This window comes from Gleimia coleocanis DSM 15436, assembly GCF_000159015.1.
Lineage (GTDB): Bacteria > Actinomycetota > Actinomycetes > Actinomycetales > Actinomycetaceae > Gleimia > Gleimia coleocanis.
The window spans coordinates 1-56,866 of sequence record NZ_DS999543.1 but is presented as its reverse complement, the minus strand read 5'-3'; the positions used below and the strand labels follow the sequence as shown (position 1 = coordinate 56,866).

Here is a 56,866-nt window from a genome sequence, read left to right as displayed (position 1 = left end):
CCTGAGTGCCAGAAAACCCTGCTATAACTCAACTTTACGCCCATTACGGTACTCTAAACTAAGAGTACCCACTATCCGAAGGCCCAGCATGACTATGAACCCGCTAGAGATTTTCCACGCCGAAGATATGCGTTCACTCTGTGCTGAACTCACCGCCCTCGGATATGAAAAAGCCACCCAAAAAATCCAAAAACTCAACCTCCCTCCCGAAACCCGCGCCAGCCTCCTCACCCAAGTGCAGCTCCGCCAACAAGCGAAAACAAAATTCGGAGAACGCGCCACCGAACTATTCCTCACGCGCGACGGTTTAGAACAAGCCACTCGCCACCAAGTCGCCGCCCTGCACGCCCAGCGTTTCCAACACGCAAAAGCCACCCACGTAGCCGACCTAGGGTGCGGAAATGGCGCCGACGCCCTGGCTTTCACCGACGCTGGAATGCGTGTAAGCGCATGGGATTTAGACGAAATCGCCTACACCGCCGCAACCCTAAACCTCCCCCAACCCAGCCAAGCTTTCTTAGGAAATGTCCTGGACCTGCAAATCAAGGACCTCGCAGCACAGGGCATAGACGCGGTTTTTGCCGACCCGGCTCGACGCACCGGAGCTGGACGCGGAAACCAACGCGTAGCCGCACCCGAAGACTGGTCCCCTTCCCTGCCACACGTCCTGGGGTGGCGACCACAGTTACGCGAACACGTCGGCGTTGAACGCTTGGGCGTAAAACTCGCGCCCGGCATAGACTACGAATACTTACCCGCTGACATGGAAGCCCAATGGGTCAGCGTTGATGGAACCCTAGTAGAAGCCTCCCTCTGGTCTCCGGCTTGTGCACTCAACGGAGCAGGTCGCCGCGCCGTAATTTTCCGCAGCGGATGGGAGAATCCAAAAGAGTTCTTCCTGCCCGGCAACCCGTCTGCATCCCCCACTCCTATTTCCGAGGGCGCTAAATTGAAACACTATCTTTGGGAAGCTGATGCCGCCGTGATTCGCGCCGGCGTATTAGAAAATCTAGCGCACGCTGGGAATGCGGAAGTTATTTCTGAAAACATCGCCTATTTAACCACTGACGCTCAACTTCCAGAAGAGTGGGACGGGGCTGTCAGCGTCTTTGAAATCATCGAAGTCACTAAGTTAAAACCAAAAGCCGTTATTGCCAGCCTAAAAGCCCTGCAGGCAACTAATATTGAAGTAAAGAAACGCGGAGCTGATATTAGCCCCGATCAATGGCAAAGAGATTTACTTAAAGTACTGAAACTAAAGAAAACCTCTTTAGAAAATCCGCTGGTAGTTTTCGCTACCCGGGTAAATCGGGAGCATACAGCGGTTATCGCTCGCCGAATCTAAAAGAAGTTGAGCTACATGAAGTACGCCGACAAGGTATAGCAGATTTACTGCATCGACATTTGCTGCAGATTCATACCCGAATCCGGAGAAAACTCCAACGGAGACGGCTTAACTCCGGCACGTGCCAAAGTCGAACCCATAGCAGCAATCTGCGCCCCATTATCAGTACAGAAACGTAGTGGCGGAATACGCACAGTAATCCCATGCTTCGCAGCACGCTCATTCAACAGCGTCCGGATACGCGAATTAGCTGAGAATCCACCACCAACAATAATCGTGTCACAGCCGTGATCTAAACAAGCCTGCACAGCTTTCGCAGTTAAAGAGTCATTAACCGCCTCAGAAAAGCCCGCACAAACGTCCTCGGGAACAATTTCTTCCCCACGCGCAGCCACACCCTGCACATAGCGAGAAACCGCAGTTTTCAAACCAGAAAATGAGAAATCGTACTTGTAACGTTCCTTATCTTTACCCGCTGACAAACCACGCGGGAACTTAATCGCATTCACATCCCCCTGCTGGGACAAGCGATCAACATGTGGTCCGCCCGGGTAAGGCAAGTTCAGCAAACGCCCCACCTTATCGAATGCTTCACCAGCAGCATCATCCAAAGTGCCGCCTAACTCCACCACGTCAGTTGCTAAATCGTTAACCAACAGCAGGTTAGAGTGACCGCCGGAAACTACCAGACCAATAAACTTCTGCGGCAGCGGGCCGTCTACCAGCTCATCTACTGCCAAGTGACCCAAAACGTGGTTAACCCCGTAAATCGGCACTCCTAAAGAAGTTGCTAAGGCCTTAGCCGCGCAGATACCCACGGTAAGCGAACCCACCAGGCCTGGACCAGCAGACACTGCAATCGCATCAACTTCGTCTAACCCCACTCCAGCTTCTTCTAAAGCTGTTTCCAAAGTGGGGAGGAAGGATTCTAAGTGTGCGCGGGAAGCGATTTCTGGGATGATGCCGCCGTAACGCGCGTACTGGTCCATGGAAGTTGCAGTACGGTCAGCTAGCAGAGTGCCACCGCGTACCAGTGCTACACCGGTTTCGTCGCAGGTGGATTCGATTCCCAGAATCAGGGGTTCTTTCTTTTCAATAGTCACGGTGCTATTTTAGTCCCCTTTCCAGGCAACTTCTAGTTTCTGGCGGTTTCCTCGCATTCTAATGGTCTGACTAATACTAAGCCCTGCTAGCGTGAGGGGCGTTTTAGTGGCATGGTTATTGTTATGGGGCGTTTAGTATTTTTAGATTTAGATGGCACACTTTTAACTCATCATCAGGAAGTTCCTGCGGACGCGCAGGATGCACTGCACGCAGCGAAACGGAATGGGCATCAGCTGTGGATTGCTTCCGGGCGTGCTAACTGCGAAATTTACCCTTCCCTGCTCTCCTATGGTTTTCAAGGTATCGTGGGCGCTAATGGGGCTTACGCGCAGATGCTAACCGAAGCTGATTTTGATGGTTCGACGGTTAAGGAGCGCCCTGAAAATATGGTATTTGACCATCGGATTGGCCCTGACGATGTGGCTTTCTTGCAGGCTTATTTAGCTGAGCATGGGGGTTTGAGCTGGTGGACTACTCCCAGCCGGGTTTACACTGAGGAATCTTTCCTTTCCATGTTTTTAGGAGGTTCCTCAGATCCTTTCCAGCCGGCCCCGTGGCAGGCATATGTGGATCAGGTGCGTCCGTTTGTTTGTTTAGATAATCCGCCGTCGGCATCGAAGTTAGTAGCCTTACTGCCGCATGCTTCGGGGGTTTCTTTAGCGCAGTTTACCGCGGCTTTGGGACCGCGTTTTTGTGTGGTGGAGTCTTCGATTAATCCGGGTTTAGGGGTGGCTGCGGAAGTTACGTTGGCGGGTATTTCTAAGGGTTCTGCGCTTACTGAAGTAGCGTCTTCACTGTGGTTTAAGATGGCGGATACGGTGGCGGTTGGCGATTCTGCTAATGATGAAGAGATGCTGCGTTTAGCGGGAGTGGGCGTGGCGATGGGCAATGGCACGTTGGCTGCTAAACAGGCGGCAGATTTGGTTACTGAGGATATTTCCGAGGGCGGTTTGTCTAAGGCTTTCCAGATGGCTGGTCTCATCTAAGCGTAGTTATTCACGTTTGCGTGCGAACTCTCGTTCGCGCGCAAAGAAAACGCGGGAGTTCCGATTCCCGCGCAACAAAAACGCGCGAACTTAAGTTCGCGCGTTTTCAAGGGAAGTTTATGACTGCCGTATCTTAGCTGGAAAAGTCTTTCAACCAACGCTGCGCCCGACGCCACAAACGCACTGGCATACTCTTCATATCAGCAGGCATTTCCTTAATACTGCCTGGCAAAGCTTGCAGAGCAATCATCCCAGTAGTTGCCGGAGGCTCCTCAAACGCCAGATCTTCTGGCTCAACTACTTCATCAACTGCTGGTGCTGGCACTGGGGTTTCTAACTTCTCAAAGAAAAGAATAATAAAAATACCCAGTAACATCATTACGGTTGCAGCATTCCAAACTAAACCACGGAAGCTAAACAGTACACTCGTCAAAGACGGTACCGCGTAGTTAATTTTCTCTTCCGTTAAGAATGGTTGGATAATGCCATTCCACAACCAAAACCTCTGTCCGACACCGATTAAGCTAGACAACAATCCACCAGCAACCACTACGATAGCAGCCTGATGCCAGCGGCTAATCATCGTGAAACGTTTCTGCCCACGCACAGGGCCATCCTCATAGGGAAGAGTTTCAGCTGCTCGTTGAGTAAACCATAAAACGACTACTGCCGAAGCAGTAATCACCATCTCACCCAAAATCAAAATGAGGATAGTTGGCAGACTGCGTTCAAAAGTGATTTCCGTGTCAAAGCCACTAATGAATAAATTGGTATTCGTAGATAGGTACCCCGTGGGGACAACTGCGAATAAGACAGTAATCAGCTGGATAAAAGCCACTACCGCCAGGTAGAGACTAGCTATCCAGCCAATTATCCGCCAAGTCTTCATAGGAAGTCGAGTTAGCGGGAGCATCATCGGTTAATGAGGACTCCGCGAGCGTCGTAGCGCCAACGTGGTTCATTGGAAACTAAGTACAGAACCATTTCAACCAGTACCCAGATACCCACAGCAATGTTTGGAATGAACAGCAGAATCCAACCGAACAGAGTTAGAAGCAACTGAATTACACCCAGCTTGTTGTAGCCCAAGTAGAAGTTGTGTACACCCAAGGTGCCCAAGAAGAATGCCAGCAGTGCGGCAACAATAGCGCTCTTCTGTTCAACTGGCGCCTGCATTGGGTTAGCGTAAGGCATCTGCGCGTAAGCTGCCTGCTGTGCTGCGTATGGGTCCTGCGCTGGCGCACCGTACTGCGCCTGCTGGCCAGCGTATGGATCCTGTGGAGCGGTGTAGCCTGCAGGCTCCATGTGCTGTACAGGATCTACTGGTGGAATGTAGCCACCCTGTGGGTTCTGACCATTGCCATCAAATGACATAAAACTGCCTTTCGGATTAAATTAACTTCCTCTTAATCTTAAAACAAAGTGCCCTAGTCTCCTAGGGCACTTTGTAGTGTTTCAGGGTACAACCAGGGTTTCTCCAAGCTACCCGTCAGGGTTTTACTTCTTAGTCTCTAGTTTCAAAGCTTCCTCAAGCTTTTGCTTCATCAGCTTCTGCTTTTCACCATAGGTTGCCCAGTCCCCTGCTTGCAAAGCCTTCTCACCGTCAAGTAACGCGGTCTTAGCTTCCTGCAAAAGTTTCACAACCTGCGAGTTCGTGGCAGTTGAGCCAGCGGAATCACCGGATGGTTCGCCCTCGGAAGGAGCAGCAGGATCCGCAGAAGGTTGCTCCCCATCCGCCAACTGAGCTGCCGAATCCCCCTTGAAAGTAGCATCCAAAGACTCTTCCAAAGTATCCGCAAAACCAACGGAATCACCGAAAGCAGTCATCACCTTACGAAGCACTGGGTACTTAGTAGAACCCGTACCCTGCAAGTAAACCGGCTGCACGTACAGCAAACCGCCACCCACTGGCAAAGTCAGCAAGTTACCCAAAATCAGTTCCGAACCCTCCTGATCCAGCAGGTTAAGTTCCCGCGCAATCTCAGAGTTCGCGTTGAAATTATTCTGCACCTGCCCCGGACCTGGGACCGTAGTGGATGAAGGCAGAGCCAGCAAACGTAACTTGCCGTAGCCCTCGCGAATCTTCCCCGGTTCCGAACCAGTCTCAGAATCCACGGCGAGGAAGCCCGCCATTGGTTCACGATCCGACTTACCGCCCGGCACAAACACGGAAGTTAGTGAGAATTCTGCGGAATCCTGGCCTGGCATCTGCATCGTCAAGTAGTAGGGCGGCTGGTATGGAGTAACCCCGTCAGCGCGGCGAGCCGAAGTTGGGTTTTCAGACAAACGCCAACGGTCACCACCGGTATAGAAATTATCTGCCTTAGTAACATGGTAGGCAGCCAACAGCGAACGCTGTACCTTAAACAGGTCCTGCGGGTAACGCATATGTGCCATCAAGTCGCCAGAAATTTCAGACAATGGCTGTACTTTACCGGGGAAAGTCTTCATCCAAGAAGACAGCACTGGATCCTTTTCATCCCACTGGTAAAGCTTCACTGAACCGTCGTAAGCATCAACTACAGCCTTAACTGAGTTACGAATGTAGTTAATCTCTAAGTCAGCAGCATAAAACTCAGATTCCTTAGTGGAAGAATCCACAGTAGTTTGAGCGATATTCACATGCTGCGCATACGGGTAGTGGTTGGAAGTCGTGTACGCGTCCACAATCCACACCAGGCGTTTCGGAGTCTTAGGGTCACCATCCATATCCACTACAGCTGGGTATGGTTTCCGATCCAAAGTCAGGTATGGAGCTACTTTTGCAACACGCAAAGCCGGGTCACGGTCATACAAAATCTGTGACTTCTCATTGATCTGAGAGGCAAAGAAAATGTTAGTGGACTGGAATTTAATCGCGTAAAGCAGCTTATTAAAGAAGTTACCTACAGACGGGCCGCCGTCACCTTCGAATGTGGTTGGCACCTGGCCGTCAGAAGCTTCATCAGGATAATCAAGTTCCAGCGGTTTCGCTCCCTGAGGCGCACCCACAATAGAGTACTGCGGGGAAGACGGTGAGAAGTAAACGCGTTGTTCATACTCTCCCATGTCACCCATAGAAGGAATTCCTTCCTCCCACCAAGCTGGTTCGCCCTTAGAATCCACCTTATTACCGTAGGCGGCAACTACACCGTAACCGTGAGTGAAAATAGTGTGCTCATTAACCCAGTTACGTTCGTTTTCGTCCAAACCATCCAAGTTCAGCTCGCGCACGGCAATCACCGTATCGCGCTTAACACCATCAATCTCATAGCGGTCCACAGACAGCTGCGACTCAAAAGTGTAGTAGGAACGCGACTGCTTCAACTGGCGAATAGTTGGAGAAACCACATCTGGGTCAATCAAACGAATCTGCTGTGTAGAAGCCGCGTCATCACGCAGCTGCCCCGCCGAAGTCTCAGTCTTAGCAGAATAAGACTGCAGTTCTACGTCCTTAATGCCATAAGCATCTAAAGTAGCATCAATATTACGCTGAATGTAAGGGCTTTCCAATGCTCGTTCATTTGGTTTTACCTTGAATTCTTGAATCAAAGTTGGGTAAACAAAACCCACTACCAACGCAGAAACAACGGTTACTGCCACGCCAGTAGCCGGCAAATGCCAAGACCCACGGAAAGCTGCCACGATAAACAAGATGGCAACCAAGATTGAAGTCACCGTAAGAATAGTCTGTGCTGGAATCTGCGCATTAACCTGCTGGTATAAAGCACCATCAATGCGACCGCCCTCGGAAGTAAGCAGCAGGTAACGACCAATCCAATAGCGACCCGCCACAATCAAAGAAACCAGGGCAGCGAGAATCCCCAGCTGCAGACGCGCCCGCTTAGAAACCCGGAAACGCGGGAATAACACGATACCTGAATACAGGTAGTGAACAACCACGGTAGCCAGTAATGAAGCTACAAAAACTCGAGTCAGCAAATAGAAAAGCATCTGCAAAACTGGCAGCGTAAACATGTAGAAAGACAAGTCCACGCCCCACTGTGGGTCAGTCTGACCAAATGGAGTAGAGTTCCACCACAGCAGAATCTGATCCCAGTCAGCAGCCAGTGCCGTACCCGTGGTGAAACCAATAAATAGTGGAACCGCAATGAAAACTAGCTTACGGAAAGGCTCCAACTGACGCTGGTACTCACGCAACTGCGGATTGTAGTTCACAGAATGAGAAGTTGGGCGATTCTTGTAAGCAATCTGCATATTAATGCCCACAATCGAAGCATTAACAATGGTTCCCAACAGAACCAAGCCAATAATGACAAGCCAGCGAGTCCAGAAAACCTGCTGAGCACCAATCTGGTTAAACCACAAAATTTCCGTGACAAAATCACTCAAGTAGTAGAAACCAACGACTAAAGCCAACAGTGCGAATAAAGTAATCCGCATGGGCGTGATCATTTCCTTTAGGTTAATAGGTTCACGCGGTGGGCCCTCCGGGGGCTTTGGCGCTCCCCCTTCCTGCGGGCGCGGGAACGGTTGTCCTGGGAAGCCGAACATTGAGAACCTCAATTCGATGCAAATTTGGGCAAAATAACTCTTTTCTATAGTACCGACTGGAATGGAACTAGGCATTTGGTGGACAATATTGGTATGACTGAACCACACTTCCCCACTAATACTGAACTGGCTTTAGCCCAGGCAGTTTACGAAATTGAACGCGCAGCCTCCGGCTTAGGCTGGGATCGCCCAACCACTGTTTACGCCCTGGTTCCAACCACTGACTTACTGGAAATCCCTGAGCTTCCAGAAGATATGCGTGAACACTTACAGTCCACCTGGAACGGTAATCCAGCTGCGCTCACAGCTGTTATCCAAGAAGACCTGCCCGGTGAAGATTTAGAAGACACTTTGGCACAGTTGGGTTGGCCAGATTCCGTCGCAGGAGCCGCAGTCTGCACTGAACGCGTCATGGTTCCACCAGCCGCACAAGAAAACGCGCCAGAAGACCCGGTTGAAGCAGTGGAATACTTCGCTAACCACCCTGACCGTGATGAAGTGCGCCTGGTTGCGGCAGTAATGCGCACGGGTGAAGCCTGGTGTGCGGTGCGTGCTCGCTCCCACGATAACGACGATGAGGTAGGCGAAGGCTCTGACCTGGTTCCAGGCCTGGTAGAAGCACTTTTTGCGACTTTCCTACCTGCTGAAGAACGCGGCAGTTCCGGTGGTTGCGGTGGCGACTGCGGCAACTGTTCCTGCGGGGGCTGAGCTTAAAAGCAGATAAATTTTTACGAGGGCGGTTTATTTGACCGCCCTCGTAAAATTATTTGTCTAAAAATGTATCGCAGGTTGGGTGATGTGCTGTTTGCCCACTCTTAATGGAATCCAACGCATCTAAAGCATCATCCAAAGTATGTACTGGCCACACGTTTAAACCATCTGGAATGTTGCCGACTACCTCATCACAGTTTTGAATAGGAGCCAGGAACCACTTCGCATTATCACGCTTAGCACCATGCATTTTCTGTACGATACCGCCGATTGGTTCCACTATCCCGTCATAGCTGATTGCTCCCGTGCCGGCAACAATATTTTCACCAACCAAGTCACCGCCCGTGAGCTTATCAATGATTGCCAGAGAGAAAATCATGCCCGCGGAAGGACCGCCAATGTCTTCGAGGTGGATTTTCACGTCCTCAGGTAGCTGGGGGTCTACGCGCAGGTAAATGCCGAAACGCGAACCCGTGTCGAATTTACTCAACTGAGCCGGGCGGTATGAGTGCGTGTCAAAGCGTTCAATCTTACCATCACGTTCGATTTCAAAAACCAGCGGAGTATCTACTGGCAGGTCACGAGTAAGTTCAAAAGTAATCGCAGCCGTATCAATTTCGGTACGTTTACCGTTGATTTCCACGGCTTTGAGAATATCGCCTTCCTTGACTTTGCCTTCTAGAGGAGAATCTTTAACTGTGCCGAGGATAGTCACCGTTGCGGGAACTTTAACGCCTAAGTAGTTATAGGCGGCAGCAGCAGCAGTTGATTGGGAAGAAACCATGGCTTTGAGGTTATATTCCGCAAGTTCTTCTGCAGTAATATCGTTTGGATAATATTCTTCCAATGGCACCAGGTTGTAGCCTGGTTGCAGGGAAGCGTAAATGTATTCGTAGGCACGAATCTTATTTTCCGGAGTCCCTTTCGCCGATACCGTAACCATACGTAGTTCCCCAACAGTATCATTCTTTGCTTTGGGATCACTTAGCTCAATCAGGGCTTCCCCGTCGTAGGATTCTAAAACGTTCACGGTTGGTCCTGGGGATTGAATCACGTATGGAAGTGGAAGGAAAGCCAGGACAATTACGCTGACAAACGTTACCAGTGGTAACAGGGAAAGCAGCAGTTTTAGCCCTAGTGGCTTACGCATTTTAGGTTGATCGGTGTAAATCTGGATCGGCGAATTCTCAAAACTCATAGTTCCTATTTTTTACCACCCAACTCATAATTGCCAGATTTACGATGATTCCGTAACCAGCTGAACACTTTTTCGCTGTGAGATTATTTTTCCACTCTTACCCAGCATCCACCCGCTAAACCCGGTATTTTAGTTCTATGAGTGACTTTAATGCCGGTGGGTTCCCTTTCTTTGGGGGAAACTTTGACCCGAATCAATTCGATCCTAAAGAGTTCGCAGAGTTCTTAAAATCAATGGGGGTGGACCCGAACCAGGTTGTCCCTGGTGGGGTTCAGAACCTTTCGCCGGCTATTTTGCAGCAGATGTTGCAGCAGGCTACTTTCATCATGCAGTCCAGTGACGGCCCGATTAACTGGAAGCTGGTGCAGCAGATTTTCCGGCAGGGAGCTTGGGGTGAGGGCGACTTGCAGTTGTCTGCCGCTCAGGCTGCACAGGCCCGTCAGGCTTTGCAGGTAGCTGACTTATGGTTGGATGCAGTGACGGATGTTGCTCCGGTTACTTCTGAACGTAAGGCTTGGCGTCGTTCTGACTGGGCAGATGAAACCCTGGATACGTGGAAAGTCATTATTGAACCGGTAGCTGAAAACGTTGAACGTGCTTTTAAAACGGCTTTCGGACAGCAGATGAAGCACTTGCAGAATTTGGATGAGACGGATTTTGAGCGTTTGTCTGAGTCTCCTGAGTTCTCTATGTTGCAGGGTTTGCCGGGCATGGAGAATATTCATGGTTTGAAGGCGTTGTTGTCGCAGGGTGACAAGCTGGTTTCTGAAATGTCTTCGGCGGTTTTCAGTTTGCAGATTGGGAAAGCATTAGGCGAACTTTCCCACGCTGCTTTGGGTTCTACGGATGTGGGTATTCCGGGACCGTCCGCGGTAACGGCTTTAGTGTTGCCGAATGTGGATGCTTTTGCGGCGGGTTTTGAGATTCCTATTGATGAGGTGCGTCAGTTCGCGGCTTTGCGTGAGTGTGCGCATGCGCGTTTGTTTGCTTCAGTGCCGTGGTTGAAGGCTGAGATTTTGGGGTCTATTCGCCTGTATGCGGCTGAGATTTCGATTGATACTGAGGCGATTCGTCAGGCGGTTACTGAGGTTGGTCCGATGGATCAAGAGGGTTTGCAGAATGCTTTGACGGGTAAGTTGTTCAAGCCTGAGCCGTCAGAGTCTCAGAAATTAGCTTTGACGCAGATTGAAGCCTTGTTGGCGTTGATTGAGGGTTGGGTGGAGACGGTTACTTTTGAGGCTGCTCGCCCGTATTTGCCGCATGCTACACAGTTGCGTGAGTTGATGCGTCGCCGTCGGATTGATGGTTCTCCGGCGGAGCAGGTTTTAGCTACGCTGATTGGTTTGCAGTTGCGCCCTCGGAAGGCTCGGAATGCTACGGAATTGTGGGAGCTGTTGGGGGCGCAGGGGATGGTTGCACGCGATGCGTACTGGCGTCATCCAGATGTGGCGCCTAGCGATGCTGAGTTGGATTCTCCGCAGGATTTCTTAGCGAACCGGCAGTTGCGTGAGGCGGTGGAGACTTCTATTGATGCTGAGTTGGGTGCGCTTTTGGATGGCACTTTGGGTTGGGCTGAGGGGTTGGCTCCGGATATGGATTCCGAGGGCGATCAGCAAATCTAACCGCTTATAAACGCGCGAACGCGAGTTCCCACGCAAAAGTTATCCACAGGAAATACGGGTGCCCTTTCGCTCTAGTTAGGAAACTGGCAGGCTTAAACCACGAACTGGTTCAACGCATAGTTTTTCTAACAGCGAAAGGGCTCTCCCATGCTCCAACTCCATCCTGGCACTGTAGTCACAGAGCTTCCCGGCAAACGAGTACAAATTGCTAACCCACGTACTTCCCTAACTTTAAAAGGCCTATCAAACCAAGAAATCACGCTTTTAAAACAACTCACACAGTTACGTAGTCGCCCAACTACCATCCAGCTTGCGCTAAGTTTAGGGATTTCTGAAAGCGATACGGAACTATTCTTACGACTCTTAGCTGACCATGAGCTTATTTCTGAATACGCTGTGGATTTAGAAAGCTCACACCTGGATTTTGATCCGACTCTGACTGAGCACCGGCTTCGTTCAGTTTCTAATCTGAGTATTGATTTAACTGAGTTCCCGTATGTATTCGTCGCTGACTATGTAAAGATTTTAGCTGACCTGCTACTAGGCAAAGGGTTCGCATCAGTAACTATAAAAGCAACTGCTGATTTAATTCCCTGTCTACCAGCTAACTTGCAGATGCTGGTCAATCCTGAAAACTGTCCGGATGCTGATTTAGTGATTAAACCGGCGTTAAGTTTAAGCGAGTTCATTCATTTCGACAGGTTTTCTCGCAATGGTATTCCCGTTTTGGCAGTATTGTTTACTCCTGACTACGCGCAGGTAGGTCCCCTGGTTAAGCCCCTGGATTCTCCGTGTTTTAAATGCTTCAACCTTTATGACGCAGAAAATCCGCAGCCTACTAACGGGGAATCTGAAGGACCACTTTTAAAACGTACACTACTAGTTGGCGCTGCCGCTATGACCGCCGAAGCAGTCGTCAGCATTTATACCGAATACCCGTGGATTCAAGGAGAAATGCGTCTTTTAGACAGGGATATGATTTTTGAGCGACTACTATGGTTACCGCATCCAAAATGCACTAACCATCCGCTTACTTTCCCAGAAATCTAAGGTTATTTTTCTTCCCATTCACTACGTAGTTTTTTCACCAGGCGCAGCACGGGTGTCCCAAAGGCTTCGAGTTTTGTAGCCCCTACTCCGCGGATAACTCGTAGTTGTACTAGGGTGCGCGGTTGGGCTTTCGCAATATCAATAAGAGTGGAATCACTGAAAATCACGAAAGCTGGGACGGAACGTTCTTCTGCTTCGTCTTTACGCCATTCACGTAAGGCTTCGAAAATGATTTTCTCTAGCTCAGTGAGTTCTTCTGCAGCTGCAGTTTTCTTTGATTTCGCAACATTTGTTCGCCGCCCTGGGGCAGTTCCAGATTGCTGTCCCGGTAGTTCTGGCCACATCTGACTTAAGAATCTTGAGACCCGACGTTTTTGGACGCGACCTGCCCCGCGGCTCCGCGCGTAGGTAATCAGCAAACGTGTCCGCGCACGGGTTACTCCCACGTAGAGCAAGCGTTTTTCTTCCTCTATTTCGGCTGGGGTCTCTGCCATTGAAATTGGCACTAGCCCCTCGCTAATCCCCGCGAGGATAACGGTTTCCCATTCCAAACCTTTTGCAGCGTGCAGACTAGATAAGGTTACGGAAGCTAACTCTGGTGCCAGTTGCGCATTCGCGCGTTCGTCTAGTTCCCGCGCAAACTCAGCAATAGTTAAGTGTTGCTTCGCATAGGCTAAAACAACCAGCGCATCTAAGCTCTCCCAACGTTCACGTACAGCGCCAGCTGCTTTCGGAGCTTCTTCAGCCCACCCGAGTGGACCAACTACGTCTTTGATAGTTTGAATCAAATCTTGTGAGCCCGGTTCCAAAACCTTCCTCGATAATTCCCCCAGGCGGCGAATAGTTCCCACTGCCTGGCGAATCTCTGGGCGTTCAAAGAATCGTTCTCCACCTTTAACAGTGTAAGAAATTCCCAGTTCAGAAAGAGCATTTTCAAATGCTTCTGACTGCGCATTCGTACGGAATAAGATTGCAATATCTTCTGGTTTAGTACCTTCAGAAATCAACTGTTTAACGTAAGAGGCTACTTCAGTTGCTTCTGCCTCATCAGTTTCAAAACTGCGGAAGTTAACTGCTGGACCTGAGTCACGCTGGGAAACGAGTTTAACGGAGCCAACGGGTAAATCAGTACCCACTGCCCCATTGTTTTTTACGCGTAAAACTTGGTTTGCGAGGCTGACAATCTGCGGAGTGGAACGATAGTTGCGGTTTAGTTCCACCCGGCGCGCACCCGGGTGGTCTGACTCAAAATTCACCAGGTATTTAGGAGTTGCCCCTGTGAATGAGTAGATTGTCTGGGCTACGTCACCGACGACGCAAATGTCGTGGCGCCCACCTAGCCACTGGTTTAGTAGCTCATACTGCAGTGGGGAAACGTCTTGGAATTCGTCTACGACGAAGTGCCGGTACTGGTGGCGAATCTGGCGGGCGATTAAATCATTTTCTTGCATAATACCGACCATGAGTAGCAGGACGTCTTCGAAGTCGATGCGTCCGGCTTCAGTTTTGACGCTTTCGTAGACTTTCAACAGATCAGCCATGGTGGTGGCATCGAGGTTTCCAGGGACTACTCGGTGTTGTTCAGCAATTACCTGTGGGTAGTCGTAGGGGTCAATCATTGATACTTTTGCCCATTCAACTTCCGCTGCGAAGTCACGAATTAGTTGCTTATCGATGCTGATTCCCAGGCGGTTGCAGGCCGCTGAGAGGAGGCTGGCTTTATGTTTGGCGATTTCGGGAACGTCGCCACCTATAGCTTGGGGCCAGAAGTAGGATAGTTGGCGCAGTGCGGCTGCGTGGAAGGTGCGGGATTGGATACCGGGGACTCCCAGGGAACTTAACCGGTGGCGCATTTCCATGGCGGCGCGCGCAGTAAAGGTTACTGCCAGCACGGATTGTTGGTCGTAGGCTCCCTGTTGCACGCCATATGCTAGGCGGTAGGTGATGGCGCGGGTTTTACCGGTTCCGGCGCCTGCCAGTACTGCGAGCGGCCCGGTTACTTGGGTGGCGACGGTGCGTTGTTCAGGATCGAGGGCGTCCAGCAGGTGTGGCACTGTGGTCATGTGGACTCCTTTCCCGAGGGCGCTGCGGATCTCTGTTAGTGTTTTATTTTTACCTTTGTGGTGGTCTTATCATTCTAAGGCACTGGGCTGACATCTTTTTTGGCACTATCAAAACTCACATGCGAACTCAGCTTCGCGTATGAGTTTTTGTTTCTAAGCCAACGAAACTCATATGCGAACTGGAGTTCCCATGTGATTATCCAGCCAGGCGCGCACTAAAGCCGCCGCCACTGAATGATTCACAGGGCCACTCACTTCCCCACTAACAACCGCATCCAGGTACTCTGAACGTGCAAACCAGCGAGCCCACTCTATTTCCACCCCATCTGGGGTAAGTTCTAAATCCGGGTAATCGGCGGGTAAATGCACTTCATACGCCAGCATTAGTGACTGTGGGAATGGCCAGGTTTGAGTGGTCACGTATGACACCCACTCTGGTTTCACATTTAACCCGACTTCTTCAGAAATTTCACGACAAACAGCTTGTTCAGCTGATTCTCCCATATTGATGAAACCGGCAATTAGTGACACTCGCCGAGCCGGCCAAGCAGTATTATGCGCCAGCAGAAGACGCCCAGCAGCATCAAAAATCGTTACGATTATCGCGGGATCTTGGCGTGGATAAACCATTTCCCCACAAGCCCTGCAGTGTCGCGCCCAACCTGATTCCGCTGATTCTAAACTACCTCCACAACGATGGCAGTACTTAAATCTCAAGTGAAAAGCTGCTAAACCATTAGCCGTGGCATAAAGCTGCATTTGCGTAGGTGTTTTCCCCTGCAACTCACGGATTAAAACTGCCTCACCCAGTTCTACTCCCCCAGGTTCCATTCCCTGCAAGTCTTCAACCCAGACTGCTACCTGATAGCGGGCACCCTCGGGAAAACCAGAACGAAAATCCGCAACCGCCCCCATCCCTACCAGCGTGCAATCTCCTGGAGCTAACTCCCGTACCTGTGCTGCCCTTAAATCCGGCCAACAGTTACCCCGCCCATCCACGAAATAATAGTCAATTAGGAATGTATCCTCAGGAATCTGCGGGTTAAAATCCCACTGCCCGCCACCCAGCGGAGGAATAATTCTCATACTTAAACTATACCCCCACCACTTTTCGCGGTAGGGTTTAAGTATGACTACAAACCGAGCAGATGGGCGCGCAAACAACCAGCTCCGCCCCGTAAAAATCACCCGCAACTGGATTGCAAACGCAGAAGGCTCCTGCCTGATTGAATTTGGAAACACCCGCGTACTATGCGTAGCTTCCCTAACCGAAGGCGTTCCCCGCTGGCGCCAAGGCAGCGGCGAAGGCTGGGTAACCGCCGAATACTCCATGCTACCACGCGCCACCTCACAGCGTTCCCAACGTGAATCAGTCAAAGGTAAAATCGGTGGCCGCACCCATGAAATTTCACGCCTAATTGGGCGTTCCCTCCGCGCCGTAGTAGACACTGCCTCCCTGGGAGAAAACACTATTGTCTTAGACTGCGACGTCCTGCAAGCCGATGGTGGCACCCGCACTGCTTCCATTACCGGCGCCTACGTAGCACTAGCGGATGCCATTAAATGGGGGCAAAAGAATGGCCTAATCCCCCTTGATAAGGCCCATCAGAAAGTGTTGAAAGATTCTGTTGCCGCAATTTCCGTAGGCATTATTGACGGCGAACCACGCCTGGATCTGCCATATGAAGAGGACGTGCGCGCTGAAACTGATATGAACGTGGTAGTTACCGGCTCAGGCGAATTCATTGAAGTACAGGGCACGGCAGAGCACGCTCCATTCACCCGCGCGGAACTGGGTGCGCTGCTTGATTTAGCCGAGGGCGGATGTAAAGAACTCGCCGTATTCCAAGAAGTAGCCCTAAGCGAGTAACCATGTTCAAACTAATCCTAGCTACCGGCAATGCGCATAAAGTAGATGAACTCTACGCGATTTTAGAACCCCTGCTTCCTGGTTTAGATCGCAGTGAAATCGCTACTCTGCGCGATTTCACGGTAACAGACCCGGTGGAAGATGAAGTCACTTTCCCTGGCAACGCCCTGTTGAAAGCCCGCGCTTTAGCGGCAGAAACTGGTTTGCCCTGTATTGCGGATGATTCTGGTATCTCTGTAGACGTTTTAGGGGGCGCTCCCGGTATTTTCTCAGCCCGCTGGTCTGGAAAACACGGTGACGATAAAGGCAACTTAGACCTGCTTCTCGCCCAGCTTGCTGACATTAAGGAACAGCATCGCGGCGCTAAATTCGTCTGCGCTGCCGCGCTGGTAGACCCCGCTTCAAACTACGAAACTGTAGAAATCGGAGAAATGCTCGGCAGCCTCACCTACGCTCCCCGCGGAGAAAACGGCTTCGGCTATGACCCTATTTTTGTCCCTACCGGATATGAACAAACCACTGCGGAAATGCCGGCTGCAGAAAAGAACCGGATTTCTCATCGCGCTAAGGCTTTCACCGCGCTAGCTCCAAAAATCGTTGAGATTCTCAGCTGAAAACCTAGCGTTCAAAGCCCGCCCTCGGAAAAGAAAACGGAATCGAAAAGGAAAACCATGCCGAACTTGAATGACCCGTTAACGATTCGTTCAATCACTATCCCCAACCGCGTGTGGATGCCACCCATGTGCATGTACTCCGCCACCGCGCAAGGTAAAGAAACTGGTTGCCCCACAGATTTCCACTTCGCGCACTATGCTGGCCGCGCTGCCGGGGGCGTGGGACTAATCATCGTGGAAGCTACGGGTGTACGCGCTGATGGGCGGATCACCCCGTGGGACCTGGGATTGTGGAGTGATGACCAAGTCCCCGCCTTCACGAAACTTGCTGACACTATTCATGCTTTCGGGGCAGTTGCGGGAATCCAGCTGGCGCACGCAGGACGGAAAGCTTCTGCCATAAGCCCGTGGAAGGGAACTGACCCACAGGCACAGGAAGAACTGCAGGCAGTTAAATGGCAGCCGGTAGCTCCATCCGCAGTGCCTTTCCCCGAGATGGTAACCCCAGCAGAAATGACCGTGGCCGACATCGCAGATGTCATGGAATCTTTCGCTGCAGCGGCAATTCGCGCGGTTGAAGCTGGCTTCCAGGTGATTGAGCTGCACGCGGCGCACGGCTACTTGCTACATTCTTTCCTGTCTCCGCTGACGAATAAGCGCACCGACGAATACGGTGGTTCTTTTGAGAATCGCTCGCGGTTCCTGGTGGAAGTAGTTTCTGCAGTGAGGGATGCGATTGGCCCGGATTTCCCACTGTTTGTGCGTTTGTCTTTAACGGACTGGGTGGCAGAAAACTCGGCTTCAGATTCCCTTTCCGAGGGCGGTCAACCGCAACACTACATTCCTGGTGAGCCTTCTTGGACGGTTGAGGATTCCATTAAACTGGCGCAGGTACTGCAGGTTTTGGAAGTTGATTTGCTTGACGCTTCCACAGGTGGTTTGATTCCTCTGCCGCTGCCCTCAGATAGGGACTACCAGGTTTCTAAAGCAGTGCGTCTACGTGCTGAAACGGGGATTCTAACTACTGGTGTGGGGCGTATTTCTGAGCCTGAGTGGGCACAGGAACTAGTTTCAACTGGTGCTTTAGACGCAGTATTTGTTGGTCGCACCCTCTTAGCTGATTCGACTTGGCCGAACCGAGCGTTTGTAAAACTTGGGTTTGAGCCATTCTTACGCCCCCAGTATCAGTGGGCGGTTACCAAACGGAGTTTCAGCTAAAAACGCGCTGTTCGCTGATATTAAACCGTGTAGGTTGCGCCCGCGTAGGCAACGGAAATAGCACCATCCCACGCTAAACGAGCTTCGCGTAGCACAACCTCAGAATCCGTCCAGGCTTGGATATGGGTTAAAACCATTGACTTAGCCTGGGCGGTTTTAGCTAGCTGTGCAGCCCGCTCACCTGTTAAATGGATACCACGTACTTCATCGGCGGCTGTGAAACCAGCTTCGGAAAGCAGTAATTCAACGCCCTCGGCCATTTCCACCATGCGTTCGCAATAGTCCGTGTCCCCCGTGTAAGCAATGGTTACGCACTTGGCAGCGTCACCCTCGGAAGGACCTTCTACGCGGAAGCCATAGGACTCAACCGTATGCCAAGCAGCATAAGGCGTAATCTTCAACGGGCCAACGTTAAAAGAAACCCCGTCTTCTAGAATCAGTGGTGCAAACTCAGCTGCGTAATCCTCAGACTCGTCCGCCCCGTCAATGCCACGCACGCGATCCAACAGGTTAGAAGGCCCGCCTAAAGTAACCTGCCCTAAGTTGCCCTGCGGATGCCAGCGGCGATGCACGTGCAAAGAAATCACGTCCCCCATGTGATCAGCATGCAAGTGTGAAAAAATCACCGCATCAATCTTGCGTGGGTCCACATAGCGCCACAGTTGCCCAAAAGATCCAGGTCCTAAATCAAAAACAACGTTATAAACACGGTCTAAACCAGTTTCTGGATCAATTCCGCGTCCCTGCACTAAATAACACGAAGCCGGAGAATAAGGACCCGACATTGAACCAGTACAACCAACTACCGTCAGTTTCATGCCGGCACCTCCATCTGACGCACATCACCAACCACTGGACCAAGGAAACGACGCGCCAAAGGCGCAAAGGATTCTAAAGAACCAGTGCCATAAAACTCATGCTGCACCTGCAGCGGATCAACTTCTGAAGCCGTAAGATTTTCTCTTACCAAACGCTGGTAAACCTCATTTGCAGCTGATTCAGAAGAGGAAATCAAAGTTACGCGCTCGCCCATATGTTGCGAAATCAAGCCAGTCAACAGCGGATAGTGAGTACATCCCAGTACCAGCGTATCCACGCCAGCGGTCTTCACAGGATCTAAATACTCGCGGGCAACTTCATTTAACTCCGCGCCCGTAGTAATCCCCTTTTCAACGAATTCTACGAATCGTGGGCAGGCTTGCTGGGTAACTTCCAAGTCGGGAACTACTGCGAAAGCATCTTTATAAGCCCCAGAAGTAACCGTGGCAGCAGTGGCAATCACCCCAATTTTGCGGTTACGAGTCGCTGCCACCGCAGCTTTCGATGCCGGTTGGATTACTTCAACCACGGGAATACCCGCATCCACTTCATAACGTTCACGAGCGTCCCGTAATACCGCTGCAGAAGCCGTATTACAAGCAATCACCAGCATCTTTACACCCCGTGAGGCTAATTCGTCCATCACGTTCAAAGCCAGTTCACGCACCGTTGCGATTGGCTTCGTACCGTAAGGGGTATGGGCAGTATCCCCTACGTAAAGAATTTGTTCTTGCGGGAGCTTATCCATAATGGAACGCGCGACGGTTAAACCACCTAATCCAGAATCGAAAATCCCAATCGGAGCATTAGACATACTTCAAGCGTAGCCTGATTACTGCTTGTTAATAACCTCTTGCAGTAGTGAATCTTGCCACCACGAAACCACAATATAAGCTAAGCAAATCAAGGATTCCTGTAACTGTTCTTGCGGTAAATCCACACTCTCTTCAGAGAAAAGCACCTCAGCTTTTTCCTCTAACTTGCTCCACTGCGGTTCAACCAGCTCCACAGATCCTTGATATTGCGAAAGCCTCATTCCTAAATAAAGCCGCATATCATTAAAGGCACTCAGCCAATCCCAAGCTTCATCTTCATTGATAATTAGTTCCTCAGGCGTATTCTCTAAAACCCCTACGATTCGCTGTAGGCGTTGGCTTTTCAACAGTCTCAGGGTGTCTTCAGTGAAGCTACGTAGTTCAATCGCATCGATTGGATCATCACTCATATCCGGCAGGAGCTGCTGTAGAACTGGATCAGCGGGAGGTTCTTTAAGCTCATAACCACCCGATAGTGCTGCCAGAAAATCCATTCCCTCAACCGGGGCATCTAATAGATGCACTAGCTCTACGGAAAGCTGAGATATCAGCACCGCGAAGTCTGAGCGTAACGGGATCCGGTATTTTCCGCCCTCCGTCTGCTCAGGTAGGTTCCATGCGGACACGAATCTATTCGCCTACTTCCGTAACCGGTTCTAAAGTGGAACGCAGCCCGTAACCGTGCATGGCTAACACATCCGCTTCCATGCGTTCTTTCGGTCCTTTAGATACCAGGGCTCGCCCAGTTAAATGTACTTGTAGCATCAGTTCATGGGCGCGCGCTTGCGAGAATCCGAAGTGACGCTGGAATACTGCCTGCACGTAGTCCATCAAATTAATAGGATCATTCCAAACTACCGTGGCCCAAATTTGGGATGCGAACTCACTGGCAGCTGGAATAGTCTCTACTTGCTCTTCCAACATTGGAACTTTCCTCATACTTCTTAGAATAATTTATTCACCCGTCGGATTGGGCTGTTTTGAAGTATGCTCATAGTATGAATTTTTCTAACTCCACTACATTCCTTACGGATATGTATGAGCTCACCATGGTGGATGCCGCTTTGAAAGCTGGCACTGCCCACCGTAAAACTGTTTTTGAACTTTTTGGCCGTCGTCTGCCTACCACCCGCCGCTTTGGAGTAGTCGCTGGCACTGGTCGTTTCCTGGAAGCTCTGCAGCGGTTCCAGTTCACTGAAGAACAACTACGTTGGCTTAACGATAAGCAGATTGTCAGCTCTGAAGCCATTAAATACTTGGAAAACTTTAAGTTTAAGGGTGATATTTCTGGCTACGCTGAGGGTGAATGTTACTTCTCTGGGTCTCCTATCCTCACGGTTAAAGCCGATTTCGCAGAAGCTGTTTTGATTGAAACTCTAGCGCTTTCCATTCTAAACCACGACTGTGCGGTAGCTTCTGCGGCTTCTCGTATGACGATTGCAGCGCATGGTCGTCCTTGTCTGGATATGGGCGCGCGTCGTACTCATGAACGCGCGGCTGTTTCTGCGGCTCGTTCCGCTGTTATTGGTGGTTTCGTCGGAACTTCTGATTTAGAAGCGGGTATCCGCTATAACATTCCTACTATCGGTACTTCCGCGCACGCTTTCACTTTGCTGCATGACAGTGAAGAGGATGCTTTCCGCGTGCAGATTGATTCTTTAGGTACTTCTACAACTCTGCTGGTAGATACTTACGATATTGCGCAGGGTGTGGAACGTGCGGTGAAGATTGCTCGGGAAGCTGGCGGTGAACTGGGGGCTGTGCGTTTGGATTCTGGCGACTTGGTGGCGCAGGCGTTCAAGGTGCGCGGCCAGTTGGACGCTTTAGGTGCGCATGGCACGAAGATTACTGTTACTTCCGATTTGGATGAGTATGCGATTGCTGCTTTAGGTGCTGCTCCGGTGGATTCTTACGGTGTGGGTACTCGCCTGGTTACTGGTTCTGGCGTTCCTACTGCTGCTTTGGTTTATAAGATGGTGGAGCGTGAAGATTCTGCTGGCAACTGGATTGATGTGGCTAAGAAGTCTGCTTCTAAGTCTACGGTTGGTGGCGAAAAGTATGCGGGTCGTGTACTTTCTGAATCAGGGTATGCGGCCGAAGAACTGCTGGTAGTTAACTGTTCTGCTGAACGCGCGGCTGAGGTTTTGGCTGAGCATAATGCGCGTCCACTGCAGGTTCCGCTGGTTACTCAGGGCGTCATCGATGATTCTCGTTTGGGTGCGCGTGCAGTTGAAGTGGCGCGTGATCACCATGTGCAGTCTCGTAACGAGTTGCCTTACCAGGCTTGGCGCCTTTCCGAGGGCGAAGCGGCAGTGCCGACGCGTTACTTGGATCTTTCCGCTTAGTAATCGCTAAAAACTCATCTGCGAGCTCGCGTTGCCATGTGAGTTTTAAGGTAACAACACCTGACAAACTTGACGCTTGGCTAACGCAACTAATCTAATTCGTTGCGGTCGACTTGGTCGACAGCGTGTACTTGCGGAATCTCTGCAATAGCGTTGATGAGGGCGGTCTGTGGATGTGGTCCTTCAAATTTGAGAACCACCCGCATACCGTCCCCTTCTTCTATTTCGATAGGAGAAGTTGAGGTTACGCTGGCTTTGTAGCCGTGGTTAGTCGCTACGGAAAGAATTTGGCGCATTGCGCCTTGTCCAGCCTCATATTCCACGACTGTGCGGAGGTTCCGGTTAGAGTGCGGAATCAGGTTCATAAGTGGACCGATGATAAAAACCACCAGGTAGTGCAGTAATAGTGCGTAAACTGCCAGGTGAAATAGTCCGGCTCCACAAGCCATTCCAAGTGCAGCCGATACCCAGACTGTGGCAGCGGTAGTTAAGCCTCTGACCGCATCATTGTTTACAAAGATTACGCCCGCACCGATGAAACCAATGCCAGAGACGATTTGGGCGGCAATGCGGGAGGGATCAACTGCCACGCTGGCAGTGGTAATTGAGGCGAAACCATATGCAGAGATTAGTGTAAATAGGCAGGATCCTACACCGACTAACACGTGGGTTTTAACACCGGCATTCTTATGGTGGAATTGGCGTTCCACACCTAAGAGACTGCAAAGAATGAAGCAGACAGTTAGAGAAATAAGTTGCTGTGCGATGGGTGAAAAGTCGGTTAGTGCTGGCATACTCTCTATGGTATTTGAGAAAGCCTATGAAATTGCCGTTTCCCTACATGAGAAACCAATTTTTCATGTAGGGAAACGTAACTATGCGCTATTTACCTATACGAAAACTCCCGTTTTCGTATAGGTAAATGTCACGCGCGAGCTTTCAAAACTACTTCTACAGTCTGTGACTTTCCATCACGAGTGTAAGTGACTTTTACTTTGTCACCGGGAACGAAGCGTCGCACGTAGCCAGTGAGGGATTTACCGGAAGTTACCGGATCACCATTTACTGCCGTGATCACATCACCGGTTTTAAGGCCGGCTGCTTCTGCCCCGCTACCAGGAACAACTTCTTTCACTTCCGCACCATAGCGAGTGTCTGCACCAGTCACAGCTGTGCCGGAAATGATTGAGACACCCAACTGTGCGTGCATCGCTTTCCCAGTTTCCACGATTTGCGTAACCACGTTGCGCACCAGGTCTACAGGAATAGCGAAACCGAGCCCAATGGAGCCAGCTTTACCAGCGCTTCCGGTATTGGAAGCGATAGATGAGTTAATACCGATTACCTGTCCGGCTTCGTTAAAAAGCGGTCCGCCAGAGTTACCAGGGTTAAGGGAAGCATCCACCTGAATCGCATTTGTCACGATGGGTTCTGCTGCGGTTTCTTCTTGTTTGAGGGCGAATGGGTTTTCATCTGGCGCTGCAGATACTGCCACTGGACGGTTAAGTGCAGAGATGATACCGGTAGTTACCGTATCATCTAAGCCCAGTGGCGACCCCACTGCCATAACTGGCTGGCCAACTTTAAGTTCTGCGGAACTACCAAAGTTTCCCGCTACCAAGTTGTTGGGTGGGTTAACGAGTTTAATAACTGCTAGGTCAGTAGTTGGGTCAGTGCCGACAATTTTCGCATGGTAAAGGCGACCGTCTGAAAGGCTTACGGTAATAGAGTTTTCACCGTCGGCAATATCAATCACATGGTGGTTAGTGATGATATGCCCCTTGTTATCCCAGATAACCCCAGAACCTGTTGAACCACTCTTTTTACCGGTAACGCTAATTGATACGGTGGCGGGTCGGACTGCATCTGCCACTGCCTGCCAGTCGGGAGCGCCGATTTGGTTTTCGACTGGTTTAACTACGGGCCCGGTGGTTTGTGGTTCCAAACGAGAAACAGCTTGTTTCGCATTTGGGGTGAATGGGAGTTGAGCAACTCCCGTGGTGATTACCGCGGTAGCGGTAAGCGCAGAAGTAGCAATCATGGATAATGCCAGGGCACCCCAGCCAGGACCTTTTTTGACTACTACGGTCTGTGGGGTTGGAGTATTTCCTGGGTATACTTCGTAAGTCATAGCTCTCCTCGATTAAAACCTTAAACGTACATTAACTATGTTGTTAGTTTGCCCAGGGGGTCTTAATCGACTCTTAAGGTTTTCTGGAAGTTTTCTGAAAATGGATTTTGAAATAGGTCACGAATAGCCTCGCGAATATCAGCGTGATCACACACCACATGCAAAATCCGCCCACCGGTTACATCAGCCTCTAAAGCAGCCACGAATTCACTTTGCGAATCCCCAGTTTGCAAGCCAGTAAAACACTGATACTGCCAGCCATAAGCCTGCGCCAAAGCCCGGTAATCAACATTTTGTCCCATAGCGAAGAAACGCTCATAAACTTCTACACTGGCATCAGCACCATGCTCTAAAGACTGGAAAATCCGCCCTCCGCAATCATCTAAAAGGACAATATCCAAATCCGGCGTATCCTGCCCAGCCGCGCACAGCAAAGACGATGCATCGTGTAAGAACGTAACGTCCCCCAACAGAACCCTCACGCGCTTACCAACCACCGCCTGGACTCCGCGAGCGAAAGCAATCGTCCCATCAATACCCGCTTGCCCGCGATTAGTGAAAACCTGCATTCCCCGCGAACCAGTATCCCCGATTAAATCCAGGTAGCGAACAGGATTAGAAGCTCCAGAAACTACCACTTCAGTAGTTTCTGCCTGAACTAAAAGCTGAGTAGCTTTCACTCCATCCGCTAGCGACAACCGCCCATAGGATTCACTAAGTTTTACAGCGGTTTCATGCCATTTCAACGCCCACTCATGCACGCATGCATCCAACTGCGGCAACACCGGCAAACTAGTAAAAACTCGCTGTACGCAACCAGATAACTGTGGGTAATCGGCGCGTTCAGACACTACCCACTGCACTTTCTCCCCATCATTAATAAGCTGTGTTAAAGGACGAGATAACGTTGGACGACCATAAACAATAACTCTTTCAACCTCAGCTCCCAGCAAAGTTACTAGCTGCTGCTCAAACGGCAACGCATAACCTTGATTCCAAACGCTGGTCCCCGGTTCAGCTAAAACCACGTAACCCTCAGCTTGCGCAAGAGTCTGCACTAAATAATCAGGTTCGCCATTACCAACTACAACCACAGTTCTAAGAGCGTCAACTACGAAAGTAGAAGTACGCATTTGCCTATCCGCAACGAACTCTACCCCCTGCTGGCAAAGGGAAGCAACGAGTTCTCCAGTAGTGGCAGTTCGTTCCGAATGCGGAGTTAGACTGCCGGTAAACGCCATATTAACGTGCACGGGCCCTGGTTTTGTCACCCCCGACCACCAATACTGCAAGTGCTGCACTTGGTTTATTAGATGACGAATATCTGTAATCTGAGCGGGCACGTCCACAAACCGACGCACAAAAGAACCAAAAATACCGGCTTGGCGGGTAGTTTGCGACGCCCCGGTTTCCAACATTTCCCAAGGGCGGTCAGCTGAAACTACCACCAGCGGAGTATTACTATGATGGGCTTCCATCACCGCCGGCAAGCAGTGCCCCACCGCCGTCCCAGAAGTCATAAAAATAGCTACTGGTCGTCCACTTGCTTTCGCTAAACCTAACGCAAAAAAAGCTGCAGAACGCTCATCAATACGAGTATGCACCTGAGTATCCCCCAACTGTGCAGCTTCTAACTCCGCCAAAGCGTAGGCAAACGGAGCAGAACGAGAACCAGGGCAATAAACGAAATGACGAACTCCGCTAGAGTGTAGCAACGCCACCAGCCAGCGTGCATCAGTTACAGAATCACCCGGCAAATAGGAATCAACTAACTCACTGCGCATCCGAAAACCTGCTTACCTCATTTAAGCTTTAAACAACTACCTCTAGTTTAAAGCACCCTACTGTTAAGAAGCTTTCCTTAAATACATCCACCCCCAGGATAGAGATTATAAGTACTCAACCATAGAGTTAAGACGCTGTACCCAGGCAGTAATCCGCTCGCGGTCAAAACCAGATGAGGTGAGTGCACTCACCTGCGGCCAGTCTGGTTCCACGCTGGTAACCGGTAAGAAACCGCCCTCGGGAATTAAAGGAGAAGCCACAACGTCGCCAATGAACATACGCGCTGTACCCAACCCACACGCGTAATCCAACTGCGGAAGGTGCGCTGCCAGTCGCAGGCCCGCAGCAATCCCCACAGAAGAATCTAAGGCAGAAGAAACCACCACCGGCAACTGTGCCTGCTCCGTTACCTGCAGAATTCGGTGGATTCCCGCCATTGGTTGCAACTTTACCACCAGCACATCCGCGGCATCCAACCGAGCTACTCGTAAAGGATCTTCTGCGCGACGCACTGACTCATCAGCTGCCACCGGCACTTCAACTAAACGCCGTACTAAAGCTAAATCTTCTACCGCAGCACACGGTTGCTCAACATACTCTAAACCACCGGCAGCCTTATCTAATTCTCGTAAGGCAGAAACTGCCTCTTCCACCGTCCACGCTGCATTCGCATCCACGCGAATCCGCCCGCACGCCCCTAAGCCAGCGCGCACTGCCTCTAAACGCGCACAATCCGCAGCTAAAGTCACCCCCGGGTCAGCCACCTTAACTTTCGCCGTCACCACTTGGCCCGCTGGAACTGAAACCAAAAACTCTTCTACAATTTCTAACGCTCGCTCAGGCGCAACCACCGGAATAGTTACGTTAATAGGAATCTGCTGGCGGTAAACCGGTAAAGCTAACTTCTCACACGCCAGTTCTAAACCCGCCTGCAGCCAGTGCGCAGACTCACGCGCGTCATAGTCCCAAAACGGTGATACCTCAGCCCAACCAGCCGGCCCCTCAAGTAACAGCCCCTCTCGTTCAGTTACCCGTCGAAACCGATTCTTCAAAGGCAAACGAAAATAGGCGACGCGACTAATCGGCTCTAAAACCCGCTGTGCTAAAGGTGAAAAAGATTCTTTTTCAACAGGTAAAACCACGCTTGCCACTACTTGTTCCTCACTTATCAGGTACTCTGAACACATGGTATTTCTTGCATTCGGTTTCGGTATTCTCTGCGCAATCGGCGCCTTATATCTGCGTCGAGACACCCCGGGTTCCCGCGCTTGGCAGGGACAAAACGGCATGATCGACGAACGCTTTGCTTTCCTATTTCTCCCCGCTTTTGCCATGGCACTGCTGGGATTGGGTTTAGTTTCAGCCGGAGGGCTAAGCCGTTCCATTCCTTGGCTTTTCTGGACACTTACCGTTATTGGGTTGCCTTTTGCCGTAGTTGGTTTAGGCGGCGCTCTGGTTGGATTATTTGGGAAAACTGCGCCAGCTTGGCTGCTTCCCCGCTGGTATAAGAACCAGCGAAAACACTAACCCAAGTTTACGCTGAAAAAGCTTACAGGGGTGTGCACTTACTCGGTGCACACCCCCTGCGCGATTAGTTAGCTACCTGCACGGCAATGCCCGTGCGAGGTGGCAGCATTACGTGCCCGGTTGCCTCACTTTGCGTGAGCAGTTCAAAACCGCTTACACCTGCAAGCTGTACTGCTTTATCGGAGTGGTTCAGATAGAAGCAGACGTTACCGCGCTGGGCTTTCTCTACTCCCGCTGGAAGTTGCTCGGCATCTGTAGAGATCCGCGCATAGGCGCAAACCACTTCTAAGAAAGCTGCTTTGCCGACCTCGTCTAAATCAGTAGCCACATACCAGCCCGCACCCTGTTCGTGACGGCGGCGCGTGATTGCCGGCCAACCCGCCAAATCAGAACCATTATGACCGCTGAACTGGGCAATCACCTCAACTTCATCATTCAGCCAAGTTGACAGGGTAACTTGCGTGGCCGGCTGGGTGGCAATCACGTTTTCACCCCACTGGTGGCCGCGCATCTGCGGGGTTGGCAAGGCGATTTTCTGGAGGGCGCGTTGCAGCGGCGCAAACTCAGTGTCCAACGTGTAGTATTCTTCAGCTCCTGGAGTTCCAATTGCAGAAGTAATACGGGAAACTCGTGGGTCAGGTTGCGCAAACTTAGTCTTATACGCACTCAAGTGATGATCTGTCACCTGCACGCCCAGCAGTTTCTTCAAAGACCCCAGGTAACCACCCAAGATAGCCTTAAGGTTTTCGTCAGTTACACCGGTTTCTTTAGTGACGATGACTTGTGCTCCGCCAGCGGCAGCGGAATCCAACTGCTTTGCAAGCTCAGGATAGTCAATGAAAATATCTGGAACGACAATCAGCTTATAACTATCCAGCTTATTATCGCCACGCAGTAACGAGCGTACGCTCAATACGTCTGCAACTACGCCTTTTTCCCACAGGGCGCGGTGCCACAGGCGAGCTCCTTGGAAATTCGCTTCTACTTCACGAGGACCAATTGCCAGATGCCGGGCGCGGGCACTATCAGAGTCAATCAGCACTACCGCTTCAGAGGAAACCAGTTGCTCAGCTACTGGTTCTAAACGTTGCAAAGCGCGTCCGGTTTCGCAGACTTCTGGCCACCACTTTGAGAATTTACCCGCGTGATTAACCATGCCGTTATGGAAAGTTTCTGCACCGCCAGGGCTTTGCCGCCACTGGAACTGCAAGATGCCATTTGCGCCGTGAGCGACCCGTGATAAGGACCAGAGTTGGTACTGTCCGGGGCGTTTTTGAGTATTTTCTGGACGCCATTGAACTGCGCCTGCTACCTGTTCCATCAGCAGGAATGGCTGTCCTTTAGCGTATCCACGCATCATTGCGGCGTTGAAAACTACCTGGTGGGCAGAGACGGGGTTCGCTGGGTCTGGGTAGTCGTCGTCAGAAATTACGTCGATGTGTTCTGCCCATTTACCGTAGTTGAGGTTAGCGAACTCTCCCATGAAGTTGGTGGTTACGGGACGACCTGGGCTAAGCCGACGCAAAATATTAGCTTCGGTTTTGAAGTTTTCTAGCTGCTGGTCATCACAGTAACGCCAGTAGTCCAGTTCATGGGCGGGGTTAGTGTAGGTAGCGGTTTTCCGCGGTGGATTTACTTCTGAGAAATCTTGGAAAGTGTTGGACCAAAAGGCAGTAACCCAGGCTTGGTTTACGGCTTCGATAGTTCCGTATTTTTCTTTCAACCAGGCGCGGAATCCGGTAGCGCAGTTGTCACAGTAGCAGCGCAGGGTGTGGCAGCCGTATTCATTGTTTACGTGCCACATCACTACTGCTGGGTGGTCACCGAATTCAGTTCCCAGGCGGGTGGCGATTTCGGCAGCTTTGGTTCGGTATTTTTCGGAGGTCGGGCAGTATTCCTGGCGACTTCCGAAGCTCATCTTAATACCATTTTTATCTGTTGCAGCCGTGTTTTCGTAGGCGAGAAGCCAAGCTGGTGGAGCGGCAGTGGGGGTGGCAAGGTCTACGTGGATGCCTTCTGCGTGGCAGCGGTCTAGGATTTCTTTCATCCAGGTGAAGTCGTATTCACCTTCTTTGGGTTCGAGTTTCGCCCAGCTAAAGATTCCCAGGGAAACTAAGTTCACGTTAGTTTCATGCATTAGTTGGAAGTCTTCGTTAAGGGTTTCTGGTGACCACTGTTCTGGGTTCCAGTCGCCCCCGTACGCTAACTGTCCTGGTGTTTTCCAAACCATGGATACTCCTTTGTTCTGGGTGTGGATTTCACTAGTTCTTAATTCTACGGTGTTTACGTGAACATTTTTGGTTTTTAATTAGCACTTACCTCTGGGACTGTTACTGTCAGCACATTTTCTCAAGCCGAATATATAATCTGGGACTTTCTTCCAAGGTGGCAAGTTTTTAGTGATTCACTACATAAATCATCTACAATAATCGATGACGGGGAAAAATAACGACCCAAATGTAAATACTACAAAAGGTCTAAAAATCCCGTAATAGATTCACAACGTGGCGAGTCTATTTTGAACGTACGCAAAAAGCGTTAACAAGAAAAGGAGTCCTCTGATGTGGGCTGATCTAACTCTTGGCCAGGTATTCTTGGCCGAATTTGCAGGTACTGCAATGCTGCTCCTGCTGGGTGGCGGTGTAGTTGCAAACAACATTCTGCCAAAGAACAAGGGTAACGGCACCGGCTTCCTGCACGTAAACTTCGGCTGGGGTATTGCAGTTTGGATGGGTGTTATCGTAGCATTCAAGACCGGTGGTCACCTGAACCCTGCAGTTACCGTTGGTTTGGCTGTTAAGTCCGTTGTTGAAGGAATGGGCGTTAACTGGGCACAGGTAATGGTTGCTATCGTTGCACAGTTCCTGGGTGCATTCCTGGGTGCAGTTCTGACCTGGCTGACCTACCGCAAGCAGTTCGACCTATCCGAAGACAAGGGCGCTAAGCTGGGCGTATTCGCAACCGGTCCAGAAGACCGCGACTACTTCTGGAACTGCGTCACCGAAGCAATGGGCACCTTCGTACTGCTGTTCGTAATCGTGGCAGCTGGTCTCATCGGCGGCAAGCCTGACTTGGGTTGGCTGGCACCAATGGGTGTAGCATTCCTGATCGTAGGTATCGGTGCTTCCCTTGGTGGTCCTACCGGCTACGCAATCAACCCAGCTCGTGACTTGGCTCCACGTATTGCACACGCAGTACTGCCAATCAAGGGTAAGGGCGACTCTGACTGGGGTTACTCTTGGGTTCCAGTAGTTGGCCCAATGATCGGTGGTATCCTCGGTGCAGTTTGCGGTGGCCTGCTGGTAGCTGCTTTCTGAGCCTAACTTCTTAAAAGAAGTTTCCACTTACTACTTAAAGGGGGTGTGGGGTGAGAACCAATGGTTCTCACCCCACACCCCCTTACTTACAGTTATTTACCGCCCTCGAAAACGTGCGAACGCAAGTTCCCGCGCAACCAAAACGCGGGAGTTACGATTCCCACGCAAAGGGAATCAGAAATAGTACGGGAACGGTGACCAGTCAGGCTGACGACGCTCTACGAAAGCATCCCGACCCTCCTGAGCCTCCTCAGTCATATAAGCCATACGCGTAGCTTCACCCGCGAAAACCTGCTGACCAGCCAAACCATCATCAGCCAAATTAAACGCAAACTTCAACATGCGAATCGCCTGCGGAGACTTAGTCGCAATAATCCGCGCATACTCCAACGCCGTATTCTCAAGCTCTGCGTGCGGTACTGCCTCATTAACCACACCCCAACGTTCCGCATCAACAGCAGAATACTCACGCGCCAAAAAGAAAATCTCCCGAGCCCGCTTATCCCCCACCTGGCGCGCCAGCAAAGCCGAACCATAACCAGCATCAAAAGAACCCACATTCGCGTCAGTCTGCATAAAACGCGCATGCTCCAGCGAAGCAATAGAAAGATCACACACCACATTCAAAGAATGACCGCCACCGGCCGCCCAACCAGAAACCGCAGCAATAACCACCTTTGGCATAGTACGAATCAGACGCTGGACTTCCAAAATATGCAAGCGTCCCGCACGAACCGGATCAATAGTTTCCCGTCGCGACTCGACCGCCGCATCCTCACCCAAATCCGTTTCCTCATAACGGTAGCCATCCTTACCACGAATCCGCTGATCGCCACCAGAACAAAAACCATAGCCCCCATCCTTAGGAGAAGGCCCGTTACCCGTAATAATTACCGCGGCAACATCCGAAGTCATCCGCGCATGATCCAGACAGCGGTAGAGTTCATCCACCGTATGAGGGCGGAAAGCATTACGTAAGATTGGGCGATCAAACGCAATACGGACAACCGGCAAGTCTGCACCAACAGGTTTACCGTCTAACTCCATGCCACGCGAAATTCCCCGGTGGTAGGTAATGTCAGTAAGTTCAAAACCGACTACTTCACGCCAACGAGAAGCATCAAAAGTATCGGATACAAAAGGTAATACGCTCATAGCTTCCATTCTACGGAAGTTATGAGCGTATTACCTGTAAGTTTTTATCAGTAGTGAACGACTACTGGGTCACCCATTTGAGACCAGTCGTAAATCCACTTAGCATTACCAGTTGGGGTGTTGATACAACCGTGAGTGCCATTACCGCCGTGACCTAAACCGAATACGCTACGCCATGGAGCACCGTGGATTGCGTAACCACCGTGGAAGTAAGTTACCCAAGGCACGCCCTTAGTTAAGTAAGGAGTACCGTCAAAGTTAGTACCACGCATATCCTGCACGTTGTACTTCAAATAAACCGCGAACTTACCAACTACAGTTGGGGTTTCATTTGCACCCGGAACAATCTGGTCAGTGAAGAACACTGGGGTAGCACCTTCGTAGGCAGTCATCGTGTAGTTAGAAAGGTTAATATCAATCCAACGTTCACCCGGCGCTGCCTGATATGCCAAGTTTTCAGCACCGTCTGCAATTAGACGAGTTTCAACTTTCTGCTGAATCTTGTCGTAGGTGAACTCCCCGCGGAAAGCTTTACCAGCTGCCAAAGAATTCACTGCAGCATCTGCAACTGCGGAAGCGTTATTTACCTTCCAACCTGGCTTACCTTCTTTAGCTACTGCCAGGACTTTTCCAGCACCGTTTACGTTATGTAACGCTGGTTCAGGCTCTTCATTAGTCTGTTCAGCAAGTTTCGCTACAAACTCCCGTACCTTATCAGCATCATACTTTGGTTCGACAGTCTTTCCCGCAGCATCCTTGAAGGAAATCAACCCCACCTTTTGCAGATATTCAATGGTGATATCTTCTTCACCCTCAAAGAAAGTCAGGTCCAGGTTGGCAAGCTCGGTAGCTTTCTGCTGAAATGCGGTTACTTCCGCGTCAGTCAGTTCTGGTTCAAGGGAGACAATCTTAGTGATGATTGGTTCCGAAGTAAGATTCATAACCTGCGCTTCTACCTGAGTGCGTAAGTCTTCCTTATCCACAACTTCACCCATTTTGCCGGGAACTACAGAGAATTCACCGGTTTCAGCATTCACATTCAAAGCCGCGTCTTGACGTGGCTTATCCAAGGTTTTTTCAAGCGTTCCAAGGAAGTCATTGAACTTAGTTTCATTGAACTTAGTGACAACCTGCTGCTTGGTTGGGTTGAAGTAAGCGGTGAAGCGATTCCAGATGCTCTGGTTTGCTTTCAATACGTTCTTAGCGGTTGCTTCAGCGTCAGTTTCTACACCAATTTCAGCGTAGGTAGCGGTAACTTCTTTCTCACCGACTTTAAACTTTAGCTTTTGCTTGCCTGCCTGATCAGTGATCATCTTAGCGATTTCTGCTTCCTTCATTCCGGAAACATCCTGGCCGGCAATAGTTACTGAAGGTAGTGCGCGGTCTTCGAAATACATGCCGTAGGCTACAGAGGATCCACCTAAAGTGATAGCCAGTACCGCTGCGATTCCGGCAGTGATTTTTAGCTTTAGTCCAGTTTTCTTTGCGGCTACTGGTTCTACGCTTTCGACTGCGTCCATGTTTTTCCTTCAGTTTTCATTCAGTTAGCGATTACATCTAACTATGAAAAGTCTTTTAACTACTTCTTATTAAGTATAGAATATGTCATTTATTTTAGGCAGAGCGAGCTTCTGTGCAATACCTCAACTTAAACCCCTTAGAATAGAAGTGTTTCGACGTTAAAAGGACTCTACATGACTATTTCTGACGCTCAGTTAATGCTTGTTCCCGGCGGCACTTCCGCCATGGCGATTACTCGCACGTATTCTGCGGTGCATAAACTGTGGGAATTTTTTGAGCGCGAGGAAGCAACTGGGCAGAAACGTAGTAAGTGGATTGTAGTTGCCCCACGTCCTATTGAAGAGTGTTTCCCACCCATGATTGAGGCTTCTACAGCCGCCCTCGAAAATCACCTAACGCGACTTCCCGCAGAAGTCGACGTGATTGTAGAAACCTCAGGATCCACGTCAGGTCAGCCTCGTTTAGTCGGGCTTTCATACGCGGCTTTAGTGGCTTCTGCCCGCGCCACTCATGAAGCTTTAGGAGGTCCCGGACGCTGGATTGTCGCCTTACCGGTGCATCATATTGCAGGTTTGTTGACATTAGTGCGTTGTTGCGTGGCTGAGGCGTCACCGGTGATTGCTGAGTTGGATGGTGGCTTTGATGCAGATGCGTTGATTCGTGCTTGCCGTTCCATGTTTGAAGGCGGTGGCGTACGAACTGATTTACGGTCTTATTTAGCGTTGGTTCCGAAGCAGCTTCAGGATGCGCTGGATTTCGGTGGTGAACTGGTAGAGTATTTGGCACGTTTGGATGCCATTTTAGTGGGCGGAGCAGCTCTGCCTGTGGCGTTACGAGAACGCGCAGAAACCGCGGGGCTTCGTGTAGTCACCAGTTATGGGATGACTGAAACTGCAGGTGGCGTGGTTTATGATGGGGTGCCGTTGGCAGGTGTGCGTGTCGAAACCGCTGAAAATGGTTGTGCATTGATTCATTCCCCTACTTTGCTGGTGGATTATTTAGATGGGGAGACGGGCGCTGATTTCGTTTCCGTTGATGGCTTGCGTTTTCTCCCCACTGCGGATCAGATTATTTCCGAGGGCGGAAAAGTCCAGGTTCAAGGACGCGCAGATGAGGTAATCATTTCTGGGGGGTTAAATATTTCCCCGCTTCCGGTTGCAAATGCACTGGTTTCAACTACAGTTAGCTCTGAAGCATCGGTAACGGAAGCGGTGGTACTTCCCGCAGCAGATAGCCTGTGGGGGCAGATTGCGGTAGCAGTAGTGACTGTGGCGCAGCCAGTAGTTGATTTACCTGCCACTGCACGGCATTGGCGGGAGTTGGTTGGTAGTGAACTTGGAAAAGAGTTTGCTCCGCGAGCTTTCATTGTTTTAGAAACCTTACCGCGCACTGATTTGGGTAAGCCTGATAAGCACGCCCTCGAAAAAATGGTGCAAGAACTGTTGGAACTACCAGCTGAGTTGCGTCCCGCCAACCTGTGGGTGAAAGAAAATAAGGAGCGTGCATGAGCCAGAAAGCAAAACGCCAAGCGACTTTCAAGGACTGGTTAGAGGGCGCTCGTTTGCGGACTTTACCAGCCGCAGTGGCTCCCGTATTGATTGGGGCAGCCGCCGCCTACCGTCTACAGGGTTTTAACTGGGCTCTTTCTGTAGCTGCTTTACTCGTAGCTTTGGCTTTGCAAATTGGGGTGAATTTTTCCAATGACTATTCTGACGGTATTCGTGGGACTGACGATAAGCGTTCCGGACCGCTGCGCTTAACGGCTTCCGGACTGGTTCCTGCAAAAACCGTGCTAAAGGCAGCACTGGTAAGTTTTGCTTTTGCCGGTGTAGTTGGCTTAGGAATTCTGGTTGTGAGTGGCCAGTGGATCCTTTTATTACCAGGGGTTTTGGCAGTAGTAGCTGCATGGTTTTATACAGGTGGGAAAAATCCTTACGGCTACGCGGGAGTTGGCTTATCTGAGTTGCTAGTCTTTGTTTTCTTTGGGCTTATGGCAACTATCGGCACTACCTGGGTGCAGGTTCAAGAAGCACCCCTTTGGTTGTGGGCAGCGGCCTCTGCCGTTGGTATGCTTTCCGTCGCCTTGCTTTTCATCAATAATATTCGCGATATTCCTACTGATACTAAGGCCGGTAAACGTACTGTTGCAGTCCGTTTGGGGGATGGTCCTTCTCGCATGATTTACTCTGCTTTGATTTGGGTGGCAATGGTACTTGGTTTAGTTACTATCCCTAATCTGTGGGTGCGTTTTGGGTCTCTAATGCTGTTGCTTTCCACCGCGTTTTTGTTGACTTCCCCAGTCATGCAAGGAGCTTCCGGTAAGGAGCTGATTCCGGTCCTGAAGAAACTAGGATTAACGACTTTACTGTTTGGAGTAGTCATTGCCACTGGTTTTGTGATTGGCTAGGTACATGCTTTGGAAAGTTCTTTGGACGCTTGTGCGTCTGAGTTGTTGGTGAGGATCTGGAATGGCTAGAGTACTTTTTCTTATCGTAGGCATTGCGATAACTATTTACGCGGTTGCAGATATTGCGTTATCTAAGTCTGAGCGTTTCCCCAGCGGTGAGTTTCCGGGACGCATTCCAAAGGTCTTTTGGATTTTCATTGCACTGCTTTTCTTTCCACTGGGTGGTATCGCGTGGCTGGTGATTTCACGGGTGCAGATGGCTGACGAGTCGGGGATCTCTATCGGTGAGTTCTTTAAACGTGGTAGAGCTGGCGCTGATTCTGCTCCGCAGCAGGTAGCTCCTGATGATGATCCAGAATTCCTGTGGAAACTTGAGAAAGAAATCTACCAGCAGCGTAAAGCAAAGTCTGCGGAAGCTGATTCTGCTGCCCCTACTACCCCGGAAGGAGATGAAGATGAAAACAACGATTCATCTGATGCGTCACGGTGAGGTTTATAATCCCGATAAAGTTCTTTACGGTCGTAAACCTGGCTTTCGTTTAAGCTCTCTGGGGCAGGAAATGGCAAGTGCTGCCGCTAACGCTTTTGTTGCGGGCGAACATGATTTGGCACTGGTGGTGGCTTCCCCACTTTTGCGCGCACAGCAGACTGCTTTACCTACCGCGCTGGCATTTGATTTGCCGGTGACGGCGGATTCTCGTTTAGTGGAAGCGGGGAATCTTTTCGAGGGCGCTGATATTGCAGCTAACCGCTGGCAGTTAGCCTACCCGTCTAATTGGGCGCGTTACCGTAATCCGTTTGCCCCTTCTTGGGGTGAACCTTATACGCAGATTGTGAAGCGTATGAGCGCAGTAATTGCTGATACTTTAGAGGTAGCTAAGGGACGTGAAGCACTGCTAGTGTCCCACCAGTTGCCGATTTGGACGGTACGTTCTTGGGTTGAGGGCTGGTCTTTAGCTCACTTGCCGTTCCAGCGTGAGTGTTCTTTAGCTTCGGTAACTTCACTGATTTTTGAAGATGATACGTTAGTGGGTTGCTATTACTGGGAACCTGCGGGGCATTTGTTATCTAAGGCTGCTGATATGGTTCCGGGGACTTCGGCGGCTCAGTTACCTCAGTAAGCTTCTGTGTCTCTAATCTTTAAAACGCGCGAATCTTAGTTCGCGCGTTTTCTCTGCGTCCGAACCCACGTTCGCGTATTTTAAAAACAGTATGGATAAAGTTAAAAGCCCCGCATTGCGGGGCTTTTAATCACTTCTTGTTACGACGCTGGTGACGAGTCTTACGAAGCAACTTACGGTGCTTCTTCTTCGCCATACGCTTGCGACGCTTCTTAATAACGGAGCCCATTTTGCCCCTCCTTAACGATGCTTCCTGGACAATTACCAGCCAACTATGCACTTTATAAACTCAAGGCATAGTTTGTCAAAATTTAGCAGTACGAAACTGCGCCGTAAACTATTTTAACGTACTAAGTGATATAAAAGGTAGCTGAGTTCAAACTTTAGTAAGTAACATTAGATAAGCGCCATAATTACCAATTCCAAGCATAAAGCAGAAACCAAACAAAGGACGTACAAGTGAAGCTCAATCTTCCTTTTCAACGCAGCCAAACCGCTGTGTTCCGTCCTGACACTCTGCCCCCGCTAAGATCCACAGACCCCACTGTAAGCGCTACCCACCGCCCTCGGACAGACAACTCCCTAATCGCCAAAATCCGCCAACGCGCCGACTACTTCGCCCGTACCTACCCAGCGCGCGTCGCCGTCGTCATCTTCGCCATGATTATCGCGATCATCTCTGCCCTGCTCAGTCTGCCCATTGCCACCCAAAGCGGCCAACGCGCTCCCTTCGTCGATGTCCTCTTCACCGCCACTTCCGCAGTTTGCGTAACCGGCTTAGTAACCGTAGACACTGCAAGCTACTGGTCAGTCTTTGGCCAAGTCGTTATCGCCATTGGCATTTCCATTGGTGGCCTGGGCGTCATGACCCTCGCATCCGCCCTGGGGCTTGCGGTCTCCCACCACCTGGGACTCACCCAGCGTCTGCTAGCTGCTTCAGAAACCAAAACTTCCTCCCTCGGCCAAATCGGCTCCCTACTAAAAGCGGTTGTAGTCACCGCCCTCACTGCAGATTTCATCCTTTTCCTGGTGTTACTCCCCCGCTTCCTAACCCTCGAAAACGACTTCTCTCACTCCGTGTGGTACGCACTTTTTATGGCGATTGCCATTTTCAACAATGCTGGTTTCATCGTCATGCCAGAAGGCTTAACACCCTTCGTATCCGACCCGTGGATGATTACCCCAATTATTCTGGGCACTTTCATGGGGGCAATCGGCTTCCCAGTAATGCAGGATTTATCTAAAAACTGGCGCACCCCCACCCGTTTAACCCTGCACACAAAACTCACAGTCGTCACCTACTTTGCTCTCTATGTAATTAACGTGATCCTAGTAGCAGCGTCAGAGTGGCAGAATAAACGTACTTACGGGCAACTTTCAGTTTTTGACCGCGTCATGCATTCCCTATTAGCGGGCGCTAACTCACGTACTTCCGGCATTTCCATTATTGACATGGGTGAGATGACGCGCGGCACTTGGTTTATTCAAGATATTTTCATGTTCATTGGTGGTGGCTCTGCATCTACCGCGGGTGGTATGAAAGTTACTACTTTTGCAATTCTGGCGTTAGCAGTTTTAGCTGAAGCGCGAGGCGATCGCGATATTGAAGTATTCGGGCGACGTATTCCACCTTCGACGGTGCGAGTTGCCGTGGCGGTTACGCTAATTGGTGCTTTCATTGTTTCTACAGCAACTTTCATTCTGTTGCTGATTACGCCGTTTTCTTTGGACCAGGTGCTGGTGGAAACTATTTCTGCTTTCGGCACCGTTGGTTTATCCACCGGGATTACTCCACTTCTTCCGGATGGTGGTAAGTATTTGTTGACGTTGTTAATGTTCTTAGGTCGCGTGGGTACGATGACGTTCGCTGCAGCGTTGGCATTGCGTTCACGTCGCCGCGTGATTCGTCTACCTAAAGAGTCACCGATTGTTGGCTAAGATTAGGGTAGTTAGGTTTAGGGGGAATAATGGCGGATTCTGATTGGCAATCATCTTCTGGCACGCTGGTTATTGGCCTGGGTCGGTTTGGTTCTGCAGTGGCATCCACTTTGGACCGTTTGGGTCGAGAAACTTTAGCGGTAGAGAAGGATCCAGGTAAGATTCAGCAGTTCACTGGGCGTATTCCTTTGGTTGAGGCTGATGCTTCTAATGCCGAGGCGTTAGAGCAGTTGGGTGCGCGTGATTTCTCTGCTGCTGTGGTTTCTGTAGGGTCTTCTTTGGAAGCGTCTGTGTTGATTACAGCTAACTTGGTGGACTTAGGAATGCCTTCAATTTGGGCGAAGGCAACGTCGCGTGAGCATGGTCGTATTTTGCGTCGTATTGGCGCTCATCACGTGGTTTATCCAGAGTTCGATGCGGGTCAGCGTACGGCGCACTTGGTTTCTGGCCGTATGCTTGACTACATTGAAATGGATAAGCAGGGTTTCGCGATTATGAAGATGCGTCCGCCGAAAGAGTTCCAGGGTTTCACTTTGGAGGAGTCGGATATTCGGGCGCGTTATGGTGTAAACGTGTTGGGTATTTTGAAGCCTGGTATGGGTTTTGCTTACGCAACTGCGGATACGCGGATTGATAAGGAAGATATCATTATTGTTTCTGGCGACGGTGCGTTGCTGGAGTATTTTGCGAATCGTCCTTAGTTTATTTTTGTTGTCAGTGCCTTAGTTTATTCTGTTTTCATGGCAAAGATTAAGACTGAGTATTTTTGTTCTGAGTGTGGTTGGCAAACCCTTAAGTGGGTAGGTCAGTGTCGCGATTGTGGTGCGTGGGGTTCTATTTCCGAGGGCGCTGCGGCAGCTGTTTCCACTGCCCCACAGGCTATTGCTCCGCGTACTGCGGCAGAACCGATTTCGCAGGTTAATGCTGAGGTAGCGCGGGCTCGTTCGACGGGTGTGTCTGAGCTTGACCGGGTTTTAGGGGGTGGCATTGTCCCCGGCGCGGTGGTACTGTTAGCGGGCGAACCTGGCGTCGGTAAGTCTACTTTGCTGTTGGATGTGGCGTCCCGCGCAGCTGCGGATGCTTTAGCTTCCGGTGCGGGTCCGGTGCTTTATATTTCGGGCGAGGAGTCTGCTTCGCAGATTAAACTTCGCGCCGAACGCATTGGGGCGCTGCATAATCATTTACTTTTGGCGGCGGAAGCGCATTTAGAGACGATTATTGGCCACATTGAGCATCAGAATCCTTCCCTGTTGATTTTGGATTCGATTCAGACGGTTTTTTCTTCTGATACTGAGGGTGCTGCCGGTGGTGTTACTCAAGTTAGGGCGGTTACTTCTAAGCTGATTGCAGCTGTTAAATCTCGTAATCTGCCGGTTATTTTAGTTGGGCATGTGACGAAGGATGGCGGTATTGCTGGCCCGCGTGTTTTAGAGCATCTAGTGGATGTGGTGTGCCAGTTTGAGGGTGATCGACATGCGCGTTTGCGACTGCTGCGTGCGGTTAAGAATCGTTATGGTCCAACTGATGAAGTGGGTTGTTTTGATTTGAATGACACGGGGATTGTGGGTTTACCGGATCCTTCCGGCTTGTTCCTTTCTCCTGCTTCTGCGGATACTCCGGGCACTTGTGTGACAGTGACTTTAGAGGGGCGCCGCCCGATGCCTACGGAAGTTCAAGCTTTAGTGGCAGTTACTAACGCTGGTTCTCCGCGGCGCACTACTTCCGGCATTGATCATTCACGTGTAGCCATGATGTTAGCGGTTATGCAGGCGCGTTTAGGAGTGGATACTTCTTCTACTGACGTCTATGTTTCTACTGTGGGTGGAGCAAAGACTTCAGAACCTGCTGCTGACCTAGCTACTGCGTTGGCGATTATGTCTGCGGCGGCGGACCGCCCAGTTAAGCCTGGTTTAGTGGCTTTCGGCGAGATTGGTTTAACTGGTGAAATTCGCGCTACTGTGGGTGTTCAACGACGCTTAGCAGAGGCAGCCCGGCTGGGATTTAAAGTGGCTTTAGTGCCAGATGCCGGGGCAGATTCTTTAACTCCGGTGAAGGGTATTCATATTTATCCGGTAGCGGACTTAAGTGCGGCTGCGCGCCTCGGGTTACAGCCTGCAAAAAAGTAGTAGATTAGGAATATATGTTTCTTTTCTTTGAGTGAGGACCTCAATGAGCCTTGATGCAGAGATGATGCGAAGCGCTTTGATTGCGCTGGCCCCTGGCACCGAACTTCGTGATGGTTTGGAACGCATTCAGCGTGGCCACACGGGTGCTTTGATTGTGCTTGGAAACACCGAGGCAATCCAATCTCTATGTTCAGGCGGTTTCTCTCTGGATGTGGAGCTAACCGGCGCTCGCTTGCGTGAGCTTGCGAAAATGGATGGCGCGGTCGTTATCTCTGCCGACCACAAGCATATTACGCACGCTAACGTGCAGCTTTTACCGGATTCTTCGATTCATACTTCTGAATCCGGTATGCGTCACCGTACTGCGGAACGTACTGCACGCCAGACTGGTCAGCCAGTTATCACCGTTTCCGCGTCCATGCGTGTGATTACTGTTTTCGTAGGTGACTTGCGTAAGACTCTGATTGAACCTGAAGCATTGCTTTCTCGTGCGAACTTGGCGTTGGATACGTTGGAACGCTACACCCAACGTTTGGATGAGGACCTCTCTACCCTCACTATTTTGGAACAGCGTGATTCTGTAACTTTGCGTGAAGTAGCCACCACATTGCAGCGTATGGAAATGATTCGCCGCATTCATTCTGAAATCTCAGGCTACTTGGAAGAACTGGGTTCCGAAGGTCGATTGATTGCCCTTCAGCTGGATGACCTCGCACGTGGTGCGGCTTCTGAACGCGCGCTAGTAATCCGCGATTACATTCGTTCTGCTGATCATTTAGAACAGGCGGAAAAGGCACTGTCTGACTTGGACGGTGAATCGCTGGTGAATCTGGGAAGCATTTCGGCGATTGTGGGTCATCCGATTGTGGATTCTTCCGATTTGGACCGCACTATTGCTCCACGTGGTATTCGTGTTCTTTCGATGGTTCCGCGCCTACCTTGGTCGATTATTGAAGCAATTTCAAACCAGTGGAGCACGTTAGCTCAGTTGCGCGACTTGTCCATTGAAGACTTACAGCGTATTGAAGGTGTTGGTCCTTACCGTGCCTCAATTATTCGGGATTCCCTGCAGCGTCAGCATTTGGCTGCGTCTCCAGAATCTGTGGGCTGGTAAGTAGTTTTGTTTAAGCAGCAAAATTAGAACTACTAGTTGAGGAAGGCAGGGGTGGCTGGTTCGCCCCTGCTTTTCTTTTAAACGTCGAGGCACAAAACTCATATGCGAACGTTAGTTGCCGTATGACTTTATGGAAAATTAAACCAAAACCTCATATGCGAACTCGCTTTCCCATATGAGGTTTGTCGAAGACGAATCTACTTCCCGACAAACCACTTACGCAGCAAAGCAATGCGCGCTTCGATTTCTTCTACAGTTGCCTGCGGTACTTCCGGCCCCCCACAAATGCGTCGCAACTCCGCGTGGATGGCTGCATGTGACTGATTAGAGCGACGTGACCAGGTGCCTACTAAAGACGATAGTTCTTTACGTTTAGCAGCTCGCTGACGGTGCAATGGCACACCGGCGTTCTCAGCACGAAGTGAAGCTGCCGCAGCTTCTCGCTTTCGAGTTTTCGCCTGCTCAGCATGGCGTGCCCGCAGCAAAGTCGTTACCTGCTCTGGCTCTAAAAGCCCCGGAATACCTAAGTACTCTTGCTCTTCAACTGAGCCTACATCGGCGCCCTCGCCAAAAGAAGCCCCGTTAAAAAGCACGCCGTTAAACTCTGCTTGCGCCCCCAACGCTTCAAAGCCTGGTAATAGCTCAGCGGAAGCCTGCTCTGTCTTATTCGCCTCGCGAATCAAAACCTCTTCCTCTGCCATTTCTTCCTTTGGCAGGTTCAGAGCATGGTCACGTTGAACTTCCATTTGTTCTGCCAGTTCCAGCAAATCCATCACTGATGGAATAAACACGGAAGCCGTTTCACCGCGTTTGCGGACACGTACAAAACGCCCTACAGCCTGGGCAAAGAAAAGCGGGGTGGAAGTATTCGTCGCATACACGCCCACTGATAAGCGTGGCACGTCAACGCCCTCAGAAACCATGCGGACAGCCACCATCCAGCGAGAATCCCCCCGACTAAACTCGTCAATCTTCGCTGACGCGTCATCGTCGTCAGAAATAACGATAGTCGGCATATCGCCAGTAATCATTCGCAGGTGACGGGCGTAAGCTCTCGCAGCATTCTGATCGGTTGCAATCACCAAACCACCCGCGTCATGAATCGTACGACGTACTTCGGAAAGACGCTGATCTGCGGCAGCTAGCACAGCAGCAATCCACTCCCCTTTAGGATCAAGCGCCGTACGCCACGCTTGCTTCATCATGTCTTTTGTAAGTGGCTCACCCAGGCGGGCAGTGACTTCGTCTCCTGCGCGCGTACGCCAATGCATCTGCCCAGAATAAGACATGAACATTACCGGACGCACAACCCCATCTTTCAAGGCTTCCGCATAACCATAAGTGTAATCAGCCCGCGAGCGCATGATGCCATCTGCGTCCTCAGCGTAAGTGACGAATGGAATTTTCGCGGTATCTGAACGGAATGGGGTACCCGTGAGGCAGAGGCGTCGCACAGCATGTCCAAAAGCTTGTTCTACACCGTCACCCCAGGAAAGCGCGTCCCCCGCATGGTGTACTTCATCGAGAATTACCAAGGTTGGGTAGGCGCGAGTACGGGTGGCGTGCACAGCTGGATTTGAGGCAACCTGCGCGTAAGTGACAGCTACCCCGTCAAAGTGTGCGCCTGCCCGCCCTTGGGAATTTGAAAAAGCTGGGTCGATTTGGATGCCAACGCGCCCTGCAGCTTCAGCCCACTGGGATTTCAAATGTTCGGTTGGGCAAACGATCGTCACTTTTTTAACGATTCCTTGCCCCATAAGTTCCACGGCAACACGAAGTGCGAAAGTTGTTTTACCTGCGCCGGGGGTCGCCACGGTGAGGAAGTCGGTGGCACCAGAGTTTAAGTATTTAGCAAGAGCTTCCGCCTGCCAGGCACGCAAAGAGCCCGCAGTACCCCACGCTGCGCGAGCAGGAAAGGCTGGTGAAAGTTGGGAAGCGGCAAAAGCTGATGCCTGCTGCGGATTTTTAGCGGAAGGTTGCTGAGGGTTAAGCCCCTCAAGCATCGTCGCCTCCACTGGAGTACGGCCAGTTCGGGCCAAGTTTACCCATCTCATCCTTAATTGCTAGACATTTTGGACAAACCGGGTATTTTCCTGGGTCCCGTAGTGGCACCCAGATTTTGCCACAGAGGGCTACTACTGGCTGTCCAGAGATGATAGAGCGATCAACACGGTCACGGCGGACAAAGTGCGCAAACCGGTCACGGTCACCATCTGACGGTTCCTCACGGGTTTCCGTACGTTCCAGTACGGAAGTTGAAGTCGAAGTTGCTGGATCGCCCGGGTCGGACGATGCTAACTGCGAGGTGGCGTCGAATGTGGTTTCCATAGTTCCAGTTTAAGACTTTGTCCGCCGCTTCCCTAGTTGAAAACTATGATTTATATCAGCGGGACTTTTCCCACACTTCACGGTAGTAGTCAGATAGTTCCAGTTCGGAAGCTGCTTCTTCATCTACCAGCACCCAAGCATCCTGGTGCATCTGCATGATAGTTGCAGGCCACTTAGCGGAAACTGCGCCTTCTACTAGTTCCTTAATAGCACGTGCTTTGCCCTTACCTTGTGCTACCAGTACCAGACGGCGGGCGTCCATGATAGTGCCCAGACCCTGGGTTACGCAGTGGGTTGGAACCTGGTCAATGTCACCGTCAAAGAAACGAGCGTTGTCGCGGCGAGTCTGTTCGGTGAGTACGCCTACGTGGGTGCGGCAAGTTAGGGATTCGCCTGGTTCGTTGAATGCAATGTGACCGTCAGAGCCAATGCCCAGGATCTGCAGGTCAACGCCGCCAGCGTCCTTGATGGACTGGTCGTATGCGGCGCAAGCTGCGTGGAGGTCTTCAGCGTTACCGTCTGGGCCGTTTACGCAGCCTTCTGGGAAGTCAACGTGAGAGGCGATTTCGGTGTGGATAACGTTGCGGTAGCGTTCTGGGTGGTCGGCTGCGATGCCTACGTATTCGTCCAGCATGAAGGCTTTGCCTTCTTTGAAGCTGAGTTTGCCTGCCTGGTGGCGTTCAATCAGTTCGCGGTAGATCGACAGTGGGGATGAGCCGGTTGCCAGGCCCAGGACCGCGTTTGGCTTTTCGCGGTAGAGTTCTTCAATCAGGTCAGCAGCTACTTTGCCGATGGTGGCGTCGTCTGGAAGAATCGCGATACGCATGGGATCTCCTCAATCATCGTTGGCTAGGAATGTGATTTCCAGTAACTATTATAGGTTTTTTCGAGGGCGGTTATCCAAACTGTTTTATTCTGCAGAATGCTCCCGGCATTTCTACATATGCGAACTCGCTTTCCGATATGAGTTTTGAAAATAGTTGTCCCCCGAGCAGTTCATTTGCTCGGGGGACAACTATTAAGTCTTTATAAAGTTCAGTTGAACTTTAGATTCACTTAGCAACAGCCTTCTTCAGGGTGGAGCCAGCGGAGATCTTTACGCCGAAGCCAGCTGGGATCTGAATCTGTTCGCCGGTCTGTGGGTTACGACCGGTACGTGCTGCGCGTTCTACGCGTTCTACGGAGAACAGGCCGGTAACCTTAACGGTTTCGCCAGCTGCCAGGGATTCGGTCAGTACTTCCTGGAATGCTACGAGTGCTGCGTCTGCCTGCACCTTGGTGATATTTGCCTTGTCAGCGATTGCTGCTACGAGCTGAGTGCGGTTTACGGACATATCCATACCCTTCCTTTTAAAACTTCCTTAGGGGTGATCGATGATCAACTTCCCTACTAAACTTTTGTTGCTTTCAAAGCAAACATTGTTCAGCAGTTCGTATCTGATTATCTTCAGAAAACAGAATAGAGTGTTTTCCGCGAAATTTCAGCTTTTAAGGACAAAAAACACAATTTTCTCCATATTTTTCACATTTTTGGTGGTTTTTTACCTACGTTTGGGTTGTTTTAGTCTTTTCCAGGGTGATTTTCTGGGTTTAGGTTATCCTCTTAATAGTTGTCATTTTCAATGAAAGGAAAACCAAATGAGTCGTGAAATGACTGCTTTGGATAAAATCGCTGAAGACTACGTAGCGAAAGTTACTGAGTTCAGCCCGGGAATGCGGATTGCTTTGGGTTTACGCGCCGGCATCGCTGGCTTTGATGATTTTTCTCCCGAGGGCGCTAAGCGGTACTACCAGTTAGCGAAGGAAACTAAAGCCCTGGTAGAGGCTTGTGAAGTAGCTGACGAAGTTGATCGAGTTACTAAAGCTGCCTTGCTGTTCTCTTTAGAACAAAATATTGAGGGCTTTGAAAATAACGACCACTTAGGCAATTTGAATAATATCGCCAGCCCTGTGCAAGAAATCCGCGATGGTTTCGACCTGATGCCTACCGCCACTGCAGATGACTGGCAGGATGTACTCTACCGTTTAGAAGCTGTTCCCACTGCTTACGCTTCTTACCAGGCTGCTTTAGAAGCTGGTATGGAACTTGGTTTGCTCCCTACTCGGGTACAGGCTCGTGCAGCTAGTGAAGATTTAGCTTCAACTGTTGCTGACGCTAATCCTTTTGCGCGGATGCGCGACGATTACCGTGAATGGGCGACCTCGGAAAACGCTGACTCTGCGAAGCTGGACGCCGCAACCGAAGCCGCCACCAACGCTGCGAAAGCATTCAAAGCCTGGTTTGATGCGGAATTAGCTCCGCTGGCTGTAAACGATGACCGTGTAGGTAAGGAACGCTACGTGCGTGCTTCCCGCTCTTTCTTGGGTGCAACCATCGATACTGACGCCACCTATGAGTGGGCGAAACAGGAACTGGCGCGCATTCACGCTCAGCAGGTAGCGATTGCCGAGGAACTCTTCGGTGCAGGCACCAGCGTATTCGAAGCTATGAAACGTCTGGATGATGACCCTAAGTACCAGGTTTATGGGACTGACGGCCTGAAGAAGTGGATGCAGGAAACCTCTGACCAAGCGATGAATGACCTGGCTGACGTACACTTCACTGTGAAACCTCAAATGCGTGCGTTAGAATGCATGATTTCTACCACTGGGTCTGGTGGTATCTACTACACGGGGCCTTCTGACGATTTTTCGCGCCCAGGTCGCATGTGGTGGGCTTGCCCGCCAGATCAGGAAATCTTCCACACGTGGCAGGAAAAAACCACGGTTTACCATGAGGGTATGCCAGGCCACCACATGCAGGTTTCTTTAGCGACTTCCGCTAAGGAACAGCTGAACTCTTGGCGTCGCAACTTCTGCTGGTACTCTGGCCACGGAGAAGGCTGGGCCCTGTACGCGGAAGACTTAATGGATAAGCTTGGTTACATGCAAGATCCTGCTGATCGCATGGGAATGTTGGACGCACAGCGTCTGCGCGCGGCTCGTGTGATTGTGGACATCGGTGTACACACTAAGAAGCAACTACCAGGCTGGGAATACCTGGAATCTGTTGGTATTACTCGTGAAACTTATGAGGAGTCTTTAGCAAACAGCCCGTTCGTTGACTTGGGTGATACTGATACTGCGGAAGATGAGTGGGATCGTAACCACATGTGGGCGTTTATGAATAATAACGTCGCTATGTCTCATGGTTTCTTAGTATTTGAAGTTACTCGTTACTTGGGTTGGCCAGGCCAAGCTTCCTCTTACAAAGTGGGTCAGAAACAGTGGGAAGAAATCCGTGATGCTTTCACCACAGCTTATCCTGAAAAATCTTTGAAAGAATTTCACGATATGGCACTACTTTTGGGTGGCTTGCCACTGGAAGTTCTACATTTAGCTTTAACTGGAGAGTGATTTTGTGAGCTGGTTGCGTCCCGGCGAAGCGGGTTCTGATTCTGGTCCGGCAGTTTTTACGCGCCCGTTGCCAACAACGGTTTTGCTGTTAGCTTCAGCGTCTACAGGACGTGCGGGCACTTTGCGTCGCGCTGGCATTGAACCTATGATTCGCGTTTCTGACGTGAACGAGGACGCTATTTTAGCGCAGTTTGAGGACATTTCTTCTGCCGAGGACGCGCCAGCAAAAGTCACTGCTTTAGCCGCAGCTAAAGCTACTGCCGTGATTAGTGATTTATCTGGTGAAGAAGTCGTAGACTTCGCTCTTTCTCAGGGTATGCCTGTGCCTACTCGGGTATTGGTAGTTGGCTGTGACTCAATGTTAGACGTAGCTGGTGAGTTAGTGGGAAAACCTCATTCACCAGAGGTCGCGTATCAGCGGATTAAGCAGCTTTCTGGCTCTAAGGTTTGCCTGTTCACTGGGCATGCTATGAGCTTACTAGAAGTAATACCAGTTTCCCTTGATTCTGGGGTGACTTATGAGCTTCGCCAGCTTGGTTTGGAATCTCAAGCTGAGAGTACTGATATTCAGTTTACGGAACTAAACGATTTTGAAATCATTTCTTATATTGCGACGCAAGAACCTTTGTTTGTAGCAGGTGCTTTCACTATTGATGGTTTAGGAGGCCCGTTTATCCGGGGAGTTAAAGGCGATCCTCATTCAGTGGTTGGGATTTCTCTACCACTGTTACGTTCTTTAACTATGAAGTTCGGAGTTGAGTGGCCTACCTTATGGAATAAAGTGGATGTTTAAAAAGCTTGTTCCCGCGCAAGGAAAACACGGGAGTTACGATTCCCACGTAGACAAAACGCCGGAGTTGCGATTCCCACGCAGACAAAACGCGCGAATCGCAGTTCGCACGTTAGGGAGTTTCCCTGAGTCTCCCCCCTGATTATCCCCTGATTAAGACGCCAACCTCTATAACCGCCAACTCACCAAAAATATACTGAAGGTATTCCACTATCTCATCAGTCAGATTTGGTGAAAGGCCTCGTAATGTACCCACAACAAATGCCTGTTTCTTCCCAGCTACCACCTAGCCGAGTAGGAGCTATCGTCACCTTGGTTATGGGCTTAATAGTTATGCTTGTAATCACCCCAATCGTGCTAACAGTCAGCACTGGTCTGTCAGTTTTCACTAACATCTACAATCCCCCATCAGCAGATAACCCAAATCCTATCGTTTCCGCCCCTGTAGAAGTTGGCGAGCCACTTACAGTTCAGCACCGCGAAACGGTTCTTATCGTTTCTACCCCAAACGCTAAAGTTGTCCCCACTGAATGTCAGCTGGATGCTTCAGAAAAAACGATTACGCTTGAGTACCAGAAAACAAACGGTAGTGCGACAGAAGCATTCGTTGGGAATAACGTTCCTGCTGGTGAATACACATTACGTTGCAACCCCGCAGAGTCCGCAGCTGATTTTGAACTCCGCTACGTCAGTACAAGCGAACTAATAGGCGGTGCTGTTAAAGGACTCTTAGTGGGCTTCGGGATAAGCACTATTTTCGGTATTGCTGGGTTAATCCTCACCATTGTCGGTATTGTCTGGCTAGTGAAAATCAATAAACGACGTAAGGCATTCTTTAATCAGTTCCGCTAACGCGCTAATCCGAGTTCCCGCGCAACCAGAACAGATAAACCTAAAATCACCTAGCATAAGGATATGGAAACAGAACTCACAATCCCACCCTTTTATGACTTAGCTTGGATGTTAATCTTAGGTGGCATGGTAACAGCCGCCATTATTGGCGGCTACTACCTCTACAAGCACCTATCTAACAACCGCTAACAACTACAGTTCCCACTGGGCAATCGCTACCCCGTTCGCAAACTCCAGCTGTAGTTCCCCTGCTACGACAGTCACCTGACCTGCCAGTACCTGCGTAGGATTGCCAAACGACAGCAGTTCGTCATTAACCGAAACACCAGCTGTCATGTCACGGCATAAACCTACCAAAAGTCGTTGTGATGCCGTTTCACGCGCAAAAACGATAACATCGTCAGATACGTAAACCCAGCGCAGACCGCCCTCGGTAACAGCAGGCAGAAAACGCAAGGCTGCTAACGAACGCAACCAATCTGCCAAATCCGTTGCACCTGCAAAAGCCTCATCCCACGGCATCGGCACACGACAGTTATCGCCATTCACACTAGGTAACAGCAGTTCCTCGCCGTAAAGTACCATTGGAACGCCCGGCAACGTATAAGCCGCCGCCAAGCCTACAAAAGCCCCATACGGACCCACCAAAGTATCAAAAATACGCGGCGTATCATGTGAAGAAACCAAGTTATAAGAAGCCTGCCGTACTTGCCAGGTAGTTTCCGCCCCAAAAGCATCAATCGTATCTACCACTTCAGAACCAGGTAACGAATGTAAATCCGCTAAGGTTCCTAAGAAACGCGGAACTACAGTTTCTGGACATAACCAGTCCCAAAAAGGTCGCGTAAACCCAGCGTAATTCATAGCTCCCTGCCACGTATTACCCTTAATATCCGGACCAAAATCATGACAGTGCTCTGCAATCAAAACCTTCTGCCCAGCTGGATCCGCAGCCTCTACCGCCTGGCGCGTTAGCAACGAAACTTCAGGATAAAGATTGTCATGCTGATAGCGTCCCGTCATATTAGCCACGTCAATGCGCCAGCCATCCATATTAAACGGAGGCTCTAAATAGCGTCGCACTACCCCACTTTCCCCGAACATACGGCGACGCAACTCAGCACTGTTGTAGTTCAGTTTCGGCAGGTTTTTCACACCCAACCAGCACGCGTAATCTCCGTTTTCATCCCAATAATAGAAGTCACGTTCTATGGAGGTAGGATCGGTGGACGCCTTTTCAAACCACTCGTGGCTCAACCCCGTGTGATTAGTAGTCAAGTCGCCAATAAACTTCATGCCGCGAGCGTGACAGGCTTCAATCAACGCTATTAACGCTTCATCCCCACCTAAGAAAGGATCAACTCTCCAGAAAGTCCGCGCGTCGTAACGGTGGTTAGTGCGGGCTTCAAAAAATGGCGTGAGATAGAGAGTATCGAAGCCGAGTCCTTGAATGTAGTCGAGTTTATCGATGATCCCCCACAGGTCACCACCATAGAGGTTACGTTGGCCAGGTCCTTCTGCGAATTCGCTAATATTGTCAGAAATCCAGCCAGTTGACCACTGTGGTAGGTTCTGGGTAGACAGTGTTTGTCTACGGGCAAAGCGGTCAATAAAAATCTGGTAGATACGTGCTTGGGAATACCATTGGGGTACGGTTCCGCCGACCTGTATTTTAAAATCCGCGTGGTCTGGCGCGGTACGTTTAAATTCTCCCAAAGCATTCAACCATAGAGTGGTTTTATCGGTGAAGCCGATATGCCAACGATAGTGCTGGGTAAGTCCCACTACGGGGATTTCTGCTTCCCACCAGTATTCTCCTGCCACGGTGTTTGGTTTGGTGATGGGGCGAGCTTCAATGTGTTTAGGCTCAGCATCATCTAGGATACGTACTGCCACGGTCTGCACAGGTCGAGGGTTAATTGCCCGCAGCTGAACTTTAATGGTGTTGGTTTCTGCACTGGCGGAGGTATCCGCGTACATTGTGGATGGATCGTGGTAGAAGGTTCTCATGAGGATTAGGATAACTGTTTTAGGGCTTAAACTAAATAGTTATCTCGTTTGGAAAGTAGGTTTCTTTAAAAGCCTTACCCCAAACTGCAAAGTTAATCCCCTCCGGACTATCCAGAGGGGATTTCAGCTCAGTCTTGGTTCTGCGGTGGCAGGGCCGCGATCATTTCATCATCGTGTTCCAACACGCCAGTGCGCTGCGCACCACCTGGGGAACCGATTTCTTTAAAGAAGTCAACGTTCGCACGATAGTAGTCAGACCATTCTTCTGGCAGGTCGTCCTCATAGAAGATTGCTTCAGTTGGGCAAACTGGTTCACAAGCGCCACAGTCCACGCATTCTTCTGGGTGGATATATAGGGAACGCTGGCCTTCGTAAATACAGTCGACTGGGCATTCGTCGACGCAGGCGCGGTCTTTAACATCGACACATGGTTGCGCGATAACGTAAGTCATTTCAAGTCTCCTGAGAGTTTTCTTCTGCGCTTTCTGACCTGCTTAGACAGGTTCAGTTAGCGCCTTGCAATATTCTCTACTATTATCCCACTATGAGCACTGAAACTACACTTGGGAACGCAACCTCTGATAATTCTGATACGCAGACCACGGCAAAACTACCGTGGATGCAGTGGCAGGTGGGACAGCGAGTAGTAGTTCGCTATCGTCTGGCAGATGGTCGCCATGATGCTTTAGGACACTTACTGGAAGTAGAACCTGACTACGTGGTCGTCAATACTCGGCGCGGTGTAGTGAAAGTTCTGGCAGAAACAATGGTAACCGGCAAGCTTGTGCCCGAGTCCCCTTTTCCCTTACACTACCCGGGCACTCCCGCACAATAGATTATTTATTTTCGAGGGCGGATTGCGCACCGTCCTCGAGAAAAGAAAAGTCCCGCCAGCACAACAGCCAGCGGGACTTTTCAAAAATATTCTTAAATCACTTGCTCAACTTCAAAGACTTCAACAAAACTACAAAGAACAATACAAAACCAACTGTCAAAGCAATATGGAATAAGCCAGCAACACCAGAAATAGCTGGGTGTTCGCCCAGGCCCCACAGTTCACGCAAACCCGTAACCACCATGAGAGTAGAAGCACCCACAACACCCAGATTATAAACCCACACGAACGCTTTAAAAAGCTTCTGTTCATTCAAGTGAAAAAGTGCTTCAAGAACCAAAAATAGCAAGCTCATCACCATCCCCAACACCAGAATGTGGGTATGCACAGTAGACAGCTGAATCTTGCCAGCAAGTTCCACACCACGAGTCAGTTCACGATACACAACACCAGAAACTAAACCAGCTACCATATAACCTAACGCCAAATATGCGAAAAGTTTAGTTGCAGAACCAAAATCTTTCATAATTAGCTCCATCCCATCGCCGCAGCTTTTGCCTCGCGACGCGCCCTAGCAGCAATCTTAAAACGTTCCTGCGCAGACAAAATATTCTTACGAATACGGATTGCTTCCGGAGTAACCTCAACACACTCATCATCAGCCGCAAACTCTAAAGATTCTTCCAAAGTCAGCTTACGAGGAGGAATCAAACCTTCAAAGTTATCCGCAGAAGATGCACGCATATTAGTCTGCTTCTTTTCACGCGTAAGGTTAACGTCCATATCCTCATTACGTGGGTTCTCACCCACAATCTGACCTTCGTAAACCTCAGAGCCAGCTTCCACGATGAAAGAACCACGCTCCTGCAAATTAATCATCGCATACGGAGTAGCTGGACCTGGACGGTCAGCCACCAAAGAACCAGTAGTACGAGAAACAATCTGACCCTGCCAAGGTTCGTAGCCGGCGGCCAAAGAAGAAGCAATACCAGTACCACGAGTTTCCGTGAGGAACTTAGAACGGAAACCAATCAAACCACGCGCTGGCACAGTGAACTCAAGACGCACCCAGCCAGTACCATGATTAGTCATGGAATCCATACGCCCCTTACGAGCAGCCAACAACTGAGTTACCTGACCTAAATAATCCTCTGGAACATCAACGGTAAGTTTTTCCATCGGTTCACACTTTACGCCGTCAATATCCTTAGTAACCACCTGTGGCTTACCCACAGTCAATTCAAAACCTTCACGACGCATCTGTTCAACCAAAATAGCCAATGCTAACTCGCCACGCCCTTGAACTTCCCAAGCATCTGGGCGTTCAGTAGGCAGAACCCGCAAAGACACGTTACCAATTAATTCACGATCCAAACGGTCCTTCACCTGACGGGCAGTAACCTTAGAACCACGCACACGACCAGCCATAGGCGAAGTGTTAATACCAATAGTCATGGAAATCGCTGGGTCATCAACAGTAATCAATGGCAACGGACGAGGGTCATCAACGTCTACCAAACTTTCACCGATAGTAATATCAGGGATACCCGCAACCGCCACAATATCACCCGCGTGAGCAACTTCAGCTGGAACACGTTCCAGCCCCTCAGTAACCAGCAGCTCAGTAATCCGCACATTAGACAGCTGTCCATCATGGCGAGACCACGCCACAGTCTGCCCCTTACGAATCTCACCATTATGAATACGCAGCAAAGCGATACGACCCAAGAATGGAGAAGCATCCAGGTTAGTCACATGAGCCTGCAACGGCGCACCTTCTTCATAAGATGGGCCAGGAATACGAGTCAGCAGGGTTTCAAATAAAGGCTCCAGATTCTCAGTCGGAACCTCACCAAAAGGTGGACATTCCAAAGAAGACTTACCCAACTTCGCGGACGCATAAATAACCGGAACATCCAACATAGCGTCAAGATCAACATCTACGCCCTCATTAACCAAATCCTCAGCTAAAGAAAGCAACAAATCAGTGGTTTCAGAAACGACTTCCTCAATACGCTGGTCAGGACGGTCTACCTTATTAACAACTACCACTACCGGCAGTTTCGCGTGCAAAGCCTTACGGAGAACGAAACGAGTCTGCGGAAGCGGACCTTCAGCTGCATCCACCAGCAACAACACGCCATCCACCATTGATAAGCCACGCTCAACTTCACCACCGAAGTCAGCGTGCCCCGGAGTATCAATCACGTTGATCGTAATTCCATCCGCCAGACCCAACTTCTGAGCCGACGGCCCACGGTAATGAACAGCAGTATTCTTCGCCAGAATCGTAATGCCTTTTTCACGTTCCAAGTCACCAGAATCCATCACACGTTCACCGCGTTTTTCTACAGTATCGTGATCCGCAAACACTCCAGACTGCCACAGCATGGCATCCACCAACGTGGTTTTACCATGGTCAACATGGGCTACGATTGCGACGTTTCGAATATCATTACGTTGAGGCATACTACTCCAGACCTATATTTCTTAACTTAATAAGAATAGTCCCCTAAACTATCTCAAGAATAGTTGGATTCATGCGAAATTCACCACGTATTTCCCCGCTATACTTATAACCATGCATCCAACTTTGAAAATCTATTCCGCTTTTTCCCGATTTGGTTTCATAATTTTACTGATTCTAGGTATCTTAGCTGCCGGTCAGTTTATTTACGTCGACGGATGGATTGGTTTCAGTGCTTTACCCGCGATTAGCTTAATCCTATGGATTATTTACATGATGTGGTGGGCACCATTACTGGTAGTCACGGAAAACGTAATCGTAGCTTTTAACGTGTGGCGTCGCGTACGAATCCCTTGGAATGAGTTTCTAAGAGCTAAAGCAAACCTAGGTTTAATTTTAGAAACCACTGCGGGAGATTTTCGTCTCTCAGCTGCACAACCAAAAAATCGCCTACGCGAACTGCGTAACCCAGATGTTGATCCAGTACCACATATTGATTTTTCTAAACCCTCTGTTTCCTTACATTTACACACACAACAGGCAGTTGAGCTACTAAATGATTGGAAACAACTACATAATGATTACGATGCGTTACCTACCACTAATCAGAACGCATCCCCAGAAAAATCCGCTTCCAACAGTAAGAGTTCACAACTACCGAAAGATTCCGTAACCGTTTCTTATATGTGGCACCATATTGGAGTTCTAGCTGGTTTAGTTATTCTAAATCTAACTCTATGGATATTTTAAGGTTCAAATCTTTGTGGGGTGCTTCTTAGAAGCACCCCACAAACTTTTTAACACTACAGCAGGCAAGGCATTAACGCGACTTTAAGTAACCCCCACGCTACTTGAATACCCTATTCCAATCTTGACAAAAGTTTTGGGGGAGCCAAAGACTCCCCCAAAACTGGTTTTCAGCTAGTCGCTAAGTCACTTAGTTTCACGACGTCGCGTAGCAACCGCTAAGGTTCCGACAGCTGCCATAAGCAAAGCGATTACGCTAATGTTAAGCACACCGTTCACACCAGTATTTGCCAATTTAGGCTTCACTGGATCTGCTGGCTTCATAGGCACAACAGTATTTGGTTTAACTGGTTTCTTCGGAGTTACTGTCGGCTGGTACTCACTACGAACTGGGTTCTTCCACTTATCCAGAATCTGAACTTCAACCTTATCTGGAGTACCCACGAAGTCCTTCTTAGGAGTGAAAGTAACTTCACCGGTCAGTGGATTAATCTGATAAGTACCCACTGGTTCGCCATCTTTAAGAGCTGGAATTTCAGTCTTGTCAGTAGGATCACCAGTTTCAGGATCAATAAACTTGGCTGGGTTTTCAGCGGATGGTACCTGTGGAGTACCGTTACCATTCATGAAGGTTGGAGTACCCTTCTGAACCTTATTTACTTCATCCGTTGTAGTAACACGATCACCAGTTGGTTTAGGAGGGATCACCGTCGGAATGTACTTACCGTAAGCTGGGGTACCATTCTTATCCTTCAGCACTACTTCCGCTGGATCTGGAGTGCCAGCGTAATCCTGATTAGGAGTGAAAGTAACCTTACCAGTTTCTGGATTAATCTTATAAGTACCTACTGGCTCGCCATTTTCCAATGCAGGAATTTCAGTCTTATCAGTAGGATCACCAGTTTCAGGATCAATCAACTTAACTGGGTTTTCAGAAGACGGTACCAACGGGGTCCGGTCAGGGAATCCGTTAGTAAAGGTAGGAGTACCTTCCTGATCTTCATTCAGATTACCTACAGTGGTTACAGTTTCACCGGTTGGGGTC

General features: G+C 50.2%; 53 protein-coding genes. 25 read left to right on the top strand and 28 right to left on the bottom strand.

Translation table 11 applies throughout. The features are described 5' to 3' along the window. The first annotated feature begins 88 nt into the window (after nt 1-88). Nucleotides 89-1,345 (top strand): class I SAM-dependent methyltransferase, encoded by a 1,257-nt coding sequence (locus HMPREF0044_RS02165; RefSeq protein ID WP_006546460.1) that lies wholly within the window; start codon nt 89-91, stop codon nt 1,343-1,345. A gap of 44 nt (nt 1,346-1,389) precedes the next feature. Here HMPREF0044_RS02165 and tsaD read toward each other — a convergent pair whose 3' ends face one another. Next, on the bottom strand, nt 1,390-2,448 hold the full coding sequence (gene tsaD, locus HMPREF0044_RS02160; protein ID WP_006546459.1) for a tRNA (adenosine(37)-N6)-threonylcarbamoyltransferase complex transferase subunit TsaD: 1,059 nt from the start codon (nt 2,446-2,448) through the stop codon (nt 1,390-1,392). A 111-nt stretch (nt 2,449-2,559) separates the two neighbouring features. On the opposite strand from tsaD, the gene HMPREF0044_RS02155 reads away from it, so the two are divergent. Continuing rightward, entirely contained in the window at nt 2,560-3,435 is an 876-nt protein-coding gene (locus HMPREF0044_RS02155; RefSeq protein ID WP_006546458.1) for an HAD hydrolase family protein, read from the top strand. A 133-nt stretch (nt 3,436-3,568) separates the two neighbouring features. Here HMPREF0044_RS02155 and HMPREF0044_RS02150 read toward each other — a convergent pair whose 3' ends face one another. From HMPREF0044_RS02150 to HMPREF0044_RS02140, 3 genes are all read right to left on the bottom strand, one after another. Further along, a complete protein-coding gene (locus HMPREF0044_RS02150) occupies nt 3,569-4,351 on the bottom strand; it encodes a hypothetical protein (RefSeq protein ID WP_006546457.1) in 783 nt (260 codons plus the stop codon). Continuing rightward, nucleotides 4,348-4,809: a TM2 domain-containing protein gene (locus HMPREF0044_RS07805; protein ID WP_006546456.1), complete on the bottom strand. Its 462-nt coding sequence runs from the start codon at nt 4,807-4,809 to the stop codon at nt 4,348-4,350. Before HMPREF0044_RS07805 ends, HMPREF0044_RS02150 begins: the two co-directional genes overlap by 4 nt. A gap of 123 nt (nt 4,810-4,932) precedes the next feature. After that, nucleotides 4,933-7,830 carry a UPF0182 family membrane protein gene (locus HMPREF0044_RS02140; protein WP_245528807.1) on the bottom strand — a complete coding sequence of 966 codons (2,898 nt, stop codon included), beginning with the start codon at nt 7,828-7,830 and terminating at the stop codon, nt 4,933-4,935. Nucleotides 7,831-8,022: 192 nt separating this feature from the next. On the opposite strand from HMPREF0044_RS02140, the gene HMPREF0044_RS02135 reads away from it, so the two are divergent. After that, the gene (locus HMPREF0044_RS02135; RefSeq protein WP_040312727.1) at nt 8,023-8,637 is read left to right on the top strand and encodes a PPA1309 family protein; all 615 of its coding nucleotides are present in this window, start codon (nt 8,023-8,025) and stop codon (nt 8,635-8,637) included. A gap of 55 nt (nt 8,638-8,692) precedes the next feature. Here the strand turns inward: HMPREF0044_RS02135 and HMPREF0044_RS02130 are convergent, their stop codons facing one another. After that, nucleotides 8,693-9,838, bottom strand: a complete 1,146-nt coding sequence (locus HMPREF0044_RS02130) for a YlbL family protein (RefSeq protein ID WP_006546453.1) — start codon at nt 9,836-9,838, stop codon at nt 8,693-8,695. A gap of 137 nt (nt 9,839-9,975) precedes the next feature. On the opposite strand from HMPREF0044_RS02130, the gene HMPREF0044_RS02125 reads away from it, so the two are divergent. Next, nucleotides 9,976-11,460, top strand: coding sequence for a zinc-dependent metalloprotease (locus HMPREF0044_RS02125; RefSeq protein ID WP_006546452.1), 1,485 nt, complete (start codon nt 9,976-9,978; stop codon nt 11,458-11,460). A 147-nt stretch (nt 11,461-11,607) separates the two neighbouring features. Continuing rightward, entirely contained in the window at nt 11,608-12,510 is a 903-nt protein-coding gene (locus HMPREF0044_RS02120; RefSeq protein ID WP_006546451.1) for a hypothetical protein, read from the top strand. Nucleotides 12,511-12,512: 2 nt separating this feature from the next. On the opposite strand, the gene HMPREF0044_RS02115 is transcribed toward HMPREF0044_RS02120, so the two are convergent. Together HMPREF0044_RS02115 and nudC are read right to left on the bottom strand one after the other, a co-directional pair. Then, complete coding sequence (locus HMPREF0044_RS02115; protein WP_006546450.1) at nt 12,513-14,573, bottom strand: ATP-dependent DNA helicase UvrD2; 2,061 nt, start codon at nt 14,571-14,573, stop codon at nt 12,513-12,515. Nucleotides 14,574-14,741: 168 nt separating this feature from the next. After that, nucleotides 14,742-15,659, bottom strand: coding sequence for an NAD(+) diphosphatase (gene nudC, locus HMPREF0044_RS02110; RefSeq protein ID WP_006546449.1), 918 nt, complete (start codon nt 15,657-15,659; stop codon nt 14,742-14,744). Nucleotides 15,660-15,702: 43 nt separating this feature from the next. Between nudC and rph the strand changes: the two genes are divergently transcribed. The 3 genes from rph to HMPREF0044_RS02095 are packed head-to-tail and all read left to right on the top strand — an operon-like array spanning nt 15,703 to nt 18,275. Beyond that, complete coding sequence (gene rph / locus HMPREF0044_RS02105; RefSeq protein ID WP_006546448.1) at nt 15,703-16,443, top strand: ribonuclease PH; 741 nt, start codon at nt 15,703-15,705, stop codon at nt 16,441-16,443. A gap of 2 nt (nt 16,444-16,445) precedes the next feature. Further along, entirely contained in the window at nt 16,446-17,057 is a 612-nt protein-coding gene (gene rdgB / locus HMPREF0044_RS02100) for an RdgB/HAM1 family non-canonical purine NTP pyrophosphatase (protein ID WP_006546447.1), read from the top strand. 57 nt (nt 17,058-17,114) lie between these two features. Then, a complete protein-coding gene (locus HMPREF0044_RS02095) occupies nt 17,115-18,275 on the top strand; it encodes an NADH:flavin oxidoreductase/NADH oxidase (RefSeq protein WP_006546446.1) in 1,161 nt (386 codons plus the stop codon). A gap of 20 nt (nt 18,276-18,295) precedes the next feature. Here the strand turns inward: HMPREF0044_RS02095 and HMPREF0044_RS02090 are convergent, their stop codons facing one another. Genes HMPREF0044_RS02090 through clpS form a run of 4 tightly spaced genes read right to left on the bottom strand, consistent with a single transcriptional unit; the run spans nt 18,296 to nt 20,833 of the window. Beyond that, entirely contained in the window at nt 18,296-19,093 is a 798-nt protein-coding gene (locus HMPREF0044_RS02090; protein ID WP_006546445.1) for an MBL fold metallo-hydrolase, read from the bottom strand. Further along, nucleotides 19,090-19,908 (bottom strand): glutamate racemase, encoded by an 819-nt coding sequence (gene murI, locus HMPREF0044_RS02085; RefSeq protein ID WP_006546444.1) that lies wholly within the window; start codon nt 19,906-19,908, stop codon nt 19,090-19,092. Before murI ends, HMPREF0044_RS02090 begins: the two co-directional genes overlap by 4 nt. An 18-nt stretch (nt 19,909-19,926) precedes the next feature. After that, nucleotides 19,927-20,535, bottom strand: coding sequence for a DUF2017 family protein (locus HMPREF0044_RS02080; RefSeq protein WP_006546443.1), 609 nt, complete (start codon nt 20,533-20,535; stop codon nt 19,927-19,929). 4 nt (nt 20,536-20,539) lie between these two features. After that, nucleotides 20,540-20,833 (bottom strand): ATP-dependent Clp protease adapter ClpS, encoded by a 294-nt coding sequence (gene clpS, locus HMPREF0044_RS02075; RefSeq protein WP_211205079.1) that lies wholly within the window; start codon nt 20,831-20,833, stop codon nt 20,540-20,542. Between the two features lie 74 nt (nt 20,834-20,907). Here clpS and HMPREF0044_RS02070 point away from each other — a divergent pair, with 74 nt between their 5' ends. Continuing rightward, nucleotides 20,908-22,254, top strand: coding sequence for a nicotinate phosphoribosyltransferase (locus tag HMPREF0044_RS02070; RefSeq protein WP_006546441.1), 1,347 nt, complete (start codon nt 20,908-20,910; stop codon nt 22,252-22,254). Nucleotides 22,255-22,343: 89 nt separating this feature from the next. Here the strand turns inward: HMPREF0044_RS02070 and HMPREF0044_RS02065 are convergent, their stop codons facing one another. From HMPREF0044_RS02065 to HMPREF0044_RS02050, 4 genes are all read right to left on the bottom strand, one after another. After that, nucleotides 22,344-23,048: an MgtC/SapB family protein gene (locus HMPREF0044_RS02065; protein WP_006546440.1), complete on the bottom strand. Its 705-nt coding sequence runs from the start codon at nt 23,046-23,048 to the stop codon at nt 22,344-22,346. Between the two features lie 131 nt (nt 23,049-23,179). Beyond that, nucleotides 23,180-24,385, bottom strand: a complete 1,206-nt coding sequence (locus HMPREF0044_RS02060; RefSeq protein WP_006546439.1) for a S1C family serine protease — start codon at nt 24,383-24,385, stop codon at nt 23,180-23,182. Nucleotides 24,386-24,447: 62 nt separating this feature from the next. Further along, nucleotides 24,448-26,169: a 2-succinyl-5-enolpyruvyl-6-hydroxy-3-cyclohexene-1-carboxylic-acid synthase gene (gene menD / locus HMPREF0044_RS02055; RefSeq protein ID WP_050754336.1), complete on the bottom strand. Its 1,722-nt coding sequence runs from the start codon at nt 26,167-26,169 to the stop codon at nt 24,448-24,450. Between the two features lie 105 nt (nt 26,170-26,274). Continuing rightward, nucleotides 26,275-27,321: an o-succinylbenzoate synthase gene (locus HMPREF0044_RS02050; RefSeq protein WP_245528806.1), complete on the bottom strand. Its 1,047-nt coding sequence runs from the start codon at nt 27,319-27,321 to the stop codon at nt 26,275-26,277. Between the two features lie 34 nt (nt 27,322-27,355). Here HMPREF0044_RS02050 and HMPREF0044_RS02045 point away from each other — a divergent pair, with 34 nt between their 5' ends. Further along, nucleotides 27,356-27,697, top strand: a complete 342-nt coding sequence (locus HMPREF0044_RS02045) for a hypothetical protein (protein ID WP_006546436.1) — start codon at nt 27,356-27,358, stop codon at nt 27,695-27,697. A gap of 64 nt (nt 27,698-27,761) precedes the next feature. Here the strand turns inward: HMPREF0044_RS02045 and HMPREF0044_RS02040 are convergent, their stop codons facing one another. Further along, entirely contained in the window at nt 27,762-29,927 is a 2,166-nt protein-coding gene (locus HMPREF0044_RS02040) for a beta-galactosidase (RefSeq protein ID WP_006546435.1), read from the bottom strand. A 331-nt stretch (nt 29,928-30,258) separates the two neighbouring features. Between HMPREF0044_RS02040 and HMPREF0044_RS02035 the strand changes: the two genes are divergently transcribed. Next, a complete protein-coding gene (locus HMPREF0044_RS02035; protein ID WP_006546434.1) occupies nt 30,259-31,014 on the top strand; it encodes an MIP/aquaporin family protein in 756 nt (251 codons plus the stop codon). Nucleotides 31,015-31,188: 174 nt separating this feature from the next. Here the strand turns inward: HMPREF0044_RS02035 and HMPREF0044_RS02030 are convergent, their stop codons facing one another. Both HMPREF0044_RS02030 and HMPREF0044_RS02025 read right to left on the bottom strand, forming a co-directional pair. Then, nucleotides 31,189-32,169 (bottom strand): 1,4-dihydroxy-2-naphthoyl-CoA synthase, encoded by a 981-nt coding sequence (locus HMPREF0044_RS02030; protein ID WP_040312811.1) that lies wholly within the window; start codon nt 32,167-32,169, stop codon nt 31,189-31,191. Between the two features lie 47 nt (nt 32,170-32,216). Continuing rightward, nucleotides 32,217-33,689 (bottom strand): L,D-transpeptidase family protein, encoded by a 1,473-nt coding sequence (locus tag HMPREF0044_RS02025; RefSeq protein WP_006546432.1) that lies wholly within the window; start codon nt 33,687-33,689, stop codon nt 32,217-32,219. Nucleotides 33,690-33,863: 174 nt separating this feature from the next. On the opposite strand from HMPREF0044_RS02025, the gene HMPREF0044_RS02020 reads away from it, so the two are divergent. The 4 genes from HMPREF0044_RS02020 (at nt 33,864) to HMPREF0044_RS02005 (ending at nt 37,218) form a co-directional block, all read left to right on the top strand. Next, nucleotides 33,864-35,198 carry an AMP-binding protein gene (locus HMPREF0044_RS02020; protein ID WP_006546431.1) on the top strand — a complete coding sequence of 445 codons (1,335 nt, stop codon included), beginning with the start codon at nt 33,864-33,866 and terminating at the stop codon, nt 35,196-35,198. Next, nucleotides 35,195-36,097 carry a 1,4-dihydroxy-2-naphthoate polyprenyltransferase gene (locus HMPREF0044_RS02015; RefSeq protein WP_006546430.1) on the top strand — a complete coding sequence of 301 codons (903 nt, stop codon included), beginning with the start codon at nt 35,195-35,197 and terminating at the stop codon, nt 36,095-36,097. The genes HMPREF0044_RS02020 and HMPREF0044_RS02015 overlap by 4 nt, the downstream gene beginning before the upstream one ends. A 61-nt stretch (nt 36,098-36,158) precedes the next feature. Then, on the top strand, nt 36,159-36,587 hold the full coding sequence (locus HMPREF0044_RS02010) for a PLD nuclease N-terminal domain-containing protein (protein ID WP_006546429.1): 429 nt from the start codon (nt 36,159-36,161) through the stop codon (nt 36,585-36,587). Continuing rightward, nucleotides 36,553-37,218 carry a histidine phosphatase family protein gene (locus HMPREF0044_RS02005; RefSeq protein WP_006546428.1) on the top strand — a complete coding sequence of 222 codons (666 nt, stop codon included), beginning with the start codon at nt 36,553-36,555 and terminating at the stop codon, nt 37,216-37,218. The genes HMPREF0044_RS02010 and HMPREF0044_RS02005 overlap by 35 nt, the downstream gene beginning before the upstream one ends. Before the next feature lie 130 nt (nt 37,219-37,348). Here the strand turns inward: HMPREF0044_RS02005 and HMPREF0044_RS08055 are convergent, their stop codons facing one another. Beyond that, complete coding sequence (locus tag HMPREF0044_RS08055; protein WP_003792170.1) at nt 37,349-37,447, bottom strand: 30S ribosomal protein bS22; 99 nt, start codon at nt 37,445-37,447, stop codon at nt 37,349-37,351. A 230-nt stretch (nt 37,448-37,677) separates the two neighbouring features. On the opposite strand from HMPREF0044_RS08055, the gene HMPREF0044_RS02000 reads away from it, so the two are divergent. The 4 genes from HMPREF0044_RS02000 to disA are packed head-to-tail and all read left to right on the top strand — an operon-like array spanning nt 37,678 to nt 42,396. Continuing rightward, complete coding sequence (locus HMPREF0044_RS02000) at nt 37,678-39,156, top strand: TrkH family potassium uptake protein (RefSeq protein WP_006546427.1); 1,479 nt, start codon at nt 37,678-37,680, stop codon at nt 39,154-39,156. 29 nt (nt 39,157-39,185) lie between these two features. Next, nucleotides 39,186-39,857 (top strand): potassium channel family protein, encoded by a 672-nt coding sequence (locus HMPREF0044_RS01995; RefSeq protein ID WP_006546426.1) that lies wholly within the window; start codon nt 39,186-39,188, stop codon nt 39,855-39,857. 39 nt (nt 39,858-39,896) lie between these two features. Continuing rightward, on the top strand, nt 39,897-41,282 hold the full coding sequence (gene radA, locus HMPREF0044_RS01990) for a DNA repair protein RadA (protein ID WP_006546425.1): 1,386 nt from the start codon (nt 39,897-39,899) through the stop codon (nt 41,280-41,282). A gap of 43 nt (nt 41,283-41,325) precedes the next feature. Continuing rightward, nucleotides 41,326-42,396, top strand: a complete 1,071-nt coding sequence (gene disA, locus HMPREF0044_RS01985) for a DNA integrity scanning diadenylate cyclase DisA (protein ID WP_006546424.1) — start codon at nt 41,326-41,328, stop codon at nt 42,394-42,396. A gap of 197 nt (nt 42,397-42,593) precedes the next feature. Here disA and HMPREF0044_RS01980 read toward each other — a convergent pair whose 3' ends face one another. The 4 genes from HMPREF0044_RS01980 to HMPREF0044_RS01965 form a co-directional block, all read right to left on the bottom strand. Next, entirely contained in the window at nt 42,594-44,399 is a 1,806-nt protein-coding gene (locus HMPREF0044_RS01980) for a DEAD/DEAH box helicase (RefSeq protein ID WP_040312725.1), read from the bottom strand. Next, complete coding sequence (locus HMPREF0044_RS01975) at nt 44,392-44,724, bottom strand: DUF3039 domain-containing protein (protein WP_006546422.1); 333 nt, start codon at nt 44,722-44,724, stop codon at nt 44,392-44,394. Before HMPREF0044_RS01975 ends, HMPREF0044_RS01980 begins: the two co-directional genes overlap by 8 nt. A gap of 55 nt (nt 44,725-44,779) precedes the next feature. After that, complete coding sequence (gene nagB, locus HMPREF0044_RS01970; protein WP_006546421.1) at nt 44,780-45,550, bottom strand: glucosamine-6-phosphate deaminase; 771 nt, start codon at nt 45,548-45,550, stop codon at nt 44,780-44,782. Between the two features lie 226 nt (nt 45,551-45,776). Beyond that, nucleotides 45,777-46,058 carry an HU family DNA-binding protein gene (locus HMPREF0044_RS01965; RefSeq protein WP_040312807.1) on the bottom strand — a complete coding sequence of 94 codons (282 nt, stop codon included), beginning with the start codon at nt 46,056-46,058 and terminating at the stop codon, nt 45,777-45,779. Between the two features lie 304 nt (nt 46,059-46,362). Between HMPREF0044_RS01965 and HMPREF0044_RS01960 the strand changes: the two genes are divergently transcribed. From HMPREF0044_RS01960 to HMPREF0044_RS08340, 4 genes are all read left to right on the top strand, one after another. Further along, nucleotides 46,363-48,120, top strand: coding sequence for a DUF885 domain-containing protein (locus tag HMPREF0044_RS01960; protein WP_006546419.1), 1,758 nt, complete (start codon nt 46,363-46,365; stop codon nt 48,118-48,120). A 4-nt stretch (nt 48,121-48,124) separates the two neighbouring features. Beyond that, the gene (locus tag HMPREF0044_RS01955) at nt 48,125-48,913 is read left to right on the top strand and encodes a Maf family protein (protein WP_006546418.1); all 789 of its coding nucleotides are present in this window, start codon (nt 48,125-48,127) and stop codon (nt 48,911-48,913) included. A 228-nt stretch (nt 48,914-49,141) separates the two neighbouring features. Beyond that, a complete protein-coding gene (locus HMPREF0044_RS01950; protein WP_158027155.1) occupies nt 49,142-49,762 on the top strand; it encodes a hypothetical protein in 621 nt (206 codons plus the stop codon). 63 nt (nt 49,763-49,825) lie between these two features. Then, nucleotides 49,826-49,951: a hypothetical protein gene (locus tag HMPREF0044_RS08340; protein ID WP_006546416.1), complete on the top strand. Its 126-nt coding sequence runs from the start codon at nt 49,826-49,828 to the stop codon at nt 49,949-49,951. A 3-nt stretch (nt 49,952-49,954) separates the two neighbouring features. On the opposite strand, the gene HMPREF0044_RS01945 is transcribed toward HMPREF0044_RS08340, so the two are convergent. Beyond that, on the bottom strand, nt 49,955-51,772 hold the full coding sequence (locus HMPREF0044_RS01945; RefSeq protein ID WP_040312723.1) for a glycoside hydrolase family 13 protein: 1,818 nt from the start codon (nt 51,770-51,772) through the stop codon (nt 49,955-49,957). A 128-nt stretch (nt 51,773-51,900) separates the two neighbouring features. Next, a complete protein-coding gene (fdxA, locus tag HMPREF0044_RS01940) occupies nt 51,901-52,224 on the bottom strand; it encodes a ferredoxin (RefSeq protein ID WP_006546414.1) in 324 nt (107 codons plus the stop codon). A 92-nt stretch (nt 52,225-52,316) separates the two neighbouring features. Between fdxA and HMPREF0044_RS01935 the strand changes: the two genes are divergently transcribed. Then, on the top strand, nt 52,317-52,607 hold the full coding sequence (locus tag HMPREF0044_RS01935) for a putative acetyltransferase (RefSeq protein ID WP_006546413.1): 291 nt from the start codon (nt 52,317-52,319) through the stop codon (nt 52,605-52,607). A gap of 97 nt (nt 52,608-52,704) precedes the next feature. Here the strand turns inward: HMPREF0044_RS01935 and HMPREF0044_RS01930 are convergent, their stop codons facing one another. Together HMPREF0044_RS01930 and typA are read right to left on the bottom strand one after the other, a co-directional pair. Further along, on the bottom strand, nt 52,705-53,133 hold the full coding sequence (locus HMPREF0044_RS01930) for a DUF2871 family protein (protein ID WP_141553813.1): 429 nt from the start codon (nt 53,131-53,133) through the stop codon (nt 52,705-52,707). A 2-nt stretch (nt 53,134-53,135) separates the two neighbouring features. Next, a complete protein-coding gene (gene typA / locus HMPREF0044_RS01925; protein ID WP_006546411.1) occupies nt 53,136-55,076 on the bottom strand; it encodes a translational GTPase TypA in 1,941 nt (646 codons plus the stop codon). Nucleotides 55,077-55,188: 112 nt separating this feature from the next. Between typA and HMPREF0044_RS01920 the strand changes: the two genes are divergently transcribed. Beyond that, nucleotides 55,189-55,824: a hypothetical protein gene (locus tag HMPREF0044_RS01920; protein ID WP_006546410.1), complete on the top strand. Its 636-nt coding sequence runs from the start codon at nt 55,189-55,191 to the stop codon at nt 55,822-55,824. 183 nt (nt 55,825-56,007) lie between these two features. Here the strand turns inward: HMPREF0044_RS01920 and HMPREF0044_RS01915 are convergent. Continuing rightward, nucleotides 56,008-56,866: hypothetical protein (locus HMPREF0044_RS01915; RefSeq protein WP_006546409.1), on the bottom strand; the 859-nt coding region annotated here is incomplete at its 5' end.

Excerpts from the sequence above, each read along its gene's own strand:
- HMPREF0044_RS01935 (WP_006546413.1), top strand. The coding sequence starts at position 52,317 with ATGAGCACTGAAACTACACTTGGGAACGCAACCTCTGATAATTCTGAT.
- HMPREF0044_RS02065 (WP_006546440.1), bottom strand. The coding sequence starts at position 23,048 with ATGCCAGCACTAACCGACTTTTCACCCATCGCACAGCAACTTATTTCT.
- fdxA (WP_006546414.1), bottom strand. The coding sequence starts at position 52,224 with ATGACTTACGTTATCGCGCAACCATGTGTCGATGTTAAAGACCGCGCC.
- clpS (WP_211205079.1), bottom strand. The coding sequence starts at position 20,833 with ATGTTGGAAGAGCAAGTAGAGACTATTCCAGCTGCCAGTGAGTTCGCA.
- murI (WP_006546444.1), bottom strand. The coding sequence starts at position 19,908 with ATGTCTAATGCTCCGATTGGGATTTTCGATTCTGGATTAGGTGGTTTA.
- HMPREF0044_RS01965 (WP_040312807.1), bottom strand. The coding sequence starts at position 46,058 with ATGTCCGTAAACCGCACTCAGCTCGTAGCAGCAATCGCTGACAAGGCA.
- typA (WP_006546411.1), bottom strand. The coding sequence starts at position 55,076 with ATGCCTCAACGTAATGATATTCGAAACGTCGCAATCGTAGCCCATGTT.
- HMPREF0044_RS08055 (WP_003792170.1), bottom strand. The coding sequence starts at position 37,447 with ATGGGCTCCGTTATTAAGAAGCGTCGCAAGCGTATGGCGAAGAAGAAG.
- HMPREF0044_RS02125 (WP_006546452.1), top strand. The coding sequence starts at position 9,976 with ATGAGTGACTTTAATGCCGGTGGGTTCCCTTTCTTTGGGGGAAACTTT.
- rph (WP_006546448.1), top strand. The coding sequence starts at position 15,703 with ATGACTACAAACCGAGCAGATGGGCGCGCAAACAACCAGCTCCGCCCC.
- HMPREF0044_RS02045 (WP_006546436.1), top strand. The coding sequence starts at position 27,356 with ATGGTATTTCTTGCATTCGGTTTCGGTATTCTCTGCGCAATCGGCGCC.
- HMPREF0044_RS02020 (WP_006546431.1), top strand. The coding sequence starts at position 33,864 with ATGACTATTTCTGACGCTCAGTTAATGCTTGTTCCCGGCGGCACTTCC.
- HMPREF0044_RS02155 (WP_006546458.1), top strand. The coding sequence starts at position 2,560 with ATGGTTATTGTTATGGGGCGTTTAGTATTTTTAGATTTAGATGGCACA.
- HMPREF0044_RS01920 (WP_006546410.1), top strand. The coding sequence starts at position 55,189 with ATGCATCCAACTTTGAAAATCTATTCCGCTTTTTCCCGATTTGGTTTC.
- HMPREF0044_RS08340 (WP_006546416.1), top strand. The coding sequence starts at position 49,826 with ATGGAAACAGAACTCACAATCCCACCCTTTTATGACTTAGCTTGGATG.
- HMPREF0044_RS02150 (WP_006546457.1), bottom strand. The coding sequence starts at position 4,351 with ATGATGCTCCCGCTAACTCGACTTCCTATGAAGACTTGGCGGATAATT.
- HMPREF0044_RS02130 (WP_006546453.1), bottom strand. The coding sequence starts at position 9,838 with ATGAGTTTTGAGAATTCGCCGATCCAGATTTACACCGATCAACCTAAA.
- HMPREF0044_RS02070 (WP_006546441.1), top strand. The coding sequence starts at position 20,908 with ATGAATTTTTCTAACTCCACTACATTCCTTACGGATATGTATGAGCTC.
- HMPREF0044_RS02095 (WP_006546446.1), top strand. The coding sequence starts at position 17,115 with ATGCCGAACTTGAATGACCCGTTAACGATTCGTTCAATCACTATCCCC.
- HMPREF0044_RS02120 (WP_006546451.1), top strand. The coding sequence starts at position 11,608 with ATGCTCCAACTCCATCCTGGCACTGTAGTCACAGAGCTTCCCGGCAAA.
- HMPREF0044_RS02005 (WP_006546428.1), top strand. The coding sequence starts at position 36,553 with ATGAAAACAACGATTCATCTGATGCGTCACGGTGAGGTTTATAATCCC.
- HMPREF0044_RS02010 (WP_006546429.1), top strand. The coding sequence starts at position 36,159 with ATGGCTAGAGTACTTTTTCTTATCGTAGGCATTGCGATAACTATTTAC.
- disA (WP_006546424.1), top strand. The coding sequence starts at position 41,326 with ATGAGCCTTGATGCAGAGATGATGCGAAGCGCTTTGATTGCGCTGGCC.
- HMPREF0044_RS02140 (WP_245528807.1), bottom strand. The coding sequence starts at position 7,830 with ATGATCACGCCCATGCGGATTACTTTATTCGCACTGTTGGCTTTAGTC.
- HMPREF0044_RS01980 (WP_040312725.1), bottom strand. The coding sequence starts at position 44,399 with ATGCTTGAGGGGCTTAACCCTCAGCAACCTTCCGCTAAAAATCCGCAG.
- HMPREF0044_RS01945 (WP_040312723.1), bottom strand. The coding sequence starts at position 51,772 with ATGAGAACCTTCTACCACGATCCATCCACAATGTACGCGGATACCTCC.
- HMPREF0044_RS02035 (WP_006546434.1), top strand. The coding sequence starts at position 30,259 with ATGTGGGCTGATCTAACTCTTGGCCAGGTATTCTTGGCCGAATTTGCA.
- HMPREF0044_RS07805 (WP_006546456.1), bottom strand. The coding sequence starts at position 4,809 with ATGTCATTTGATGGCAATGGTCAGAACCCACAGGGTGGCTACATTCCA.
- HMPREF0044_RS02025 (WP_006546432.1), bottom strand. The coding sequence starts at position 33,689 with ATGGACGCAGTCGAAAGCGTAGAACCAGTAGCCGCAAAGAAAACTGGA.
- HMPREF0044_RS01995 (WP_006546426.1), top strand. The coding sequence starts at position 39,186 with ATGGCGGATTCTGATTGGCAATCATCTTCTGGCACGCTGGTTATTGGC.
- HMPREF0044_RS02060 (WP_006546439.1), bottom strand. The coding sequence starts at position 24,385 with ATGACTTACGAAGTATACCCAGGAAATACTCCAACCCCACAGACCGTA.
- radA (WP_006546425.1), top strand. The coding sequence starts at position 39,897 with ATGGCAAAGATTAAGACTGAGTATTTTTGTTCTGAGTGTGGTTGGCAA.
- HMPREF0044_RS02040 (WP_006546435.1), bottom strand. The coding sequence starts at position 29,927 with ATGGTTTGGAAAACACCAGGACAGTTAGCGTACGGGGGCGACTGGAAC.
- HMPREF0044_RS02165 (WP_006546460.1), top strand. The coding sequence starts at position 89 with ATGACTATGAACCCGCTAGAGATTTTCCACGCCGAAGATATGCGTTCA.
- nagB (WP_006546421.1), bottom strand. The coding sequence starts at position 45,550 with ATGCGTATCGCGATTCTTCCAGACGACGCCACCATCGGCAAAGTAGCT.
- HMPREF0044_RS01930 (WP_141553813.1), bottom strand. The coding sequence starts at position 53,133 with ATGAAAGATTTTGGTTCTGCAACTAAACTTTTCGCATATTTGGCGTTA.
- nudC (WP_006546449.1), bottom strand. The coding sequence starts at position 15,659 with ATGAGAATTATTCCTCCGCTGGGTGGCGGGCAGTGGGATTTTAACCCG.
- HMPREF0044_RS01975 (WP_006546422.1), bottom strand. The coding sequence starts at position 44,724 with ATGGAAACCACATTCGACGCCACCTCGCAGTTAGCATCGTCCGACCCG.
- HMPREF0044_RS02135 (WP_040312727.1), top strand. The coding sequence starts at position 8,023 with ATGACTGAACCACACTTCCCCACTAATACTGAACTGGCTTTAGCCCAG.
- HMPREF0044_RS02015 (WP_006546430.1), top strand. The coding sequence starts at position 35,195 with ATGAGCCAGAAAGCAAAACGCCAAGCGACTTTCAAGGACTGGTTAGAG.
- HMPREF0044_RS02115 (WP_006546450.1), bottom strand. The coding sequence starts at position 14,573 with ATGACCACAGTGCCACACCTGCTGGACGCCCTCGATCCTGAACAACGC.
- HMPREF0044_RS02090 (WP_006546445.1), bottom strand. The coding sequence starts at position 19,093 with ATGAAACTGACGGTAGTTGGTTGTACTGGTTCAATGTCGGGTCCTTAT.
- rdgB (WP_006546447.1), top strand. The coding sequence starts at position 16,446 with ATGTTCAAACTAATCCTAGCTACCGGCAATGCGCATAAAGTAGATGAA.
- HMPREF0044_RS01960 (WP_006546419.1), top strand. The coding sequence starts at position 46,363 with ATGAGTCGTGAAATGACTGCTTTGGATAAAATCGCTGAAGACTACGTA.
- HMPREF0044_RS02030 (WP_040312811.1), bottom strand. The coding sequence starts at position 32,169 with ATGAGCGTATTACCTTTTGTATCCGATACTTTTGATGCTTCTCGTTGG.
- menD (WP_050754336.1), bottom strand. The coding sequence starts at position 26,169 with ATGCGCAGTGAGTTAGTTGATTCCTATTTGCCGGGTGATTCTGTAACT.